The organism is Pseudomonas sp. GW821-FHT02B10 (assembly GCF_059421865.1).
The window spans coordinates 1-55,229 of sequence record NZ_JBWKVU010000016.1 but is presented as its reverse complement, the minus strand read 5'-3'; the positions used below and the strand labels follow the sequence as shown (position 1 = coordinate 55,229).

Annotated in this window: 55 protein-coding genes and 1 pseudogene (1 of these 56 running past the window's edge); 26 read left to right on the top strand and 30 right to left on the bottom strand. The window is 63.1% G+C overall.

Annotation, left to right across the window (positions count from 1 at the left end; genetic code table 11):
- Positions 1-346, bottom strand: the beginning of a protein-coding gene (yedA, locus tag AC07VU_RS26975) for a drug/metabolite exporter YedA (RefSeq protein WP_495030806.1). It extends 569 nt beyond the left edge of the window; only the first 346 of its 915 coding nucleotides appear in the window; it begins with the start codon at positions 344-346; its stop codon lies off the left edge, out of view.
- A 161-nt stretch (positions 347-507) separates the two neighbouring features.
- Here yedA and AC07VU_RS26970 point away from each other — a divergent pair, with 161 nt between their 5' ends.
- Positions 508-960, top strand: a complete 453-nt coding sequence (locus tag AC07VU_RS26970; RefSeq protein ID WP_007930752.1) for an Lrp/AsnC family transcriptional regulator — start codon at positions 508-510, stop codon at positions 958-960.
- A 125-nt stretch (positions 961-1,085) separates the two neighbouring features.
- Here the strand turns inward: AC07VU_RS26970 and AC07VU_RS26965 are convergent, their stop codons facing one another.
- The 3 genes from AC07VU_RS26965 to AC07VU_RS26955 all read right to left on the bottom strand — a co-directional run bounded on the left by AC07VU_RS26965 (position 1,086) and on the right by AC07VU_RS26955 (position 3,127).
- On the bottom strand, positions 1,086-1,697 hold the full coding sequence (locus tag AC07VU_RS26965; RefSeq protein WP_277589667.1) for a 3'-5' exonuclease: 612 nt from the start codon (positions 1,695-1,697) through the stop codon (positions 1,086-1,088).
- Positions 1,698-1,729: 32 nt separating this feature from the next.
- Complete coding sequence (locus AC07VU_RS26960) at positions 1,730-2,209, bottom strand: NYN domain-containing protein (protein WP_274304731.1); 480 nt, start codon at positions 2,207-2,209, stop codon at positions 1,730-1,732.
- Between the two features lie 138 nt (positions 2,210-2,347).
- The gene (locus AC07VU_RS26955; protein ID WP_274304732.1) at positions 2,348-3,127 is read right to left on the bottom strand and encodes a DUF2076 domain-containing protein; all 780 of its coding nucleotides are present in this window, start codon (positions 3,125-3,127) and stop codon (positions 2,348-2,350) included.
- 180 nt (positions 3,128-3,307) lie between these two features.
- On the opposite strand from AC07VU_RS26955, the gene AC07VU_RS26950 reads away from it, so the two are divergent.
- A complete protein-coding gene (locus AC07VU_RS26950; protein ID WP_007929142.1) occupies positions 3,308-3,967 on the top strand; it encodes a DUF7847 domain-containing protein in 660 nt (219 codons plus the stop codon).
- Between the two features lie 89 nt (positions 3,968-4,056).
- Entirely contained in the window at positions 4,057-5,136 is a 1,080-nt protein-coding gene (locus tag AC07VU_RS26945) for an endonuclease/exonuclease/phosphatase family protein (protein ID WP_277589668.1), read from the top strand.
- A 131-nt stretch (positions 5,137-5,267) separates the two neighbouring features.
- Here the strand turns inward: AC07VU_RS26945 and hrpB are convergent, their stop codons facing one another.
- Complete coding sequence (hrpB, locus tag AC07VU_RS26940; RefSeq protein WP_277589669.1) at positions 5,268-7,799, bottom strand: ATP-dependent helicase HrpB; 2,532 nt, start codon at positions 7,797-7,799, stop codon at positions 5,268-5,270.
- A 117-nt stretch (positions 7,800-7,916) separates the two neighbouring features.
- On the opposite strand from hrpB, the gene pmcY reads away from it, so the two are divergent.
- A complete protein-coding gene (gene pmcY, locus AC07VU_RS26935; protein ID WP_007927053.1) occupies positions 7,917-8,336 on the top strand; it encodes a periplasmic Zn2+ metallochaperone PmcY in 420 nt (139 codons plus the stop codon).
- 31 nt (positions 8,337-8,367) lie between these two features.
- On the top strand, positions 8,368-9,264 hold the full coding sequence (locus tag AC07VU_RS26930; RefSeq protein WP_007927055.1) for a cation diffusion facilitator family transporter: 897 nt from the start codon (positions 8,368-8,370) through the stop codon (positions 9,262-9,264).
- Here the strand turns inward: AC07VU_RS26930 and AC07VU_RS26925 are convergent.
- On the bottom strand, positions 9,258-10,256 hold the full coding sequence (locus AC07VU_RS26925) for a DUF6515 family protein (protein WP_457275006.1): 999 nt from the start codon (positions 10,254-10,256) through the stop codon (positions 9,258-9,260). The two genes, AC07VU_RS26930 and AC07VU_RS26925, sit on opposite strands and share 7 nt — an antisense overlap.
- Before the next feature lie 443 nt (positions 10,257-10,699).
- On the opposite strand from AC07VU_RS26925, the gene AC07VU_RS26920 reads away from it, so the two are divergent.
- Positions 10,700-11,179 (top strand): Lrp/AsnC family transcriptional regulator, encoded by a 480-nt coding sequence (locus tag AC07VU_RS26920; RefSeq protein WP_009045772.1) that lies wholly within the window; start codon positions 10,700-10,702, stop codon positions 11,177-11,179.
- 213 nt (positions 11,180-11,392) lie between these two features.
- On the top strand, positions 11,393-11,602 hold the full coding sequence (locus AC07VU_RS26915) for a DUF2788 domain-containing protein (RefSeq protein ID WP_007927060.1): 210 nt from the start codon (positions 11,393-11,395) through the stop codon (positions 11,600-11,602).
- On the opposite strand, the gene AC07VU_RS26910 is transcribed toward AC07VU_RS26915, so the two are convergent.
- The 4 genes from AC07VU_RS26910 to AC07VU_RS26895 all read right to left on the bottom strand — a co-directional run bounded on the left by AC07VU_RS26910 (position 11,597) and on the right by AC07VU_RS26895 (position 18,053).
- Positions 11,597-12,238: a pseudouridine synthase gene (locus tag AC07VU_RS26910; protein ID WP_495030805.1), complete on the bottom strand. Its 642-nt coding sequence runs from the start codon at positions 12,236-12,238 to the stop codon at positions 11,597-11,599. The two genes, AC07VU_RS26915 and AC07VU_RS26910, sit on opposite strands and share 6 nt — an antisense overlap.
- A 70-nt stretch (positions 12,239-12,308) precedes the next feature.
- On the bottom strand, positions 12,309-13,781 hold the full coding sequence (amn, locus tag AC07VU_RS26905; RefSeq protein WP_190304755.1) for an AMP nucleosidase: 1,473 nt from the start codon (positions 13,779-13,781) through the stop codon (positions 12,309-12,311).
- A 165-nt stretch (positions 13,782-13,946) separates the two neighbouring features.
- Positions 13,947-15,596 carry an acyl-CoA dehydrogenase family protein gene (locus AC07VU_RS26900; RefSeq protein ID WP_457275008.1) on the bottom strand — a complete coding sequence of 550 codons (1,650 nt, stop codon included), beginning with the start codon at positions 15,594-15,596 and terminating at the stop codon, positions 13,947-13,949.
- Between the two features lie 75 nt (positions 15,597-15,671).
- The gene (locus tag AC07VU_RS26895) at positions 15,672-18,053 is read right to left on the bottom strand and encodes a hybrid sensor histidine kinase/response regulator (protein ID WP_457275010.1); all 2,382 of its coding nucleotides are present in this window, start codon (positions 18,051-18,053) and stop codon (positions 15,672-15,674) included.
- Positions 18,054-18,345: 292 nt separating this feature from the next.
- Here AC07VU_RS26895 and AC07VU_RS26890 point away from each other — a divergent pair, with 292 nt between their 5' ends.
- From AC07VU_RS26890 to AC07VU_RS26875, 4 genes are all read left to right on the top strand, one after another.
- Positions 18,346-19,143: a hydroxymethylpyrimidine/phosphomethylpyrimidine kinase gene (locus AC07VU_RS26890; RefSeq protein ID WP_457275011.1), complete on the top strand. Its 798-nt coding sequence runs from the start codon at positions 18,346-18,348 to the stop codon at positions 19,141-19,143.
- Between the two features lie 17 nt (positions 19,144-19,160).
- Positions 19,161-19,778, top strand: a complete 618-nt coding sequence (gene thiE / locus AC07VU_RS26885; protein ID WP_274304772.1) for a thiamine phosphate synthase — start codon at positions 19,161-19,163, stop codon at positions 19,776-19,778.
- A gap of 24 nt (positions 19,779-19,802) precedes the next feature.
- The gene (gene hemL / locus AC07VU_RS26880) at positions 19,803-21,086 is read left to right on the top strand and encodes a glutamate-1-semialdehyde 2,1-aminomutase (protein ID WP_009045779.1); all 1,284 of its coding nucleotides are present in this window, start codon (positions 19,803-19,805) and stop codon (positions 21,084-21,086) included.
- A gap of 215 nt (positions 21,087-21,301) precedes the next feature.
- Positions 21,302-21,856, top strand: coding sequence for a tetratricopeptide repeat protein (locus AC07VU_RS26875; RefSeq protein ID WP_007927077.1), 555 nt, complete (start codon positions 21,302-21,304; stop codon positions 21,854-21,856).
- A 57-nt stretch (positions 21,857-21,913) separates the two neighbouring features.
- Here AC07VU_RS26875 and AC07VU_RS26870 read toward each other — a convergent pair whose 3' ends face one another.
- Entirely contained in the window at positions 21,914-22,240 is a 327-nt protein-coding gene (locus AC07VU_RS26870; RefSeq protein ID WP_007927079.1) for a DUF1820 family protein, read from the bottom strand.
- Between the two features lie 135 nt (positions 22,241-22,375).
- Between AC07VU_RS26870 and miaB the strand changes: the two genes are divergently transcribed.
- The 5 genes from miaB to lnt all read left to right on the top strand — a co-directional run bounded on the left by miaB (position 22,376) and on the right by lnt (position 27,757).
- A complete protein-coding gene (miaB, locus tag AC07VU_RS26865) occupies positions 22,376-23,704 on the top strand; it encodes a tRNA (N6-isopentenyl adenosine(37)-C2)-methylthiotransferase MiaB (RefSeq protein WP_162235145.1) in 1,329 nt (442 codons plus the stop codon).
- A 178-nt stretch (positions 23,705-23,882) separates the two neighbouring features.
- Positions 23,883-24,893, top strand: a complete 1,011-nt coding sequence (locus AC07VU_RS26860) for a PhoH family protein (protein WP_053262791.1) — start codon at positions 23,883-23,885, stop codon at positions 24,891-24,893.
- A complete protein-coding gene (gene ybeY, locus AC07VU_RS26855) occupies positions 24,886-25,380 on the top strand; it encodes an rRNA maturation RNase YbeY (protein WP_495030804.1) in 495 nt (164 codons plus the stop codon). Before AC07VU_RS26860 ends, ybeY begins: the two co-directional genes overlap by 8 nt.
- A 5-nt stretch (positions 25,381-25,385) precedes the next feature.
- Entirely contained in the window at positions 25,386-26,225 is an 840-nt protein-coding gene (locus AC07VU_RS26850; RefSeq protein WP_274304773.1) for a CorC family transporter, read from the top strand.
- Positions 26,226-26,233: 8 nt separating this feature from the next.
- The gene (gene lnt, locus AC07VU_RS26845; protein ID WP_274304774.1) at positions 26,234-27,757 is read left to right on the top strand and encodes an apolipoprotein N-acyltransferase; all 1,524 of its coding nucleotides are present in this window, start codon (positions 26,234-26,236) and stop codon (positions 27,755-27,757) included.
- Positions 27,758-27,842: 85 nt separating this feature from the next.
- Here lnt and AC07VU_RS26840 read toward each other — a convergent pair whose 3' ends face one another.
- On the bottom strand, positions 27,843-28,613 hold the full coding sequence (locus tag AC07VU_RS26840) for a YdcF family protein (protein ID WP_495030803.1): 771 nt from the start codon (positions 28,611-28,613) through the stop codon (positions 27,843-27,845).
- A 127-nt stretch (positions 28,614-28,740) separates the two neighbouring features.
- Entirely contained in the window at positions 28,741-29,061 is a 321-nt protein-coding gene (locus AC07VU_RS26835) for a hypothetical protein (RefSeq protein WP_009045783.1), read from the bottom strand.
- Positions 29,062-29,321: 260 nt separating this feature from the next.
- Here AC07VU_RS26835 and leuS point away from each other — a divergent pair, with 260 nt between their 5' ends.
- The 5 genes from leuS (at position 29,322) to AC07VU_RS26810 (ending at position 35,400) form a co-directional block, all read left to right on the top strand.
- Positions 29,322-31,928, top strand: coding sequence for a leucine--tRNA ligase (leuS, locus tag AC07VU_RS26830; RefSeq protein WP_495030802.1), 2,607 nt, complete (start codon positions 29,322-29,324; stop codon positions 31,926-31,928).
- An 88-nt stretch (positions 31,929-32,016) separates the two neighbouring features.
- On the top strand, positions 32,017-32,622 hold the full coding sequence (locus AC07VU_RS26825) for an LPS-assembly lipoprotein LptE (RefSeq protein WP_097135108.1): 606 nt from the start codon (positions 32,017-32,019) through the stop codon (positions 32,620-32,622).
- A gap of 39 nt (positions 32,623-32,661) precedes the next feature.
- On the top strand, positions 32,662-33,699 hold the full coding sequence (holA, locus tag AC07VU_RS26820) for a DNA polymerase III subunit delta (protein WP_007927092.1): 1,038 nt from the start codon (positions 32,662-32,664) through the stop codon (positions 33,697-33,699).
- Positions 33,700-33,854: 155 nt separating this feature from the next.
- Positions 33,855-34,016 (top strand): alternative ribosome rescue factor ArfA, encoded by a 162-nt coding sequence (arfA, locus tag AC07VU_RS26815; protein ID WP_007927093.1) that lies wholly within the window; start codon positions 33,855-33,857, stop codon positions 34,014-34,016.
- 61 nt (positions 34,017-34,077) lie between these two features.
- On the top strand, positions 34,078-35,400 hold the full coding sequence (locus AC07VU_RS26810; RefSeq protein ID WP_277589679.1) for a lytic murein transglycosylase: 1,323 nt from the start codon (positions 34,078-34,080) through the stop codon (positions 35,398-35,400).
- A gap of 78 nt (positions 35,401-35,478) precedes the next feature.
- On the opposite strand, the gene AC07VU_RS26805 is transcribed toward AC07VU_RS26810, so the two are convergent.
- From AC07VU_RS26805 to AC07VU_RS26745, 13 genes are all read right to left on the bottom strand, one after another.
- Positions 35,479-36,426, bottom strand: a complete 948-nt coding sequence (locus AC07VU_RS26805; RefSeq protein WP_277589680.1) for a S66 peptidase family protein — start codon at positions 36,424-36,426, stop codon at positions 35,479-35,481.
- Positions 36,427-36,594: 168 nt separating this feature from the next.
- Positions 36,595-37,617 (bottom strand): lipoyl synthase, encoded by a 1,023-nt coding sequence (gene lipA, locus AC07VU_RS26800; protein ID WP_007927101.1) that lies wholly within the window; start codon positions 37,615-37,617, stop codon positions 36,595-36,597.
- A 1-nt stretch (position 37,618) separates the two neighbouring features.
- Positions 37,619-38,266 carry a lipoyl(octanoyl) transferase LipB gene (gene lipB / locus AC07VU_RS26795; RefSeq protein ID WP_274304778.1) on the bottom strand — a complete coding sequence of 216 codons (648 nt, stop codon included), beginning with the start codon at positions 38,264-38,266 and terminating at the stop codon, positions 37,619-37,621.
- Positions 38,266-38,541, bottom strand: coding sequence for a DUF493 domain-containing protein (locus AC07VU_RS26790; protein ID WP_007927103.1), 276 nt, complete (start codon positions 38,539-38,541; stop codon positions 38,266-38,268). Before AC07VU_RS26790 ends, lipB begins: the two co-directional genes overlap by 1 nt.
- An 80-nt stretch (positions 38,542-38,621) precedes the next feature.
- Positions 38,622-39,779 (bottom strand): D-alanyl-D-alanine carboxypeptidase family protein, encoded by a 1,158-nt coding sequence (locus AC07VU_RS26785; protein ID WP_007927104.1) that lies wholly within the window; start codon positions 39,777-39,779, stop codon positions 38,622-38,624.
- A 185-nt stretch (positions 39,780-39,964) separates the two neighbouring features.
- Positions 39,965-40,966, bottom strand: a complete 1,002-nt coding sequence (locus AC07VU_RS26780; RefSeq protein ID WP_007927105.1) for a septal ring lytic transglycosylase RlpA family protein — start codon at positions 40,964-40,966, stop codon at positions 39,965-39,967.
- Positions 40,966-41,979: a lytic murein transglycosylase B gene (gene mltB / locus AC07VU_RS26775; protein WP_009045789.1), complete on the bottom strand. Its 1,014-nt coding sequence runs from the start codon at positions 41,977-41,979 to the stop codon at positions 40,966-40,968. Before mltB ends, AC07VU_RS26780 begins: the two co-directional genes overlap by 1 nt.
- Before the next feature lie 17 nt (positions 41,980-41,996).
- Complete coding sequence (gene rodA / locus AC07VU_RS26770; RefSeq protein WP_051003959.1) at positions 41,997-43,100, bottom strand: rod shape-determining protein RodA; 1,104 nt, start codon at positions 43,098-43,100, stop codon at positions 41,997-41,999.
- A 31-nt stretch (positions 43,101-43,131) separates the two neighbouring features.
- Positions 43,132-45,027, bottom strand: a complete 1,896-nt coding sequence (gene mrdA / locus AC07VU_RS26765) for a penicillin-binding protein 2 (RefSeq protein ID WP_007927109.1) — start codon at positions 45,025-45,027, stop codon at positions 43,132-43,134.
- 12 nt (positions 45,028-45,039) lie between these two features.
- Positions 45,040-45,507, bottom strand: coding sequence for a 23S rRNA (pseudouridine(1915)-N(3))-methyltransferase RlmH (rlmH, locus tag AC07VU_RS26760; RefSeq protein ID WP_003185785.1), 468 nt, complete (start codon positions 45,505-45,507; stop codon positions 45,040-45,042).
- A gap of 9 nt (positions 45,508-45,516) precedes the next feature.
- Positions 45,517-45,939, bottom strand: coding sequence for a ribosome silencing factor (rsfS, locus tag AC07VU_RS26755; RefSeq protein ID WP_007927111.1), 423 nt, complete (start codon positions 45,937-45,939; stop codon positions 45,517-45,519).
- Positions 45,940-45,999: 60 nt separating this feature from the next.
- The gene (nadD, locus tag AC07VU_RS26750; RefSeq protein ID WP_007927112.1) at positions 46,000-46,644 is read right to left on the bottom strand and encodes a nicotinate-nucleotide adenylyltransferase; all 645 of its coding nucleotides are present in this window, start codon (positions 46,642-46,644) and stop codon (positions 46,000-46,002) included.
- Positions 46,644-47,909, bottom strand: coding sequence for a glutamate-5-semialdehyde dehydrogenase (locus tag AC07VU_RS26745; RefSeq protein ID WP_274304779.1), 1,266 nt, complete (start codon positions 47,907-47,909; stop codon positions 46,644-46,646). Before AC07VU_RS26745 ends, nadD begins: the two co-directional genes overlap by 1 nt.
- Positions 47,910-48,085: 176 nt before the next feature.
- Between AC07VU_RS26745 and AC07VU_RS26740 the strand changes: the two genes are divergently transcribed.
- Together AC07VU_RS26740 and AC07VU_RS26735 are read left to right on the top strand one after the other, a co-directional pair.
- The gene (locus tag AC07VU_RS26740; RefSeq protein WP_495030801.1) at positions 48,086-48,772 is read left to right on the top strand and encodes a DNA-3-methyladenine glycosylase; all 687 of its coding nucleotides are present in this window, start codon (positions 48,086-48,088) and stop codon (positions 48,770-48,772) included.
- A 95-nt stretch (positions 48,773-48,867) separates the two neighbouring features.
- Positions 48,868-50,184, top strand: a complete 1,317-nt coding sequence (locus tag AC07VU_RS26735) for a bifunctional DedA family/phosphatase PAP2 family protein (RefSeq protein WP_274304781.1) — start codon at positions 48,868-48,870, stop codon at positions 50,182-50,184.
- A 148-nt stretch (positions 50,185-50,332) separates the two neighbouring features.
- On the opposite strand, the gene AC07VU_RS26730 is transcribed toward AC07VU_RS26735, so the two are convergent.
- Genes AC07VU_RS26730 through AC07VU_RS26720 form a run of 3 tightly spaced genes read right to left on the bottom strand, consistent with a single transcriptional unit; the run spans position 50,333 to position 52,009 of the window.
- Complete coding sequence (locus AC07VU_RS26730) at positions 50,333-50,923, bottom strand: LON peptidase substrate-binding domain-containing protein (RefSeq protein ID WP_007927116.1); 591 nt, start codon at positions 50,921-50,923, stop codon at positions 50,333-50,335.
- Positions 50,924-50,933: 10 nt separating this feature from the next.
- A complete protein-coding gene (locus AC07VU_RS26725; RefSeq protein WP_007927117.1) occupies positions 50,934-51,650 on the bottom strand; it encodes an LrgB family protein in 717 nt (238 codons plus the stop codon).
- Positions 51,647-52,009, bottom strand: a complete 363-nt coding sequence (locus AC07VU_RS26720; RefSeq protein ID WP_009045794.1) for a CidA/LrgA family protein — start codon at positions 52,007-52,009, stop codon at positions 51,647-51,649. Before AC07VU_RS26720 ends, AC07VU_RS26725 begins: the two co-directional genes overlap by 4 nt.
- Before the next feature lie 182 nt (positions 52,010-52,191).
- Between AC07VU_RS26720 and AC07VU_RS26715 the strand changes: the two genes are divergently transcribed.
- The 3 genes from AC07VU_RS26715 (at position 52,192) to AC07VU_RS26705 (ending at position 55,139) form a co-directional block, all read left to right on the top strand.
- Positions 52,192-52,647, top strand: coding sequence for a MaoC family dehydratase (locus AC07VU_RS26715; RefSeq protein ID WP_007927121.1), 456 nt, complete (start codon positions 52,192-52,194; stop codon positions 52,645-52,647).
- A gap of 103 nt (positions 52,648-52,750) precedes the next feature.
- Positions 52,751-54,469: a C13 family peptidase gene (locus tag AC07VU_RS26710; protein WP_277589681.1), complete on the top strand. Its 1,719-nt coding sequence runs from the start codon at positions 52,751-52,753 to the stop codon at positions 54,467-54,469.
- 28 nt (positions 54,470-54,497) lie between these two features.
- On the top strand, positions 54,498-55,139 hold the full coding sequence (locus AC07VU_RS26705; protein ID WP_007927124.1) for an oxidoreductase: 642 nt from the start codon (positions 54,498-54,500) through the stop codon (positions 55,137-55,139).
- An 8-nt stretch (positions 55,140-55,147) separates the two neighbouring features.
- Here AC07VU_RS26705 and AC07VU_RS26700 read toward each other — a convergent pair.
- Positions 55,148-55,229, bottom strand: a pseudogene (locus tag AC07VU_RS26700) (YceK/YidQ family lipoprotein); the annotation flags it as partial.

The window sequence follows — 55,229 nt, the reverse complement described above, 5'->3', positions numbered from 1 at the left end:
CGCACAGCAGGGTGAACAGCGGCACCGTGGCCACCGCCAGGGCCGCCACTCCGGAAGCCACGCCCATGTGTTCGGCGACAGTGACCGCGCCATTACCGCAGCTCAACAGCAGGATGCCGATCACCCCCGCCGCCCGCCATTGCGCCCAGGTCGGCGCCGGCGCCCCGCGCCAACGCAGGAAGCCGTACATCAGGCTGCCGGCGATCACGAAACGGATGCCGGCGAGCATCAGCGGCGGCCAGTATTCGACACCGATACGGATCACCAGGTAGGTCGACCCCCAGATCACGTACAACGCAAAAAAGGCGGCAATCAGGGGCAAGGGAAAACGGCGTAGGCCAGGCATGGGAAGCTCGAAGACAGGACGAGGGAGAGGGTTATTCTAGAAAGCCGGCCGGCGGAACTTAAGTTACAAAACCTGTTTAAAGCATCGGTACACTTTTCAAAACATGGAGATTCTGGCTATAAACCATGCTTTCGAAAGTCGCTGAGTTTGAGAGCCTTATCATGGATAAATATGACCGCATGCTCCTCGCCGCCCTGCTGGAAAATGGCCGGGCGAGCTACGCCGAGCTGGCGCGCAAGGTGAACCTCTCCGCCCCGGCCGTGGCCGAACGGGTGGCCAAACTCGAAGCCAGCGGAGTGATCACCGGTTACCAGGCCAAGGTCGACCTGGCCAAGCTCGGGCTGCCGATCCAGTGCGTGATCGAACTGCGCATGGCCCAGCACGGTAATCAGAAGGCCTATGACGAACTGAGCCGGATCCCACAACTCACCGAATGCCAGCGGGTCACCGGCGATCCGTGCGTGATCATGCGCGCCGCCGTCGGCTCGATGCCGGAGCTGGAAGAGCTGATCAACCGGGTGGCGAAGTACGGGTTCAGCAAGACCTCGATCGTGCTCTCCAGCGCCATCGAACAGCGCGTGCCGCTGGGGCATCTGGAGAGCAACGGCAAGTGAACCCAGCCAGCGCCGACTGTGTAGCCGCTGCCGCAGGCTGCGATCGGCTCCGAAGGAGACGCGCTCTTGAGGGCCTCGGAAGGCTCTTCGAGCCTTATCGCAGCCTGCGGCAGCGGCTACAGGAGTCAGGTGTCGCGATGGCGCTTGAGGTGTTCGCCGATCTTGGCGGCCGGCACTTTCTGCAATTTGCACAGGAAATCGTGGGACAGCTCGCGCAGCCCGTGTTTCTGCCGCAGCTCCAGCGCCAGGTGGGCGGTGAGGTTGGCGGCCATTTCCGCATCGGCCATGGCCCGGTGAGCCTGGCCGGTATGGGGCAGGCTGGCGAAACTGGTGAGGGTGCCGAGCTTGTGGTTGGGCGCCGCCGGCATCAGCCGTCGGGCCAGCAACAGAGAACAGGCGAAGTTCTGCAAGCGGGTGCGCTTGATCCGGCCGAGTTCGTAGTCCCAGAACTTCTGGTCGAACGCAGCGTTGTGCGCCAGCAGCGGCGTGGTGCCGACGAACTCGTTGACCTCGTTCATCACCTGCTCGGCCGGCGGCGCGCCGCGCAGCATGGCGTTGCTGATGCCGGTCAGTTGTTCGATGAAGGCCGGCACCCGCACGCCGGCGTTCATCAGGCTCTGGTAACGCTCGACGATGCGCCCCTGCTCAAGGATCACCACGGCGATTTCCGTGGCCCGGCAACTGCTGCTCGGGGAGATCCCGGTGGTTTCAAAGTCGATGACTGCGATGCGTTCCAAACCTGTCCAGCTCCGTACAAAAAATAGTCAGCTCAGCTTTTGAGCAGTAGCGCGCCTTCGATCGGCACGTAGCGCGTGGCCGCGCGAATCAGCGAATTGGCGGTCAGCCCCGGCACGCCATAGGCCACCGCTTCGACCCCGTGCTTGCTGATGATGCGCTCGAGCAACAGGTCGAAATCGCCATCACCGGAAGCCAGCACCACTTTGTCGACATGGGCGGCGGCGTCCATGATGTCGATGGTGATACCCACGTCCCAGTCGCCCTTGGCCGAGCCGTCGCTGCGCTGGATATAGGGTTTGAGTTTTACCGTGAAGCCCAGGTTGCGCAGGATCTGCTGGAACTGCTGCTGCTTGCTGTCGCCCCGGTCGATCGCATAGGCGTAGGCCTCGACTATCTGCCCCTGCTGGCTGATATCGGCCCACAGGGCGGCATAGTTGAAGTGGCAGCCATAGGCCTGGCGCACGGTGTAATAGAGATTCTGGACATCGGCGAACACAGCGATTTTTTTCACCGCTTATCCTCATGGCGCTCACGCGCGCGAACTGGGCCGGGACTCAAACCCTGAAAAAGTCGCCCAGTATGCCAGCCAGAAGGAAGGTTCCGCGAATAATCGGTCCGGGACGCTGTTGCGTTCCGGACCGATGGCGGATCAGACGAAGGAATCGTCGTCGGAAAAGAACGAGCTGTCGTCGTTGCCGTAGTCGGCATCGCTGAAACCACCCTGGTCGTTGTTGCCCCAGGAGTCGTTGTTGGCCATGCGCTGCTCGTCATTGCCCCAGCCACCCGCGTTGTCGCTGGCGGGCGCCGGTTCTTCCTTGATCACTTCGACGATTTCCTGCGGCTGCTGGTTGCCATGGAACAGGCTGCTGAGACCTTGCGCCAGCATCACGCCACCCGCCACGCCGGCGGCAGTTTTCAGCGCGCCGCCGAGGAAGCTGCTGCCAGCCGCGGCCGGAGCCTGCTGGGGTGGCGCGGCATAGTTTTGCTGGGGATAGCTCTGTTGCGGGTAGTTCTGCTGCGGCTGCGGGTTGAACGCCGGCCGCGCCGGTTCGCGCCAGCCACCGCCGGACGAGGCCGGAGCGCTTTGCGTCGGCGCCGGCTGCGGATCGCGGGAACCGCCGAAGATGCTCGAAAGGAAGCCGCCACCGCTGCTGGGCGCCGGCGCCGCGGCCTGGGATCTGGCTTGCTGCAGCTCGGCCTGCAGTTGCTGGACTTGCTGGGTGAGTTGCTTGTTCTGCTCGTCGAGGCTCTTGATTGCCGCCTCTTGCACCAGAATCGCCTGGGTCATGAAATACCCGGCGGCAGGCTGCCGGGTCAGATGCTCCTTGATCCGCGCCTCGGCCTGGGCGTCGCGCGGGGCTGAATCCTTCTCGGCTTGCTGCAACCGTGAAAACAGTCCATCGATCAGGGTTTGCTCTTCGCTGTTCATGGCGACCTCTTTAGATTGCCGGTAAAAAACGGGGCCTTGTCCGTCATGCGCAAGGTGCAACCAGTAATGGGGCTGCCCAGCGAGCTTTCAATGGCCTTTACCTAACGTTTACGTTTGCTCGCCCCGGGGCTGCATCGGTTAAAGTGTCCAACCGCTTTTTGTGATCTGCGATAACCACTGATGAATCCGTTAACCGTTCTGCGCGACTCCCTGTACTTCTGCCAGCGCAACCTGGGCCGTATCGTCCAACTGTGCCTGCCGCTGGTGGTCCTCGAAGCGCTGCTGCAGCAGGCGGTCGACAGCTCGCTGGGCCCCGAGGCCTTTCCCGGCTACAGCGTGATCGTCGGCCTGCTGATCTACCCGCTCTACACCGGGGTACTGATCCTGTTTCTAGATGCCCGCAGCCGTGGCGAATCGCCATTGGCCCGCGACCTGCTCGCCGCGACCGTCAGCCTGTGGCCGCGCTTTGCCCTGCTGACCGCCATCAACACCCTGCTGATCCTGCTGGGCCTGTCGCTGTATTTCCTGCCCGGGCTGTGGCTGATGGTGACCCTGGCCTTCGCCGAATACCTGCTGGTGCTCAAGGGCCTGCAACCACTGGCCGCGATCAAGGAAAGCTTTCGCCTGACCCGCGGGCACTTCCTGCGGATCCTGGTCTGCATCCTGGCCGTAATGGCCCCGTTGTGGGTGCTCAAGGGCGCCAGCCTGGCGGCGTACCCCGAGCCGGGTCCGATGCTGTCGCTGCTGATCGAAAGCGCCCACAGCTTCCTGCAGTTGTTCACCAGCGTGGTGGTATTCCGCCTGTTCATGCTGATCGGCGACTCGCCTGACCAGCAATGACCCCGGGGGCCGACCGCTCTACCCCTTGGGCCGCGGTCCCGCTCTCGGTTATGCTCGGGCTCAATCCAGCAACGCCATAAGCCGAGCCGATGCCCCGCCTATTTCGCTTCATCCTCCTGGGCCTGCTGATCAGCGCAGGCCTGTTGTCAGCCCTGGTCTACAGCCTGACCTGGCGCCCCGACGCCAAGGAGTCGCTGCCGGTCGCCTGCACGGGCAAGGTGCCCAGCCTGGTGCCGGGCCAGGCGCTGAAGGTGATGACCTGGAACGTGCAGTACCTGGCGGGCAAGCGCTATGTGTTCTGGAACGACCAGGCCCAAGGGCCGGACGAGCGCCCGACCCCGGAAGACATGGCCTTCAGCCTGGACGAAGTGGCCCGGGTGATTCGCGATGAACAGCCGGACATCGTGCTGGTGCAGGAGCTGGACGACGGCGCCAAGGCCAGCGACTACCAGGACCAGCTCAAGCTGCTGCAGGAGCGCCTGACCGACCTGTATCCGTGCAGCACACAGGCCTTCGACTGGAAGGCCGACTTCGTACCCTCCCCGCACATTTTCGGCAGCGTTGGCCGGCAACTGGCGACCTTGAGCCGCTACAACATCGAACACGCCGAACGCCTGCAATTGCCGGTGCCCGAGGCCAATTTCATCAGCCGCCAGTTCCAGCCGAAAAACGCCGTGCTGGTGAGTTACCTGCCGTTAAGCGACGGCGGGCAGATGGCGGTGCTCAACACCCATCTGGACCGCGCGACGAAACCCGACGACACCCTGCAAGCCCAGGTGAACGCGGTCACCAGGATCCTCGACCGCTTCGAAGCCCGTGGTACGCCCTGGCTGATCGGCGGCGATTTCAGCCTGCTGCCCCTGGGCCAGTACCAGCGGCTCGCCCCCGAGCAACGCACGCCCTACTCCGCCGATAGCGCGCTGCACACGCTCTGGGACAAGTACCCGATGATTCCCACCAACAACGAAGCCAGCGGTATCGACCGCGCCCTGTGGCTGACCCACTACCCCAACGACCCGGCCCTGAGCGGCCCGGATCGCACCGTCGACTACCTGTTCCACAGCCCGCGGCTCAAGCGAGTCGAGGCCCAGGTCCGGCAGGACGACACCCTGCGCATCTCCGACCACCTGCCACTGATCGCCCGCTTCCTGCTGCCCGCCGCACCGTAGCCGCTGCCGCAGGCTGCGATCGGCTTGGGCGGCATTCCGATGCAGCGGACGCAAAACCTGAGTCCTGACATGAACCGGGATGGCGAGCGCTACGCGCTCGATCGCAGCCTGCGGCAGCGGCTACACACTGGTTACTTGCGCGGTTTGGCGCGGGCCGTGGCTTCGGCCACCAGCGGGTCGTCCGGCCAGTAGTGTTTCGGGTAACGGCCCTTGAGGTCCTTCTTCACCTCGGCGTAGGTGCTGCGCCAGAAGTTCGCCAGGTCCTGGGTGACCTGCACCGGCCGCCGCGCCGGGGACAGCAGATGCAGCTTGACCACCTGCCGGCCACCGGCGATCCGTGGTGTTTCTGCCAGGCCGAACAACTCCTGCAGGCGCACCGCGAGAATCGGCGGTTGTTCACTGTAATCAAGGCGGATCGACGAGCCGGACGGCACCGTCAGGTGGTGCGGCGCCAGCTCGTCCAGGCGCTGCGGCAACGGCCAGGGCAGCAGGCTGTGGACAATGCTGGCCAGTTCCAGGCTGGCGAAGTGGCTGAGGCGCGAAACCTTGCCCAGATACGGCAGCAGCCAGCTTTCCAGGCTCTTGAGCAGCGCCGCGTCACTGACATCCGGCCACTGGCTTTCGCCCTTGGCCTCTAGATCGAGCTGGCGCAACAAGGCCACCCGGGCCTGCCACTGGCGCAGCTCCGGGGTCCAGGGCAACAGTTCCAGGCCCTTGCGCCGCACCAGGTTGACCAGGGCCTGGCAGCGCGCCGCCTCGTCCAGGCCGGTCAGCGGCTCGCGGCTGAGCACCAGTTCGCCGACCTTGCGCTGGCGCTCGGCACGCAACAGCCCTTCGCGCTCGTCCCAATCAAGCTGATCGACGCAGCGCACCTGCTCGGCCAGGACCGAGTCGAACAGCGCCGGGTCGAAATCCGCCGCCAGGTAGATGCGCTCTTCCCGCTGCCCCTGGCGACTGCCCAGGTCGGCGATCACCAGCCAGGGTTGCTTCATCAGGCTGTCGGTCTCGCTGAACAGCGCCGCGCGGCCGTTGGCCAGCCGATATTCGGCGCCGCCGGGACGACGTTGCTGGGCGACCCGGTCCGGATAGGCCAGCGCCAGCAAGGCGCCCAGCCAGCGCGGGTGATCCGGGTCCGCCACCGCCTGGCTTGGTTGTCCGCGCAGATAACCACGGTATTGCCGGGCCAGTTGCCGAGCCCGCTGGACCCCGCCCTGGGCGCCACGGGCCGCGCGCTCTTCGCCGGACAGCAGCACCAGGCGGCTATGCAGGTCGGCACCGCCGCCACGCAGGATGTCGCGCTCGCCGAGCAAGGCGGCGACGTCGCAGGCCATGTTCGCCAGCCCCAGGGCCTGGCCCCGCAACAGCAGATGGGCAATGCGCGGATGGGCCGGCAACTCGGCCATTGCCTGGCCATGAGGTGTCAGCTTGCAGTCCTCGCCAGCCTTGGCCGTCAGCGCTCCGAGGCGCTCGAGCAAGTCCTGGGCCTGGGCATAGGCCGCACCGGGCGGCACATCCAGCCACACCAATTGCGCCGGTGTCACACCCCAGCGGGCCAGTTGCAGGGCCAGGCCCGCCAGGTCCGCCTGGAGAATCTCCGCGCTGCCATAGGCCGCCAGTTGTTCATGCTGGTCCTGGGACCACAGGCGATAGCACACACCCGGCTCCAGGCGCCCGGCCCGGCCGGCGCGCTGGGTGGCGCTGGCCCGGGAAATACGCTGGGTGTCGAGACGGGTCATGCCGCTGCCCGGGTCGAAACGCGGCACCCGCGCCAGCCCGGCATCGACCACCACGCGCACGCCGTCGATGGTCAGGCTGGTCTCGGCGATATTGGTCGCCAGCACCACTTTGCGCTTGCCGGGCGGGGCCGGCTCGATGGCCGCGCGCTGCGCCGCCAGGTCCAGTTCACCGTGCAGCGGACAAAGCAGAATCTCCAGGCGCTCGCCCAGGGCGTCGGCCAACTGCTGGTGCACCCGACGGATCTCGGCCTGCCCCGGCAAGAACACCAGGACGCTGCCGCTTTCATCGTTCAGCGCTTCAAGAAGGGTCTGCACCAGCCGCGGCTCGATGAACTCGCCCGGCTGGAAGGGCCGCCCCCAGCGCACATCGACCGGGAACATGCGGCCTTCGCTGCGCAGGATCGGTGCGTCGTCCAGCAGCCCGGCCAGGCGCTCGCCTTCCAGGGTCGCCGACATCAGGAGGATTTTCAGCGGCTGCTCGTCGCGAAACAGATCGCGGCCACTGAGGCTCAAGGCCAGGGCCAGGTCGGCGTCGAGACTGCGCTCGTGGAATTCGTCGAAGATCAGCAGGCCGACGCCTTCCAGCGCCGGATCGTCTTGCAGGCGGCGGGTCAGGATCCCCTCGGTAACCACCTCGATGCGGGTGTTCGGGCCGACCTTGCTATCCAGACGGATACGGTAGCCCACGGTTTCGCCGACCTTTTCCCCCAGTTCGCTGGCCAGTCGCTCGGCCGCCGCCCGCGCCGCCAGGCGCCGCGGTTCGAGCATGAGAATGCGTTGTCCGGCCAGCCAGGGTTCGTTCAACAGGGCCAAAGGCACACGGGTGGTCTTACCGGCGCCGGGCGGTGCTTCGAGCACGGCCTCGTGGCGTGTCGCCAGGGCTTCACGCAGGGCGGGTAAAACTTCATCAATTGGCAAAGAATTCATACTGGCTCCCAAACAGAGGCGCGAGTATAACGGCGAACTGCCTGGCGTTAATCACGGTCTGAATTCATACCGGCAACGCTTCAGCCTTGCTCTTTCGTGTCTGTTCAGGAGATTTACATGCGTATTCCTTTCCGCATCATCGGCGGCGTCCTGGTTGCCACCCTGCTGACTCAGCTCACCGCCTGCGGCTCGATCTTCTTCCCCGACCGGCGCGGCCAGATCGACGGCAAGATCGACCCGCTGGTAGCTGTGCTCGACGCCGTGGGCCTGCTGTTTTATGTGATCCCGGGGCTGATCGCCTTTGGCGTCGACTTCGCCACCGGCGCCATCTACCTGGAACCGGGCAAGACCGCGCAGGTCGACCCGCACAAGCTGCAGCAAGCCATAGGCGCCGACGGCCAGGTCGATAACCACAAGTTGCAGGCTATTCTCGAAAGCGAGCTGGGCCGCAGCTTCCCTCTGGACGATCCGCGCCTGATCCAGCACAAGGGCAGCGCGCAGCAACTGGCCCTGTACGGTCTGCAACCGGCAGCCTGATCCTCGCGTTTCTTGAAGGAACAAGCCTTGTATGAGCAGTAGCCCGGAACACGCACGCCTGTTGCGCCTGGCCACCCGCGCCTCGCTGGCGGTGGCCAGTATCCTGATCGTGGCCAAGGCCATCGCCTGGTGGCTGAGCGGCTCGGTCAGCCTGCTGGCCGGCCTCACCGACTCGCTGCTCGATGGCGCCGCGTCGTTCCTCAACCTGCTGGCCGTGCATTACGCCCTGCGCCCGGCCGACGAAGACCACCGCTACGGCCACGGCAAGGCCGAATCGCTGTCGGGCATGGCCCAGGCACTGTTCATCGCGGTGAGCGCGGTGCTGATCGGGGTACAGGCCGTCGAACGCCTGCAGAACCCCGAACCGCTGGGCGCGCCCTGGATCGGTATCGGCGTGATGCTGTTGTCGCTGGCGCTGACCGTGGCGCTGCTGATGGTGCAATACCGGGTGATCCGCGAAACCGGCTCCACCGCGGTACGCGCCGACTCGCTGCACTATCGCTCCGACCTGCTGCTCAATGGCAGCATCCTGCTGGCGCTGGTGCTGGCCAGTTTCGGCTGGCAGCAACTGGACGCTTGGTTCGGCCTGGCGATTGCCGTCTACATCCTGTGGAGCGCGATCCAGATCGCTCGGGAAAGCGTGGCGGTGCTGATGGATGAGGAACTGCCGCCCGAGGTCAGCCAGCACATGCTGGAACTGGTATGCGCCGTGCCCGGGGTACTCGGCGCCCATGACCTGCGCACACGGATTTCCGGCAACCACTGGTTCGTGCAACTGCATCTGGAATTACCGGGGGAACTGACCCTGTCGGTGGCCCACGGCATCAGCGATCAGGCCGCCGAGGCGATTCATGCGGCCTATCCGCGGGCCGAGGTGCTGGTGCACGCCGACCCGCAGGAAGCGGTGCTCGCCGCCCGGGCTCAGTAAGTCACCTGATAGCCGCGCGAGCTCAGGCAACCGCCCTGGGCCTGGCGGTAGGTCTGGACCACCTGCTGCGCCGGGGGATAGGTCATCGCCGCCGGGTCGAAGCCGCTCTGCTGCACCGCCCAGCGATAACAGTCGTAGCGGTCCTGATTGATCTGCTGCGGGCTCTGCCCACTGACCGGGTAGGCCAGCACGTTGTAATCATTGCCGGCCTGCGGCGGCGGGCTGGCCACCGGCGGCTCGACCACTACGTACTGCTGGGTACTGGCCTCGTAGATGTAGTAGGCGCCCGCGGCCAGGAAGAACAGCGCGCTGCCGATCCACACCTCGCGCGCGTAGTCCGGCAGGTAGGCCACGCGAATCCCGTAGGGTGGGCGCACCACAACGTAACGCGGCCCCTCTGGGCGGTACCAATAGCCACCGGAGAAGTAATAGTCCCGGCCGCGATAAGGCACACGGTAATGCCGGTCCGGAAAACGATCGATCACGTAACCCGGCCGATATTGCGGGCCCGGCCCCCAGCCATTGCCCCGACCCTCCGGACGGCCCGGCCAGCGATAGTCGTAGGGACGCGACCCCCCCCCGCCGGCCTGCCAATGCGGGTTGTAGTCGTTGCGGCGCGGGATGTCCTGGTAATAACCCTGGCGCGGTTCCTGGGTCTGGCGGACGGTATCGGGGCGACCCTGGATCGGCAGGTTGGCGGACGGCTGTGCCTGTCGTTCCCGCCCTTGATCATTCGGCCCGTGGTTCTGCCAACGCCCGTTCTCGACGTTGCGCTCGAACTGCTGGCTGTTGTCGCCGCGAATGATTTCAGTCTGCTGGCGCGACTGATGGCTTTCGCCTCGCCCCTGGCCGTTTCCCGGATACCCGTCGTCACTGCGCTGGCCGCCATTGGACCAACCACGGCCGTCATTGCGGTCATCGGCAAGCCCCTGCGCACTGACGCTCACACAGAGCAAACCAACACCTGCCAAACGCCAGATGCGCGATTTCATGCTATTCCTCACTACGGATGGGGGCCTGTAGATAAGACTGGAAAAGCCCAGGCCGGTTCTGCCACAGGTTATCAGTCGCAACACTTATTTATTGAGGCGCCACGGGATATTTCCTGGCGCGCAGGCAATAAAAAAGGGGGACCCGTCGGTCCCCCTTTGAGAATTTCGTCCGTGCTCGACGCTTATGGCGCCGGCTCACCTCACGCCGTCTTCTGGACAGTGTGTAGCCCGGGGGCCGGCTCAACCCTGTGGGATTGGCGGCCGCGGCAGGCCTGATTCGGCGGGCCGCAGTGGACTCTATGTCCGGGCAGTGATTCTGGTGATAAGAATAGGCCTGGCGCGCCGACAGAGGATTGCGAAGATTGCTCAAATAAACATGACTTGCGCAATTTTTAACCCAGGATAGATAATATCGCGCAATAGTTATTAAAAAGGCCTGTCCCATGAGCAAACTCGACCGATACGACCTCAGCATTTTGGCGGAATTGCAGCGCGACGCCCGCATCTCCAATCAGGAACTGGCCGAACGTATCGGCCTGTCGCCTTCGCCGTGTTCGCGTCGGGTCAAGCAACTGGAAGACGACGGCTACATTTCCCGCCAGGTCGCCCTGCTGGACCGCAAAATGCTCGGCCTGAGCCTGACCGCCTACGTGCTGATCGGCATGGACCGCCACACCCCCGAGCGTTTCGAGAACTTCGAGGCGGCGATCCGCAGCCTGCCGCAGGTCCTCGAATGCAGCCTGGTGACCGGGATGGACGCCGACTACCAGCTCAAGGTGGTGGTGCCGGACATGGATCACTACCAGAAACTGCTGCTCGGCCATCTGACCCGCATCGAAGGCGTGACCAGCGTACGCTCCAGCTTCGTGCTCAACCAGGTGCTCAACAGCACCGAACTGCCGCTGACTCACCTGCGCAACTGAGCGCTATCTCTTCTGTAGGAGCGAGCTTGCTCGCGATAGAAATGTCCGGCCGCAACCGATGTATGGCCTGGAATATTTATCGCGAGCAAGCTCGCTCCTACAAGGACATGCGGAGCCTGTGACGACGAAGCGCACCTGGATCAATGCCCGGTCGCGGCCCCTTGGCGTATACTCGCCCCCGCCTTTTAGCCTTGCCCGCGCTGGAGATGTTCGATGGATCCTGCAGTATTCGAAGAGTGGATGATGACCGGCCTGGTGACCATCCTGATCATTTTCATGGCCTTCATCGTCTGGGATCTGGCGAAGAAATCCAAGGCCGGACGCTTCGGCTCGTTCATCCTGTTCTTCGTCCTGGGCCTGGGCGTGGCCGCGTTCATTATCAAGAGCGTGGTGATCGGCCTGATCGAATCCGGCGCTTTATAAGCGCGCCGGAACCCCCTTCCACTGGCCCTGGTCGAGCCCATCGATCGTCCAGTCGCCGATCCTGACCCGCACCAGGCGCAATGTCGGCAACCCCACGGCCGCGGTCATGCGCCGCACCTGGCGATTGCGCCCTTCACGAATGATCAATTCCAGCCAACTGGTGGGCACGCTCTTGCGAAAGCGCACCGGCGGATTGCGCGGCCACAGTTGCGGCTCTTCCAACTGCCGGGCTTCGGCCGGCAGGGTCATGCCGTCATTCAATTCCACGCCATCACGCAGACGCTGCAATTGCTCGGCCGTGGGCTCTCCTTCTACCTGCACCCAATAGGTCTTGGCCAGTTTGTGCCTGGGGTCGGCGATGCGCGCCTGCAACTGGCCGTCGTTGGTCAGCAGCAGCAAGCCTTCGCTGTCGCGGTCCAGGCGCCCGGCCGGGTAGATACCGGGGATCGCGATGAAGTCCTTGAGGGTCGCCCGCCCTTCGCCGTCGCTGAACTGGGTCAGCACATCGAAGGGTTTGTTGAACAGGATCAGCTTCGGCTCGGCCGGTGGCGCCTTGGCAACTCGGCGCGGCGCGGAAGACGACGAAGGGCTCTTCACGCCAGGGCGGCGGGAAGCGGGACGAGGAGGACGAGACATGGCGAAAAGAACATCTAACGGTCAGGGCCGACCATGCTAGTGGCCCGACCGTTAAATGACCATCCCGCGATCAGCGGAACGGCGGTTCGTCGAAGCTGCGCAGCTTGCGCGAGTGCAGCGAGTTGAGCTCGGTGCGCAGCAGATCCACCGCGGCGATACCGATCTTCAGGTGCTGGCTGACCGCGCGCTCATAAAAGGCGTTGGCCGAACCCGGCAGCTTGATTTCGCTGTGCAGCGGCTTGTCCGAGACACACAGCAAGGTGCCGTATGGCACCCGCAGGCGATACCCCTGGGCGGCGATGGTGCCGCTTTCCATATCCACCGCCACGGCGCGGGACAGGTTGATCAGCGGACGCTCCTGGGCCCAGCGCAATTCCCAGTTACGGTCGTCGTAGGTCAGCACGGTGCCGGTGCGCAGACGTTTTTTCAGGTCGTCGCCCTTCTCGCCGGTGACGTTGGCGGCGGCCTGCTGCAACGCCAGCTGCACTTCGGCCAGGGCCGGAATCGGAATGTTCGGCGGCACCACGCGATCGAGAATGCCGTCGCGACGCATGTAGGCATGGGCCAGCACGTAGTCGCCGATGGTCTGCGACTGCCGCAGGCCGCCGCAGTGGCCGATCATCAGCCAGCAGTGCGGACGCAATACCGCCAAATGGTCAGTGATGTTCTTGGCGTTGGACGGACCGACGCCGATGTTCACCAGGGTCACGCCGTGGCCGTCGCTGGCCTGCAGGTGATAAGCCGGCATCTGGTAGCGGTGCCAGACCACCCCGGCGGCGATCGACGAGGCTTCGCCGTGATCCATGCCCTTCTCGATGATCACATTGCCCGGCAGGACCATGCGCACGAACCGCGGATCGCTGCGCAGCTGCTCCAGGCCGTGGGTGATGAACTGGTCGACATAGCGGTGGTAGTTGGTCAGCAGGATCCACGGCTGCACATGGCGCCAGTCGCTACCGGTGTAGTGCACCAGGCGGCGCAGGGAGAAATCCACGCGCGCGGCATCGAACAGCGCCAGGGGCAGCGGATGGGTGTTTTCCCAATCGTACAGCCCGTCGGCGATGCCATCGGTGGCGGCGGACAGGTCGGTGCTGGGGAACACCCGCGCCAGCACCGCGGCGGTGACGCCGGAACCGGCCAGTTCATCGCCCTGCTCGACCACGTACGGATACGGGATGTTCTGCTCGCTGACGCCCACTTCCACGGTCACGGTAAAGTCGTGCATCAATGGCACCAGCTGTTCCAGCAGGTACTTACGGAAGGCGGCGGGATGGGTGACCGTGACGCTGTAGGTGCCCGGCAACTGGACCTTGGCGTAGGCCCGGGTGGTCTGCGGGACTTCGCCCTGACAGAGATAAGTCAGGCGCAATTGCGGGTAACGAAACAGCGCGCGCTGTTCGGCGTCCGGTTCGACACGATCCTTGAGGTAACGCTTGAGCGCCTGGCTCAGCGACGTGGTGGCCCGCTCATGCAAAGCGGCAAGCCGGTCCACGGCTTGCTCGGCGGTTTGAACGACAATAAAAGCTTCGGTCACGGTAAGCATCCTGTGTTCTGATCTTGCAGGCCTTCATCTTGCCTGCAACGCCGTCTCACGGGAACAGCGGAATATGCGTAGGAGCGAGCTTGCTCGCGAAAGATCTTTCAGGCCCCAGCCGATCGGTAGCCTGGACTATTTATCGCGAGCAAGCTCGCCCCTACAACAAACCAGTCAGAAGCCTGTCGGGGTGGAGCGCGCGACTATCGCTTCCACATCCAGCCCTCGCGGCAAGGTGCCGTAGACCCTTCCTGCCGAACCCAGGCGACTGGCGATAAAGGCATCGCTGACCGCTGCGTTGCCGGCCTCCAGCAGCAGCCTGGCCTGCAGGCCCAAGGCGATGTCCTCGGTCAGCTGGCGGGCGCGGTACTGAATGTCGTCGGTGTCCTGGAAGGCGCCTTTCAGGTTGGTGATATGCGCGGCCAGGCGCCTGTCGCCATGGCCATCGCCCAGCTCGGCGAACAACGCATCGAGCACACCCGGCTCCTTGGACAAGGCGCGCAGCACATCCAGGCACTGCACGTTGCCGGAACCTTCCCAGGTCGAGTTGACCGGCGCTTCGCGGTACAGCCGCGGCAGAATGCTCTCCTCGACATAACCGGCGCCGCCCATGCACTCGGCGGCCTCGTTGATCATTGCCGGGGCCCGCTTGCAGATCCAGTACTTGCCCACCGCCGTCACCAGTCGCGAGAACATGGCTTCTTGCGGGTCATCCAGGTTGTCCAGCGCGCGGCCCATGCGCAGGCTCAAGGCCAGCGCCGCCTCGCTTTCCAGCGCCAGGTCGGCCAGTACGTTCTGCATCAAGGGTTGCTCGCTGAGTACACGCCCGCCCACCAGCCGATGGGCACAATGATGGGCGGCCTGGGTCAGGGCCTGGCGCATCAGCGAGCTGGAGCCGACCATGCAATCGAAGCGGGTCATGGCCACCATCTCGATGATGGTCGGCACACCGCGCCCTTCTTCACCGATCATCCACGCCAGGGCCCCACGGAACTCCACTTCGCTGGAGGCATTGGAGCAATTGCCGAGCTTGTTTTTCAGGCGCTGGATATAGAACTGGTTGCGGCTGTCATCCGGACGATGGCGAGGCAACAGGAAGCAGGTCAGGCCTTTTTCGGTCTGGGCCAGGGTCAGGAAGGCGTCGCACATCGGCGCCGAACAGAACCATTTGTGGCCCACCAGTTCATAAGCCTGCCCCGGCCCCGTAGCGCCCACCGGATACGCCTTGGTGGTGTTGGCGCGCACATCGGTGCCGCCTTGTTTCTCGGTCATCGCCATGCCGATGGTGACGCCGGCCTTGTGGGCCATGCCGACATTGCGCGGGTCATATTCGGTGGCGAGGACTTTCGGCAGCCACTGTTCGGCGAGATCCGGCTGCAGCTTCAGCGCCGGCACACAGGCGAAGGTCATGGTCAGCGGGCAACCGCTGCCGGCCTCGGCCTGGCTGTGCAGATAGGTCATGGCGGCGCGGGCGACATGGGCCCCGGATTGCGGATGAGCCCAGGGCAAGGACGTCAGGCCGTGCTCGATGGCGGTGCGCATCAGCTCGTGATACGCCGGATGAAACTCCACCAGGTCGAGGCGATGCCCGTAACGGTCATGGCTGGTGAACACCGGCTTGTTCTGGTTGGCCAGGAACCCCGCTTCCATCAGCGGCCCACCGGCCAGGGCACCGTAGGCGTCGATCCGCGATTCGGCCCAGCCGGCGCCGAAATGCCGTGCCCACTCCTGCAACGGCAGATCGATTCGATAGAGGTTAGTACCGTCCAGGGAAGGTGGCTGGTTGGTGACTTCGTGGGTCTCGGCGAACTGATGCAGGTTCATGTCGGGGCTCCTTGAGGGGTGTGCCAGAACCTCAGTTAAGCACCCCCTCCCCACCGAACAAAGTGGCATACCCGCCTAAATGCCGGCGCTTTCGCCCTGTTCCGAGGCCAGTACCCGACGCGCCAGAACGCTTTGCAACTCTTCGAATTTCACCGGCCAAGAGAGGTAATCGAGCAGGCAGCGCTCAGCATCCAGACCATGTGCCAAGGCCGACACCAGCAGCACCGGCAACCCGGCGCAACCCGGCATGCCATGCACCTGGTCGCACAGCTTGAGCGCCTCGGCCTGCTCGATCTGGCAATCGAGCAATACCGCATCCACCGATTCTCGGCGCAACAACGCCAGCGCCCCGCGAGCGTTCTCGGCCGTGCGTACCTGATAACCCAGCTTGAGCAACATGCCGCGGATCACCAGTTGATTGATGCTGTTGTCGTCCACCAGCAGCACGCTGCAATCCTGCGGCATGCGCCGGACGGCGCGGACCCGCAAGGCCGGCTGGGAGGCCATCGGCTGCTCGCCGTCCACATCGAAGGTCACCTCCAGGCGGAAACAGCTGCCACGCCCCGGCTCCGATTCATGGGTCAGCTGGCCACCCAACAGATCCACCAGTTGCCGACAGATCGCCAGCCCCACGCCCAGTCCGCCGTATTCACGGGTCATCGATCCATCGAGCTGGAAGAAGCGCTGGTACAACGAGGCCTCATCGAGATTGACGAAACCGATGCCGGTGTCGATCACCGCGAAGGTCATCGCCACCCGCCCGGTTGCCACTGGCTTGCCAGTCACTCGCAGGACCAGGCCACCCACCCGGGTGAACTTGATGGCATTGTCCAGCAGGCACTCCAGGCACTGGCTCAACTTGCCGCGATCGCCCAGCAGCCGATCGGGCAACCCGGCGGCCAGGTCGACATCGAAGCCCAGCCCCTTGGCCGAGGCGTTGGCGCAAAACTGGCCCAGCAAGGCATCGAGCAGCGAACGCAGGCTGAAAGTCTCGTGCTGGGCGCTGAGCTTGCCGGCCTGCAGCTCGGTCAAGGTCAGGATGCCATTGACCATACGCATCATGTCCCGGGCCGAACCGGCGGCAGTCTGCTGGTATTGCTCCAGCTCCGGATCGAGATCGACGGTCTGCATCAGCTCCAGGGAACCGATCACCCCATTCATCGGCGTGCGCAGTTCGTGGGTCAGGGTGGCGAGGAACTCATCCTTGAGCCGGTTGCTGTGGGCCAGCTGCTGGTTGAGCACTTCGAGCTTCTGCCCGGCATCGAACAGGGTCTGCGCCTGCTGCTCGCGCATCGAGTTGATGCGGTCGGCCAGGGCCAGCGACAACAGCGCCACCTCGATGGCCGAACCGATCTGGCTGGAATACATGGTCAGGAACATGTTCGGCAGATAACCCAGCACCATCAGGGTATTGATGATCCCACCCACCAGGAACGCCGACCAGGCGATGATGAAGTAGCGCGCCACGCGCATGCCGCGGCACCAGGCGACGATGCCGGAGACGAAGATCACCACGGTAAAGATCAGCGCCAGGGCCGTGGCCAGACGCAACGCCAGGGCGTAGCTGGTCATCAGCGACAGGGCCACCACCACGGCGCTGCACAGGATCAGCACCAGCAGCAGGCGATCGACCCAGCGGCTGTGGCTGGCGGTCTGCAGGAAACTGCGGGCGAACTGGCTGCCGAACAGGGCCGCCGCGCCGATGAAAAATGGCGTTGCCGCGTTGGCCCACCACGGGTTGCCCGGCCAGAAGTACTCCACCGCGGCGCCGTTCACCGACAGTTGGTACAGCCCGAACGAGGCGATGTAGAGGATGTAATAGAGGTAACTGGTGTCGCGCACGCTCAGGTAAATGAACAGGTTGTAGACCAGCATCCCCAGCAGCACGCCGTAGATCAGGCCGAGTACATACAGGCGCACCGGCTGCGCTTCCAGGTACGCCGTGCTGGACCAGAGCGTCACCGGCGCCTGGACCGAGCCCTGGCTCTGCAGGCGCAGGAACAGGGTCTTTTGCTCGTAGGGCGCGAAGCTCAGATCAAACAGGTAATTGTTCTGGCGGATCTGCCGGCTGTCGAACGGCAAGGCATCGCCGGTGCGCTGGGCCAGACGGTAGCCCCCGGTTTCATCGGGCACATACAGTTCCAGATGATCGAGCGGCGGATAGGCCAGCTCCAGCAGCCAGGTGTGTCGTATGGAAGGGTTGGCGGGACGGTAGCTGAGGTGGATTTTCAGCCAGAATGCCGAGCGGGAGTAACCGGCGTTGAGGGTGGCCTTGTCATGGGTCTTGAAACTACCGGCCATCGCCGCTGCGCTGACATCCGCGATCGTTGCCTGACCACTCGCGTCTTCAAACACCTGCATCACCCGACCCAAGGGCAGGCTCTGGGTGAACTCGTCGAACTCGACCGCGCCAGCCAGCATCGGCAAGCTCAACAGCAACATCAGCAAATAGCGCATAAAGCCCCAGCGTGGCCTGTCCGGTTGTGTCAGGAAGCCCCCCATTTCCCTTTGAGTAGACGTAAAACCGGCATGACCTGTTATTGGTTTGGATCCACTCTAGCATAGCCGTTGATGGCCAAAGAACACCATGAAAAGTTTTAGTTTAAAGGCTCTAGAACGGGCGTTTCAGCGCTATCCATTGATCTAGAGCTGTTGCCTCGGTCAACTTGTCGGCAAGGCGGAAAAACCAGCCCCGGCCGACACGCGAGGAGCCGTGCAAAAAAGACGTTTGGTGGTAAGCTCGCGCACCATGAATATCTACAGCTCTCGCCCCGTTGTCCTCTGTCTCTCCGGCCACGACCCCAGTGGTGGCGCCGGCCTGCAGGCAGATATCGAAGCCCTGCTCGCCCAGGGTTGTCATGCAGCTCCCACCGTGACCGCGCTGACCGTGCAGGATACGGTCAACGTCAGCGACTTCCGTGTGCTGGATCGCGAGTGGGTGCTGGCCCAGGCCAACGCCGTACTCAACGACTCCAGGGTCGCCGCGGTCAAGCTGGGCATGCTCGGCTCGCTGGAAATGGTCGACACCGTGGTCGAGCTGTTGCAGGCGTATCCGCCCCTGCCGATGGTCTGCGACCCGGTATTGCGCGCCGGCGGCGGCGGACGCCTGGGCAAGGACGAGGTCGGTTACGCCATGCGTGAACGCCTGCTGCCACTGGCGACCATCGCCACCCCGAACCTTCCGGAAGCACGAATCCTCGCCGAGTTGCCCGAAGGCACTGCGGACCAGTGCGCGGAAAAGCTCCTGCCGTTCGTCAAACACCTGCTGATCACCGGCGGCCATGGCGACGAGCATGAAGTGCATAATCGCCTGTACAGCCGCGACGGCAGCCGTCACACCTACACCTGCCAGCGGCTGCCGGGCAGTTATCACGGTTCCGGTTGCACCCTGGCCAGCGCCCTGGCCGGACGCCTGGCCCAGGGCGAAAACCTGGCCAGCGCCGTGAAGTCGGCCCTCGATTACACCTGGCGCACCCTGCGCGACGCCGAGCAACTGGGCCAAGGCCAGTTCGTACCGCGCCGCCTGCCGCTGGACTTCTGCTCGTAAGCCATGAGGCTCGCACGATGAAACTACGTGGTCTGTATGCCATTACCGACAGCCAACTGTTGGCCGGCAAATTCCTGCAGTATGTGGAGGCGGCGCTCGACGGTGGCGTGACCCTCCTGCAATACCGCGACAAGAGCAGCGACGAGGCCCGCCGCCTGCGCGAAGCCGAAGCCCTGCATAGCTTGTGCGAGCGCTACAAGACGCAACTGATCATCAACGACGACGCCGAGTTGGCCGCGCGCATCGGCGTCGGCGTACACCTGGGTCAGACCGACGGCCCGCTGACGCCGGCCCGTGCCCTGCTCGGCCGCCAGGCGATCATCGGCGCGACCTGCCACGCCCAGCTGGAACTGGCCGAGCAAGCCGCCAAGGAAGGCGCCAGCTATGTCGCCTTCGGTCGCTTCTTCAATTCCAACACCAAGCCCGGCGCGCCGACGGCCAACCTGGAGCTGCTGGGCCAGGCCCGCGCCCGGCTGCACCTGCCGATCTGCGCGATCGGCGGCATCACCCTGGAGAACGCCGCGCCGCTGGTCGCCCATGGCGTCGACCTGCTGGCCGTGGTCCATGGCCTGTTCGGCGCCGACAGCGCCCAGGAAGTGACCCGCCGTGCCCGCGCCTTCAACGCCCTCTTCTAACCGCTGATTTCCGAGAGTCCGATCATGTCTCGTTCCGAAACCCTGTTTGCCAATGCCCAGAAACACATCCCCGGTGGCGTGAACTCGCCCGTGCGTGCGTTCAAGAGCGTGGGCGGCACGCCGCTGTTCTTCAAACACGCCGAAGGCGCCTACGTCACCGACGAAGACGACAAGCGTTATGTGGACTACGTCGGTTCCTGGGGGCCGATGATCCTTGGCCACAGCCATCCGGATGTGCTGGACGCGGTGCGCAAGCAGCTGGAACACGGTCTGTCCTACGGTGCCCCGACCGCCATGGAAACTGAAATGGCCGACCTGGTCTGCTCCATCGTGCCGTCCATGGAAATGGTGCGCATGGTCAGCTCCGGCACCGAAGCGACCATGAGCGCGATCCGCCTGGCCCGTGGTTTCACCGGCCGCGACAGCATCATCAAGTTCGAAGGCTGCTACCACGGCCACTCCGACAGCCTGCTGGTCAAGGCTGGCTCCGGCGCGCTGACCCAGGGCGTGCCCAGCTCGGCCGGCGTACCGGCGGCCTTCGCCAAACACACCCTGACCCTGCCGTTCAACGACATCGACGCGGTCGAGAAGATGCTCGCCGAAGTCGGCCAGGAAGTGGCCTGCATCATCGTCGAGCCGGTGGCCGGCAACATGAACTGTGTGCCTCCGGCCCCGGGCTTCCTCGAAGGCTTGCGCAGCCTGTGCGACAAGCACGGCGTGGTGCTGATCTTCGACGAAGTGATGACCGGTTTCCGCGTCGCCCTGGGCGGTGCCCAGGCGCACTACGGGGTGACCCCGGACCTGTCCACCTTCGGCAAGATCATCGGCGGCGGCATGCCGGTGGGCTGCTTCGGCGGCAAACGCAAGATCATGGAACACATCGCGCCGCTGGGCCCGGTCTACCAGGCCGGCACCCTGTCGGGCAACCCGCTGGCCATGGCCGCCGGCCTGACCACCCTGCGCCTGATCAGCCGCCCGGGCTTCCACGCCGAGCTGAGCGACTACACCAGCCGCCTGCTCGACGGCCTGCAGCAACGCGCCGACGCCGCCGGCATCCCGTTCGTGACCACCCAGGCCGGCGGCATGTTCGGCCTGTATTTCAGCGGCGCCGACGATATCGTCACGTTCGATGATGTGATGGCCAGCGATGCCAACCTGTTCAAACGCTTCTTCCACCTGATGCTCGAAGGCGGTGTCTACCTGGCCCCGAGTGCCTTCGAAGCCGGCTTCACCTCGATCGCCCACGGCGACGCCGAGCTGAAACTGACCCTGGACGCGGCCGAACGCGCTTTCGCTGCCCTGAAGTAACCTTCCCCGCCAAACCGGCGCCACACTTGCTGGCGCCGGTTTTACGCTGCATTCGCGCCCCAACTCCCGAAACAGCCCCGAAAGCGGCGGATATCGCGCCCGCGCAGCAGAAAAACGAGTAAAGACTTTGTAAGGTTGGCCCTGCTTATTTCATAATGCGCGCTTATTGGATCCCTCGATGGGTCCGCGCGCCCTTCAGAGGTAAGTCGATTCCCATGAACCGCACCGGCCGCGCCCTTGCACTGGGCTGCCTGTTGCTCCTTCAGCCCCTGCTCGCGCACGCACAAGCAGGCGGCAACTCGTTGTTGATCCCAGCGATGGGTCGCTGCACCCTCAATACTCAGTCACAGGATCTGTCCGAGGCCCTGGCGGTCTGCCAGAAGGCGGCTGACGAAGGGGATGCGCAAGCGCAATACGAGTTGGGCGAGTTCTACTATGAAGGTAAAAATACCCCGCGCGATCTCAATCAGGCCCTGAGCTACTTTGAAAAGGCCTCGCTGCAAGGCCACGCCCAGGCGCAATTCAAACTCGGCACCATGTTCTTTCGCGGCGAAGGCGTACCGGCCAACAACGTTCAGGCCTATATCGTGCTGAAGATGGCGGCGGTCAACGGTGCCGAAGAGGCACTGGACACGGCTGACGAAGTGGCCGAGCACATGCAGCGCGATGAGCTGGAAGTCGCCACCCAGGTGCTGGGGCAGATTTTCCGCAAATACCTGATGGAATTGCAGAGCGCCGACGGGCGTTCGCCCTTCTCACCCCTGCCTTGAGTGCATCGCGAGCACACTTGCCCGCGATGGAATGCGACGCTCTTCTCGATACAGCCCTTATTTCTCAGGCATCGGCATCGGAAACGGCATGACGTTGCTCACGCCACGCGCCTCGCTGATCTTCGGCGTGCCCAGGCGCTCGACCTCGTCGATGCGCACGATCGAATGCATCGGCACAAAGCTGCGTACCACGCCTTCGAACTGGGCCTTGAGCTTCTCTTCGCTCGGATCGACGACCACTTGCGTGCGCTCGCCAAAGACGAACTCTTCCACCTCCAGGAAACCCCACAGATCACTTTGATAGATCTGCTTGGCGTACATTTCGAACACCTGTCCCTGGTTGAGGAAAATCACCTTGTAGATTGGAGCTTCACGTTTGGTCATGGTGGGCGGGTAACACATCGGGGGATATAAAAGAGGGCGCGAACTATAGCATAGCCACCGGACGCGCAGCGGTAGGAACCTCAGGCCATGTTCCCTATAATGCGCGGTTCTTTGAATCACGTGATGACTCCGTCCATGGCCAAGAAGCTCTACATAGAAACCCACGGTTGCCAGATGAACGAGTACGACAGCTCGCGCATGGTCGATCTGCTGGGTGAACACCAGGCCCTGGAAGTCACCGCCCGCGCCGAAGACGCGGACGTCATCCTGCTCAACACCTGCTCGATCCGCGAACGAGCCCAGGACCGGGTGTATTCCCAACTGGGTCGCTGGCGCGAGCTGAAGCTGGCCAACCCGGACATGGTCATCGCCGTCGGCGGTTGCGTGGCCAGCCAGGAAGGCGCGGCCATCCGCGATCGCGCGCCCTATGTCGACGTGGTCTTCGGCCCGCAGACCCTGCACCGCCTGCCGGAAATGATCGATGCCGCCCGCAGCAGCAAGCTGCCGCAGGTCGACGTCTCGTTCCCGGAAATCGAGAAATTCGACCACCTGCCAGAGCCGCGCATCGACGGCCCGAGTGCCTATGTCTCGGTGATGGAAGGCTGCAGCAAGTACTGCACCTTCTGCGTGGTGCCCTACACCCGTGGCGAGGAAGTCAGCCGGCCGTTCGACGACGTGATCTGCGAGATCATCCACCTGGCGGAAAACGGCGTGCGCGAAGTCACCCTGTTGGGGCAGAACGTCAACGGTTACCGTGGCCAGACCCACGACGGCCGCCTGGCCGACCTCGCCGAACTGATCCGTGTGGTCGCGGCGGTCGATGGCATCGAGCGCATCCGCTATACCACCTCCCATCCACTGGAATTCTCCGACAGCCTGATCCAGGCCCACGCCGAAGTGCCGGAACTGGTGAAACACCTGCACTTGCCGGTGCAATCGGGTTCCGACCGGATTCTCGCAGCCATGAAGCGCAACCATACGGCGCTGGAATACAAATCCAAGCTGCGCAAACTGCGCGCCGCCGTGCCGGGCATCTGCATCAGCTCGGACTTCATCGTCGGCTTCCCCGGCGAGACCGAAAAAGACTTCGAACAGACCATGAAGCTGATCGAAGACGTCGGCTTCGACTTCTCCTACTCGTTCGTCTACAGCCAGCGCCCGGGCACCCCGGCGGCCGACCTGGCGGACGACACCCCGGAAGAGTTGAAAAAGGAACGCCTGAACGCGCTGCAACATCGGCTGAATCAGCAAGGATTCGAAATCAGCCGACAGATGGTCGGCTCGATCCAGCGCATCCTGGTTACCGACTACTCGAAGAAAGACCCGGGCGAACTGCAAGGGCGGACCGAGAACAACCGCATTGTCAATTTCCGCTGCGATAACCCGACGCTGATCGGCCAGTTTGCCGATGTGCACATCGACTCGGCCCAGCCTCACTCGCTGCGCGGATCGCTGCTGCAATAATCTCCTGCCGATGCTGGCTGACCAGCGGTAGCGGCCTCGGGCCCGCCATCGCCGGGAAGCCGGCTTCCAAGGAAAATGTGGCGAAAGACATTGCTTTGTATAAGAGCTTTCGCACCCAGGCTGCTGGCGTTATCCTTGAATTCATCCCTTATTGCCGTTGGGCGGCTAAAAAACGACCTTGAACGCACCCATAGAACCACATCGTTTCATCCTCGAGCCCTTTGAGGCTCGCCGCTTCGCCAATCTGTGCGGGCAATTCGACGAGCATTTGCGCTTGATCGAGCAGCGCCTGACCATCGAGATCCGCAACCGCGGCAATCAGTTCGAACTGATCGGCGAACCCAAGCACACCACCTCCGCGGAAAACCTTCTGCGCCGCCTGTACCGGGAAACCAAGGGTACCGAGCTGTCGCCGGACATGGTGCACCTGTTCCTCCAGGAGTCCGCCGTCGAAGAACTGGACAATCACCCTGTCGCCGAAGCGGCCGTGGCCCTGCGCACCAAAAAAGGCATGATTCGCCCCCGCGGCTTGAATCAGCAGCGCTACGTCAAGGAAATCCTCGGCAACGACATCAACTTCGGCATCGGCCCGGCCGGTACCGGCAAGACCTACCTGGCCGTGGCCTGTGCGGTAGATGCACTGGAGCGTGAGCAGGTACGACGCATCCTGCTGGTGCGTCCGGCGGTCGAAGCCGGTGAGAAACTCGGCTTCCTGCCGGGCGACCTGGCCCAGAAGATCGACCCGTACCTGCGCCCGTTGTATGACGCACTGTATGAAATGCTCGGCTTCGAACACGTCGCCAAGCTGATCGAACGCCAGGTCATCGAGATTGCGCCGCTGGCCTACATGCGCGGCCGTACGCTGAACAACAGTTTCATCATTCTCGACGAAAGCCAGAACACCACCGTCGAGCAGATGAAGATGTTCCTGACCCGGATCGGCTTCGGCTCCACCGCCGTGATCACGGGCGACATCACCCAGGTCGACCTGCCCAAGGGCACCAAGTCCGGCCTGGCCCATGTGATCAACGTCCTCAAGGACGTCCCGGGCATCAGCTTCACCCACTTCATGCCCAAGGACGTGGTGCGCCATCCGCTGGTGCAACGCATCGTCGAAGCCTACGAGCGCTTCGAGCAGCGCGTGGCCGACGAGTCCGCCGCGGAAAAAGGCAATCGCCACGATGCTTGAGCTTGATCTGCAACTGGCAAGCGAAAAGCCTGCTCCCAGCGAAGCCCTGTTCCGCCAATGGTGTGAACTGGCCCTGCGCCAGCGCACCGCCGACTCGGAACTGACCATTCGCCTGGTGGACGAATCCGAAGGCCGCGAACTGAACCGCACCTGGCGGCAGAAGGACTACGCCACCAACGTCCTGTCGTTCCCCGCCGATGTGCCGGACGAGCTGCTGGACATTCCATTGCTCGGCGACCTGGTGATCTGCGTCGAAGTGGTCGAGCGCGAAGCCGCCGAACAAGGCAAGGACCTCCAGGCCCACTGGGCCCATCTGGTGATTCACGGCTGCTTGCATCTATTGGGTTACGACCATATAGATGACGACGAAGCCGAGGAAATGGAAGCACTGGAACGAACGTTGCTTGCAGAACTGGGTCATCCCGACCCTTATGCGGACGACGAAACCGAAGAACATCCATCTGTAACAACCAAGGATTTAGAGTAATCGCTATGAGCGAAGACCGATCGAGCAGCGGGCAAAAGTCGTGGCTGGGTAAACTGACCCAGGCTTTTGCCCATGAGCCGAAAAACCGCCAGGAGCTGCTGGAGCTGCTGCGCGAAGCCCATCAGAACAAGTTGCTGGACAGCGAAGCGCTGGCCATCGTCGAAGGCGCCATCCAGGTCGCTGACCTGCAGGTACGGGACATCATGGTTCCGCGCTCGCAGATGATCAGCATCAAGGCGACCCAGACTCCCCGCGAATTCCTGCCGTCCGTCCTCGATTCCGCGCACTCGCGTTATCCGGTGATCGGCGAAAGCCATGACGACGTCATGGGCGTCCTGCTGGCCAAGGACCTGCTGCCGCTGATCCTCAAGGAGAACGGCGACAGCTTCAACATCAAGGACCTGCTGCGTCCGGCGACCTTCGTTCCCGAATCCAAGCGCCTGAACGTACTGCTGCGTGAGTTCCGCGCCAACCACAATCACATGGCCATCGTCATCGACGAATACGGCGGCGTGGCAGGCCTGGTGACCATCGAGGACGTGCTGGAGCAGATCGTCGGCGACATCGAAGACGAGCACGACGTCGAGGAAGACAGCTACATCAAGCCCCTGCCAAGCGGCGATTTCCTGATCAAGGCGTTGACGCCGATCGAGAACTTCAACGAGTTCTTCGACAGCGAGTTCTCCGACGACGAGTTCGACACTGTCGGCGGCCTGGTGATGAGCGCGTTCGGGCACCTGCCTAAACGTAACGAAATCACCGAAATCGGCTCCTATCGCTTCCGTATCCTGAATGCCGACAGCCGTCGGATTCATCTGCTGCGACTAACGCCTATCCCCCGCTAAGGATCGACATGCTGCGCTTAACCCGCCCCGGCTGGCCCGGTAACCTGCTGGCCATGGCGGCTGGCGCAATCACCACCCTGGCCCTGGCGCCGTACGACATCTGGCCGCTGGCACTGCTGGCGGTCGGCTTCTTTTATGCCGGCCTGCGCGAGCTGAGCCCGCGCCAGGCGCTGTGGCGCGGCTGGTGTTTCGGCTTCGGCCTGTTTGCCGCCGGCACCAGCTGGATCTACGTCAGCATCCATACCTACGGCGGTGCCTCGGTGCTGCTGGCCGGTTTACTGATGCTGGCCTTCATTGCCGCCATCGCCTTCTTTTTCGCCCTGCCGGCCTGGCTCTGGGCGCGTTGGCTGCGTCGCAATGAAGCCCCTCTCGCCGATGCCCTGGCCTTCGCCGCCCTTTGGGTGGGCCAGGAAGCCTTCCGCGGCTGGTTCCTGACGGGCTTCCCCTGGCTCTATTCCGGCTACAGCCAACTCGACGGCCCGCTGGCCGGCCTGGCCCCTCTGGGCGGCATGTGGCTGATCTCCTTTGCCCTGGCGCTGACCGCCGCCCTGCTCTACAACCTGCCCGGCCTGATCCGTGCCGGGCGCAAGGGGTTTATCGCCGCCGGCCTGGTGCTGCTGGTCGCCCCCTGGGTGATCGGTATCGCGCTCAAGGGGCATGCCTGGACCAGCCCGTCGGGCGAGCCGCTGACCGTGGCGGCGATCCAGGGCAATATCGAACAGAGCCTGAAATGGGACCCCGCGCAACTCAACTCCCAGCTGGCGCTGTACCGCGACATGAGCTTCAGTTCCAAGCGCGTGGATCTGCTGGTGTGGCCGGAAACCGCTGTGCCCGTCCTCAAGGAGTCGGCCGAAGGTTATCTGAACATGATGGGCAACTTCGCCGCCGACCGGCATTCGGCGTTGATCACCGGCGTACCGATCCGCCAGGAAGTCCACCACCAGAAGCGCTACTTCAATGGCATTACCGTAGTCGGCGAAGGCGATGGCGAGTACCTCAAGCAGAAGCTCGTGCCATTCGGTGAGTACGTGCCCCTGCAGGACTTGCTGCGCGGCCTGATTGCGTTCTTCGACCTGCCCATGTCGGACTTCGCCCGCGGCCCCGCCGACCAGCCTTTACTGCAAGCCAAGGGTTACCAGATCGCGCCGTTCATCTGCTACGAGGTGGTTTACCCGGAATTCGCCGCCAGCCTGTCAGCCCGCAGCGACCTGCTGCTGACCATCAGCAACGACACCTGGTTCGGCACTTCGATCGGCCCGTTGCAGCACTTGCAGATGGCCCAGATGCGAGCTTTGGAAGCCGGCCGCTGGATGATCCGCGCCACCAACAACGGGGTGACCGGCCTGATCGATCCATTCGGCAAGATCACCGTGCAGATTCCGCAGTTCGAACGCGGCATTCTCTATGGCGAAGTGGTGCCGATGCACAACCTGACGCCTTACCTGCAGTGGCGCTCGTGGCCCCTGATCATCCTGAGCGTCCTGCTGTTCGGCTGGGCCCTGCTGGCCAGCCGGATCGCCAAGACCGTCTGACTTCATCGCGAGCCATCGAACGTCGAGCGGCTGCTCCTGGCGGGAATTTGCGATTCCAGCAGGAGCAGGCCGGCTCGAGATGAACCTAGTCCTCTCCACGATAAAACAGCTTGTAGCCCACCAGCCCCACCGCCTCGTTCAACAACTGGCCGCTCTGCCAGATCGACTTGAACTCCGGCATCCAGCCACCCAGCGGCCTGGCGTTATCCACCCCGAGGAACCCCACGGGCGCCGGCACCACGGTGAATCCTGCCTGTTCGAAACTCCAGACAGCCCGCTGCATATGCCAGGCCTGGGTGACCAGCACCACACGCTTGACGCCTTGCGGCTTAAGCACTTGCGCGGTGAATTGGGCGTTTTCCCAGGTCGTGCGGCTACGCCCTTCCTGCCAGCGCACCGTCACATCGAAGTCGTTCAGCAACGACTCGGCCATCAGCGCTGCTTCCGTTGGCGGCGTGCCGTAGTGCAGGCCACCGCTGGTCAGGATCGGCAGCCCGGAAGCCTTGGCCAGGCGCGCCGCATAGCGTTGGCGCTCCAGGCCAACACCGGTCGGCTGGTCGGAACCCCAGGCCGGATCGCCACGTTCACGCCCCGACCCCAGCACCACAATCGCATCGGCCTGTTTGGCCAGGGTCGACCACTGGCTTTGCGTCAGCGCCGGCTCACTTTCCAGGGCACTGGCGCCCCACTCCACCATCACAGGCAGGCTCATCAACCAGAACCCGCCCAGGCCGAGAGCAAAACACGCACCGGCCAGTCGCGGCCTCGAGCGGCGAAACCACCAGGCAAGCAGAAGCAGCAGCAACAGAAGACCTGGCGGCAGGAGTAGTTGTTTGACGAAATAACGAAAAGGCATCGAGCATCTCCAAAGATGCTCGAAGCCTAAGTGGGTAAAAGCAAAGCGACAACAGATACGAAACAGATTTCACGCACAAGGTACGCGGCGTTGACGCTGCGCAGATGCCCGCATGGGCTGCGCAGACTCACTTGAACTGCAGGGATCGGACCTTTACCGCATCCCGGGCGGGCACCTTGTCTTTCAACCAGATGACCTTGGCCGAATGTGGAGTCACTTCGTGCCTCAGGCATTCGAGCACGCTCAATTGCGTCTCACGCTCGCTACGATCCAAATAGGCTTTGATCACCTCGAGCTCGGCGTGACTCAGGCCCCGCAACTCCAACTCCGCAGGACGCTCATTACGCAAGCTCCCTGCTGTTTTCGCTGTATCCAAGGCCAAAGCCAGACGATCTATCAATCGTTCGTACAACTCGGGTTTTGTAACTTTTCGCTGCGACTCAACCATCCACTCACCTCATGAAAGTAAGAATCACTCCCCCTTTTTGAGCTTAGCCGCACTGCTGAAACCGGCAGGGTGCCGCGACCAACGGCCCACGGCGCGTAATCAGGGTTTCCCTCGGTAGAGCACGGTCATGTATGCTACGGCGCTTCCTGTAACTCCACTTCCAGCTCGACTGGGTAGCGAAAACGCCATATCTGGCGTCATCACCGCCCAACGTTGCATTGAAGAGGATTAGGCCACCCCTATTCAGTTCAAAAGTAGCCATGCACGAACACTATCAGCCCCGTGAAATCGAAGCCGCCGCCCAGTCGTTCTGGGATGAGCAAAAGTCCTTTGAAGTCAGTGAACAGCCAGGCAAGGAAACTTACTACTGCCTGTCGATGTTCCCTTACCCCAGCGGCAAGCTACACATGGGGCACGTGCGTAACTACACCATCGGCGACGTGATCTCCCGCTACCAGCGCATGCAAGGCAAGAACGTGCTGCAACCCATGGGTTGGGATGCCTTCGGCATGCCAGCGGAAAACGCCGCGATGAAGAACAATGTCGCACCGGCCAAGTGGACCTACGAAAACATCGCCTACATGAAGTCCCAACTGCGCAGCCTGGGCCTGGCGGTGGACTGGTCCCGCGAGGTCACTACCTGCAAGCCGGACTACTACCGCTGGGAACAGTGGCTGTTCACTCGCCTGTTCGAAAAAGGCGTGATCTACCGCAAGAACGGCACCGTGAACTGGGACCCGGTCGACCAGACCGTCCTGGCCAACGAACAGGTGATCGACGGTCGCGGCTGGCGTTCCGGCGCGCTGATCGAAAAACGCGAAATCCCGATGTACTACTTCAAGATCACCGCCTACGCGGATGAGCTGCTGGAGAGTCTCGACGAACTGCCGGGCTGGCCCGAGCAGGTCAAGACCATGCAACGCAACTGGATCGGCAAATCCCGTGGCATGGAAGTGCAATTCCCCTACGACCAGGTCTCTATCGGCGAAGCGGGCGCACTGAAAGTCTTCACCACCCGCCCTGACACCCTGATGGGCGCGACCTATGTCGCCGTGGCTGCCGAGCACCCGCTGGCCACCCTGGCGGCGCAGAACGACCCGGCGCTGCAAGCCTTTATCGCCGAGTGCAAGGGCGGCAGCGTCGCCGAAGCCGACATCGCCACTCAAGAGAAGAAAGGCCTGCCGACTTCGCTGTTCGTCGAACACCCGCTGACCGGTGAAAAACTCCCGGTATGGGTCGCCAACTATGTGCTGATGCACTACGGCGATGGCGCGGTGATGGCCGTTCCGGCACACGACGAGCGCGACTACGAATTCGCCACCAAGTACAACCTGCCGATCAAGAACGTGGTGCGCACCAGCGCTGGCGACGAAACGCCTGCGCCTTGGCAGGACGCCTACGGCGAGCACGGCGAACTGATCAACTCCGGCGAGTTCAACGGCCTGGATTTTGCCGGCGCCTTCGATGCCATCGAAGTTGCCCTGCTGAAGAAAAACCTCGGCCAATCCCGCACCCAGTTCCGCCTGCGCGACTGGGGCATCAGCCGCCAGCGCTACTGGGGCTGCCCGATCCCGATCATCCACTGCGACAGCTGTGGCGATGTGCCAGTACCGCAAGACCAACTGCCGGTAGTGCTGCCGGAAGACGTGGTGCCGGACGGCGCCGGTTCGCCACTGGCGCGCATGCCCGAGTTCTACGAATGCAGCTGCCCGAAATGCGGCAAGCCTGCCAAGCGTGAAACCGACACCATGGACACCTTCGTCGAGTCCTCCTGGTACTACGCCCGCTATGCCTCGCCAAAATACGAGGGCGGCCTGGTCGACCCGGCCGCGGCCAACCACTGGCTGCCGGTGGACCAGTACATCGGCGGTATCGAACACGCGATCCTGCACCTGCTCTACGCCCGCTTCTTCCACAAGCTGATGCGCGACGAGGGCCTGGTCAGTTCCAACGAGCCGTTCAAGAACCTGCTGACCCAAGGCATGGTGGTCGCCGAGACCTACTACCGCCGCGAAGCCAACGGTGCCTATACATGGTTCAACCCGGCGGACGTCGAACTCGAACGCGACAGCAAAGCCAAAGTAATTAGCGCCAAACTGATCGCAGATGGCTTGCCGGTGGAAATCGGCGGCACCGAGAAGATGGCCAAGTCAAAGAACAACGGCGTCGACCCACAGTCGATGATTGACCAGTTCGGCGCAGACACCTGCCGCCTGTTCATGATGTTCGCCTCGCCACCCGACATGAGCGCGGAATGGTCCGACTCCGGAGTGGAAGGTTCGCATCGCTTCCTCAAGCGCGTCTGGCGTCTGGCTCAAGCCCACGTCACTCAGGGCCTGCCGGGCAAACTGGACGTCGCCAGCCTGAACGACGAGCAGAAAGCTATTCGCCGCTCGATCCACCTGGCCATCAAGCAGGCCAGCCACGATGTCGGCCAGAACCACAAATTCAACACCGCCATCGCCCAGGTGATGACGCTGATGAACGTGCTGGAAAAAGCGGCGCAAGACACCGAGCAGGATCGCGCACTGGTTCACGAAGGCCTGGAAGCCGTGACGTTGCTGCTGGCTCCGATCACTCCGCACATCAGCCACGAGCTGTGGAATCAACTGGGTCACGCAGACCCGGTGATCGACGCCGGCTGGCCGGCAGTGGACGAAACCGCGCTGGTGCAGGACAGCCTGACGCTGGTCATCCAGGTCAACGGCAAGCTGCGTGGCCAGATCGAAATGCCGGCCAGCGCCAGCCGTGAAGAGATCGAAGCCGCCGCCCGGAGCAACGAGAACGTGCTGCGCTTCACCGAAGGCCTGACGATTCGTAAAGTGATCGTCGTGCCTGGCAAGCTGGTCAATATCGTCGCTAGCTAATTGGATCAGGCGTCAGCCCAAGGCTGACGCCGAATAAAACCTCCAGGGCCGCTCTGTCGGCCCATATGGTTTCAAGGGGAGCAACAAGATGATCAAACGCAACCTCCTGGTGATGGGCCTGGCCGTACTGCTGAGCGCCTGCGGCTTTCAGCTGCGCGGTACTGGCACCACCGAACTGGCGATCAAGGAACTCGACCTGAGCGCCCGTAACGCCTACGGCGAAACCGTGACCCAGCTGCGCCAGGTTCTGCAGAGCAGTGGCGTCAAGGTCTACGCCGGTGCGCCCTACAAGCTAGTGCTGACCCGCGAGCAGGAATCCCAGCGCAGCCTCAGCTACGCCGGTGCCGGTCGTTCAGCCGAGTATGAACTGACTACCGTGCTGAACTACGAAATCCAGGGCCAGAACAACCTGACCCTGCTCAGCGACAAGCTGCAAGTGCAGAAGGTCTACATCCACGACGGCAACAACCTGGTGGGTTCCGACCAGGAATCGCTGGAAGTGCGCAAGGAAATGCGTCGCGACCTGGTGCAGAACATGATGCTGCGCCTGCAACTGCTGACCCCGACCCAGCTGGATCAACTGCAGCAGACCGCGGATGCCCGCGCCAAGGCCGAAGCCGAGGCGCTGGAAGCCGCGCAGAAGGCTGAGGCGGAAACCCCGCAACAGTCGCCCATGCAGCTGCCGAACCAGTAAGTCTTGTGGGGCGCCCAGGCGCCCCGCTTGCCCCTCCTTATGAAACTCGCCCCCGCTCAGCTCGGCAAACACCTGCAAGGCACGCTCGCACCGGTCTATGTCATCAGTGGCGACGACCCGTTGCTGTGCCAGGAAGCCGCCGACGCCATTCGCACCGCCGCCCGCCAGCAAGGCTTCGATGAACGCCAAGTATTCAGCGCCGACGCCAATTTCGATTGGGGAACGCTGCTGCAAGCCGGCGCGAGCATGTCGTTGTTCGCCGAAAAACGCCTGCTGGAACTGCGCCTGCCTTCGGGCAAGCCGGGTGATAAAGGCGCCGCGGCCTTCATCGAATACTGCTCACGGCCGGCCGAAGATACCCTGCTGCTGATCAGCCTGCCCAAGCTCGATGGCAGTGCGCAAAAGACCAAATGGGGCAAGGCCCTGATCGATGGCGAGCAGACCCAGTTCATCCAGATCTGGCCGGTGGATGCCAACCAGTTGCCGCAGTGGATTCGCCAACGCCTGTCCCAGGCCGGGCTTTCCGCCAGCCAGGACGCCGTGGAACTCATTGCGGCCCGGGTAGAAGGCAATCTGCTGGCCGCGGCCCAGGAAATCGAAAAGCTCAAGCTGATGGCCGAGGGTGGCCAGATCACGGTGGAAACCGTGCAAGCGGCAGTCGCCGACAGTGCGCGCTTCGATGTTTTCGGGCTGGTGGACGCCATCCTCAATGGCGAGGCCGCGCATGCCCTGCGCATGCTCGAAGGCCTGCGCGGCGAAGGTGTCGAGCCGCCGGTGATTCTCTGGGCACTGTCCCGGGAGCTGCGGGCGCTGGCCAATATGTCGCTGCAGTACAGCCAGGGCACTCCGCTGGATAAAGTGTTCAGCCAGGCCCGTCCGCCCGTCTGGGACAAACGCAAGCCGTTGATGAGCAAGGCCCTGCAGCGCTATTCCGCGCCGCGCTGGGCGCAATTGCTGCTCGACGCCCAGCGTATCGATGCGCAGATCAAGGGGCAGGCCGCCGGTTCGCCCTGGAGCAGCCTGAGCCGCCTGTCGCTGTTGATGGCCGGGCAACGTCTGCCTCTCCCAGCCGAGTAACCCCAACGCCCTGCAGAAGCAAGCAAGCTCGTTCCTACAGGGAATGGGGGAATCCGTGAGGTTTGCTGAAAAACCCTATACATCACAGGGCTGGACAGCAGGGTCAAGCTGGCCGATCATCTGCCGCGCAAACCCACCTCAAGCGAGAACCGAAAATGAGCAAGCCATCCAAGCATGGCCCCAACAAGGCCAAATCCATCATCGCCCAGCCACTGTTCCGCAGCCGTCAGGAACGACCCGCCAAGGGCAAAGGCAGCTACCGCCGCGAAGCCTTCCAGTCTAAAAGCTGGGAGGCTTCTTACTTTCTGGCTGCATAAAGCGGAGAACCCCGCCGGCGTGATAAGGTCTGTATCTGATTCGTATTCTCTGGACCTGTGCATGCCCTTTTGTCTTTCCCGTCGTTGGCACCTGCGCCAACTGATCGCTGCCTCCAGCCTTGCCCTGCTCGTCGCCTGCGCGGAAAAACCCACCGCCGCCGATGCCCAGCCACTCCAAAGCATTCAAGCCGCCCCTCTCGCCGCGCCTGCAACCGTCGCTCCACTGGCCGTCGACAACCTGGACATCCAGCCAACCCAGACCTTTGCCCAATGGCAGGCAGGCTTCCGTGTCGAAGCCCTGAACGCCGGGATCCGCGCCGATCTTTTCGACCGTGCATTCGCCGGTATCACCCCGGACATGGGCGTGATCAAGGCCGACCGCAGCCAGCCGGAATTCACCCGGCCGGTGTGGGAATACCTCGACGGTGCTCTGTCACCGCTGCGCGTGCGCAAGGGCCAGGCACTGCTCAATCAGTACGCCGACATCCTGCAGCAGATCGAACAGCGTTATGGCGTCGATCGCCAGGCCCTGGTGGCGGTCTGGGGTATGGAAAGCAACTTCGGTGAGTTCCAGGGCAACAAATCGGTCATCCGCTCCCTCGCGACCCTGGCCTACGAAGGTCGCCGTCCGGCCTTTGCCAACAGCCAGCTGCTGGCCGCCCTGCAGATTCTCCAGCACGGCGACATCCAGCCCGAGAAGATGCTCGGCTCCTGGGCCGGCGCGATGGGGCAGACCCAGTTCATCCCGACCACCTACAACACCCATGCCGTGGACTTCGACGGCGATGGCCGCCGTGACATCTGGAACAGCCCGGCCGACGCCCTGGCCTCGACCGCGCACTATCTGCAAAGCTCCGGCTGGCAGAAAGGCCAGCCATGGGGTTTCGAAGTGCAACTGGCCAATGGCTTCGACTATGCGCTGGCGGATGGAGCGATCCGCAAACCGGTAGCCGAATGGCTGCGCCTGGGCATGCAGCTGCCTAACGGCGCCAGCGTTCCGGCCGGCGCCGAGCAGCTTTCGGCGGCCTTGCTGTTGCCGGCGGGTTATCGCGGTCCGGCGTTCCTGATCCTCGACAACTTCCGCGCCGTTCTGAAGTACAACAACTCCTCGTCCTATGCCCTGGCGGTAAACCTGCTGTCACAACGCTTCAACGGTTCAGGCCTGATCAACGGCGTCTGGCCGAAGGACGACATGCCCCTCAGCCGCTCCGAGCGCATCGAGCTGCAGAGCCTGCTCAGTGCCAACAATTACGATGCCGGCAACCCGGACGGCATTATCGGCGCCAATACCCGCAAGGCGATTCGCAACGCCCAACAATCGCTGGGCTGGCCTGCCGACGGCTATCCGACCCACAAGCTGCTGGAGAGCCTGCGCTCGCGTTGAGCCAGGCCTGCGCGCCGAATCATAGGGGCGCCATAGTTGAGCAAGCTCGCTCCCACAAGGGCAGCGAGCACGGGCTGATCAGCCGAATACCACATCCTGTTCCAGGATCAACTGCTTCTCCCCCGCATCCAGCCTGACCATCGCCCCCAGCGGCAGGGTCAGGTTCGGATCGCAGTGGCCACTGCGCCATCCAGCCAGAACAGGAATGCGCAAGGGTTCGAAGGTCTGCTTGAGCAATACGGCAAGCGCCTGGGGCTCTACTCCTGCCACATCTCCCACCAGCACCCCGCGAAGCCTGTCGAGCTTGCCAGCCAGACGCAGATGCGTCAGCAGACGGTCGATCCGGTACAGCGGCTCGTTGATGTCTTCGATAAACAGAATGATGCCGTCGCCATTGATCTCGTATGGCGTGCCCATGGTCGCGGCGATCAACGACAGGTTGCCCCCCAGCAACTGGCCGCAGGCGATGCCAGGCTCGACGGTGGTCAAGGGATAAGCCACCGGATGCGGCATCAGGCTGCCAGCCTTCAACTGCCCCCGGAGCAGGCTGAACAGCGAGGACTCGGTAGGTGGCTGTTTGTCACCCAACAAGTCGGCATTGAGCATCGGCCCATGAAAGGTCACGAAACCCGCATGACGATTGATGGCCAGATGCAGCGCGGTGATGTCGCTGTAGCCGACAAACGGCTTGGCATGGCGGCGTAGCAGGTCGTAATCGATCCGGTCGAGCAAGCGTGGGCTGCCATAGCCGCCCCGCAGGCACAGGATGGTATCGACATCGTCATCGGCGAAAGCGGCGTGCAGGTCGTTCAGGCGGACCTCGTCGCTACCGGCCAGATAGCCGTCCTTCTGTTGGACCCCAGGATAAATCCGCAGTGAATAACCTCGAGCGCGCATCCAGCGGGCGGCTTGCTCGGTATCCAGGGCCGCGGGCCCGGCGGGTGCAATCAAGCCGATCAGCCCTTGCGAAGGCAGCGCCGGCACTGGCCGTTGTGCACAAAGGACGTCAGTCGGTTGGAGGGTCATCCAATGGTTCTCCCTGTGTGGATTCTCTAGTGCACAGTAGACATGAAAGCGGACAAACAGAAGTGCCGAAACGCCACGGCGCTTGCAGGAAAAGTCTATGAAGGGAGGGAGACGCGAGCGTAACGGAAGATGACGCCCGCAAGGAAAAGACCTTGCGGGCGTATTACATCAGGAGACCAGGCCTTCTTTGGCCAGCTTCGCCTGCTCGTCGGCGTGGTAGGAGGAACGTACCAGCGGGCCTGAGGCGACGTTCTTGAAGCCCATCTTGTAACCTTCCTCGGCGAACCAGGCGAAGGTGTCCGGGTGCACGAAACGCTGCACCGGCAAGTGGCTGCGGGACGGTTGCAGGTACTGGCCGAGGGTCAGCATGTCGATGTCGTGCTCGCGCATGCGCTTCATGACCTCGATGACTTCGTCGTCGGTCTCGCCCAGGCCCAGCATCAGGCCGGACTTGGTCGGTACGTGCGGCACCAGCTGCTTGAACTTCTGCAGCAGGGTCAGCGACCACTGGTAGTCCGAACCCGGGCGCGCGGCCTTGTACAGGCGCGGCACGGTTTCCAGGTTGTGGTTGAACACATCCGGCGGCTCGGCAGCGGTGATTTCCAGCGCTACGTCCATGCGACCACGGTAGTCCGGGACCAGGGTTTCCAGTTGCACGTTCGGCGACAGCTTGCGGATTTCGCGGATGCAGTCGGCAAAGTGCTGGGCACCGCCGTCGCGCAGGTCGTCGCGGTCGACCGAAGTGATTACCACGTACTTCAGGCGCAGGTCGGCGATGGCCACTGCCAGGTTCATCGGCTCATCGACGTCCAGAGGCTTCGGACGGCCGTGACCGACGTCGCAGAACGGGCAGCGACGGGTGCAGATGTCGCCCATGATCATGAAGGTCGCAGTACCGCCGGAGAAGCACTCACCCAGGTTCGGGCAGGACGCTTCTTCGCAGACGCTGTGCAATTTGTGCTTGCGCAGCAATTGCTTGATCCGGTCGACTTCCGGGGAAACCGGAATACGCACGCGAATCCAGTCCGGTTTCTTCGGCAGTTCGGTGGTCGGGATGATCTTCACCGGGATACGCGCGACTTTCTCGGCACCGCGCAATTTAACGCCGGTTTCAACTTTCGCACGGGCCGGGCGCTCGGAAACATCCAGCGTCGGGATCAGGGTTTGCACAGCGTCTTGCGCAGTAGTCATATCAGTCGATTCCGCCCGTTAGGGTCGTCTGCTCAGCATAGTCGAGGTGTTTGACGAGCTGCGCACGCAGCCGGGCACTTACCTCGGCAAATTCAATCGGTCCTGTGTGGTCGCTCAGCTGGGTCATTGCCAGCCCGGCATAGCCACAGGGGTTAATCCGTCGAAACGGCTGCAGATCCATGTCCACGTTCAAGGCCAGGCCATGAAAGGAACAACCATGGCGGATCCGCAAGCCCAGGGAGGCGATTTTCGCGCCATCGACGTAAACGCCGGGGGCATCCGGCTTGGCCGCCGCGGCCACGCCGTAGCTGGCCAGCAGCTCGACCAGGGACTGCTCCATCCGGCTGACCAGGTCGCGCACGCCAAAACCCAGGCGGCGCACGTCCAGCAGCAGATAAGCCACCAGTTGGCCAGGACCGTGATAGGTCACCTGGCCACCCCGGTCGACCTGCACCACCGGGATATCCCCGGGAAGCAACAGGTGTTCGGCCTTGCCCGCCTGGCCCTGGGTAAAGACCGGCGGATGCTGCACCAGCCAGACTTCATCGGGAGCGTCGGTGCCGCGTTCGTTGGTAAAGCGTTGCATGGCCTGCCAGACCGGCTCGTAGGCCATCTGGCCGAGCTCGCGAAAGCCCAGCGTTTGAGGCATCACAGCACCATGTGCACGAAGCCGGTGGCCCGCAACTCGCTGTTGATGTCGTACAGCTGTTCTTGACCGGTGGCGACGATGTGCAACTGGATGGTCGTGTACTTGCCGTTGGTGCTCTGGCGCTCGGCCAGGGTCTTGTGGTCAACGGTCGCGTGTTTTTCAAGGATCGCGATGATCTTGTCCTTGAAACCCACGCCGGTGTCGCCGATCACCTTAATCGGGTAATCCGCGCAGGGGAATTCGATCTTTGGCGCCTTTACTTCGGTGTCTGTCATGGCGTAACGGCCTCGTAAGCCGTGGCGACGGACGCGGCCCCCGCTCTATTTCAGAGCGAGGGCCGCGCGGGTCGACAATATCAGTTGAACAAGCCGTAGAAGAATAGACGGATGCTATCCCACATGCGGCGGAAGATACCACCTTCGTCGACCGCGTCCAGAGCGATCAGATCGGCGCTGTGCACCACCTTGTCGTCCAGTTTCACTTCGACTTTACCGATCACGTCACCCTTGGCGATAGGCGCGATCAATTGTGGATTCATGGTCATGCTGGCAGCGAGCTTTTTCAGCTGGCCTTTTGGCATGGTCATGGTCAGGTCCTGGGCCAGGCCGGCCTTGATCTGGGAGGTGGTGCCTTTCCAGACAGGGGCCTGAGCCAGCTCGGTGCCCTTCTGGTAGAAGGTCTGGGTTTCGAAGAAGCGGAAACCGTAGGTCAGCAGCTTCTGGGTTTCGGCCGCGCGAGCCTGCTCGCTGTTGGTACCGAACACCACGGCGATCAGGCGCATGCCGTCACGCACGGCCGAGGACACCATGCAGTAGCCGGCTTCGTCGGTGTGACCGGTTTTCAGGCCGTCGACGGTCTTGTCGCGCCACAGCAACAGGTTGCGGTTAGGTTGCTTGATGCCGTTCCAGAAGAACTCTTTCTGCGAGTAGATCGCGTAGTGAGCCGGGTCTTCGTGAATGATGGCGCGAGCCAGTACCGCCATATCGTGCGCCGACGAGTAGTGCTCGGGGTTCGGCAGGCCGGTCGGGTTCATGAAGTGGCTGTTGCTCATGCCCAGGTCGCCGGCGGTCTTGTTCATCATGTCGGCAAAGGCATCTTCGCTGCCGGCAATGTGCTCGGCAACCGCGACGCTGGCGTCGTTACCCGACTGAATGATGATGCCGTGCAACAGGTCGCTGACAGTGACCTGCGAGCCGACCTTGATGAACATCCGCGAACCGCCGGTACGCCAGGCGTTCTCGCTGACGGTCACCGGGTCGTTCTCGCCGATCTGGCCGCGACGGATTTCCAGGGTCGCGATGTAGGCCGTCATCAGCTTGGTCAGGCTGGCTGGCGGCAGGCGCTGGTCACCATTGTTCTCCACCAGCACGTTACCGCTGCTGGCATCCATGAGCACATAGGACTTGGCGGCCAGCTGCGGTGGCGACGGCATCACTTCTACCGCCCAGGCGGCAGGCGTGATGATCAGCGGGACAAGCAGACACAGGCGTTTGGCAAAGGTGGTGATGTTCATCCGTCTCTCGAAATTGCTAATGGAAACTTGTCCTCGCGGACAAAACTATTCAGACAGCCTTCTAAAGGGCTGTCGCGTGTTCAGTTGTTCACTCACTGACCCTTGCCGGGCTTTTGTTGTACGACGAGCCAACAACCTGGGTTCACCCCCCAAATACCGCAGGCGAACCATGAATCAATGTCCGATTACTCGGCAGTTACCAGGCTCGGCTGCCCCAGATTGGCCAGCCGGACACTGTTCTGCACTTGCTGGATCTCACCCGGCGAGCCGATCGGCCCCAGGCGCACCCGGTGCAGAGTCTGTTGATTGCGCACGATCGAACTGATGAACACCGGAGCGCTCACCATCCCGCTCAGCTTCGAGCGCAGGAGCTCGGCAGCGTCCGGGTTGGCGAAGGCGCCCACCTGCAGATACTGGCCAGAGGCTTGCGCAGAAGCGTTTTTTTTTGCATCCAGTTGCACCGGCACAACGGCCGCGGCGTGCTGCTGCGCAGGTGGCGTCCATTGCTCGACGGTCCCCGTGGACGCCGTCATCACTGGCGCGGCTTTCGGCTCATTGAGCATCAAGGGTGCCGGCCGACCGCGCTGGGCCCACCATTCCTGCGGGTCGATGCCCTCGACCTTGACCCGGGCGGTGCCGATCTCGGCATAACCGAGCTTCTTGGCCGCGGCGTAGGACAAATCGATGATCCGGTCCGAATAGAACGGCCCACGGTCGTTGACCCGCAGGATCACGCTCTTGTGGTTATCCAGGTTGGTCACCCGGACATAACTCGGCAATGGCAGGGTCTTGTGCGCGGCACTCATGCCATACAGGTCATACACCTCGCCATTGGCGGTGTTCTGCCCGTGGAACTTGGTGCCGTACCAGGAAGCCGTGCCCGAAGCGACATAACGCTTGGATTCGGCCATCGGGAAATAGGTCTTGCCCAGCACCGTATAAGGGTTGGCCTTGTACGGGCCAGTGTGCAGGGTCGGCGTGGCGTCGGGGATGCGCGATACATCGACGTCCCACCAGGGCGCGCCGTCTTTGTGGGCACGGTTGATGTCCAGGCCCGGCGTCGAACGTACGGCCGTCGTCGGGCCTTTCTGTTTCGGCGCCTGGGTTGACGAACAACTGACCACCAGCAAGGACAACGCGGCAAGAGCCACCAGCTTCAGGGGTTTGCGGTTTGGCGATGCCAGCATTACTTGACGCCCCGTGCTTGGACCAGCTGTTCAGAGAGCTGATGTACGGCCATGGCGTACATCACGCTGCGGTTATAACGCGTGATCGCGTAGAAATTCTTCAGGCCCATCCAGTATTCGGGGCCATTGTCACCTTCCAGGCGGAAAGCCGTGACCGGCATATCATCGCGCAGCGCATCATGACTCGACCAGCCCAGCGCCCGCAACTCCCCGACGGTTTTCGTCGGCTCGATACCGGTGGTCAAACCTTCGTCGACCTGATCGCCACGCACTTCGGCCCGACTGACCACCGGCTGCCCGGCTTCCCAGCCGTGACGCTTGAAATAACTGGCGACGCTGCCGATGGCATCGTCCGGATTGGTCCAGATATTGATGTGGCCATCACCGTCGAAGTCCACAGCATAGGCGCGAAAACTGCTCGGCATGAACTGTGGCAAACCCATGGCACCCGCGTAGGAGCCTTTCAGGGTCAGCGGGTCGACCTGCTCTTCACGGGCCAGCAGCAGGAATTCGCGCAATTCCTTGCGGAAGAACTCGGCACGTGGCGGGTAATCGAAGCCCAAAGTCGACAGGGCATCGATCACCCGGTAATTGCCGGTGTTGCGCCCGAAGAAGGTTTCGACGCCGATGATCGACACGATCACCTGGGCCGGCACGCCGTATTCCTGCTCGGCACGGGCCAGTACCGCTTCGTGCTGGCGCCAGAAGTCCACACCGCGGGCGATACGCGCGTCGGTAATGAACATCGGCCGATATTCTTTCCACTGCTTGACCCGCTCGGCGGGCCGGGAAATGGCGTCGAGGATCGACTGCTTGCGCTCGGCCTCGCGAAACACGCCCATCAGCTGTTCGCCCGCGAAGCCATAGTCGCGAGTCATTTCGCCCACGAATTCGGCTACTTGGGGGGAACCTTCGTATTCGCCGCCGGCCAGCGCTTCCTGCGCCGCACCAAGGATGCCTACCAGACCGACCCACGGTGCATACCGAGCAGTCCAGCCACGCATTACTTGCATTGAATTCTTCACCTTATTCAAACCTGCGCGATCCACTTACGATGGGTATGGATCGACATCAAAACCCCAAACGCTGACAGCAGCGTCACCAGCGAAGTTCCTCCGTAGCTAATGAACGGCAACGGCACCCCCACGACCGGCAACAGGCCACTGACCATACCGATGTTGACGAAAACGTAAACAAAAAACGTCATGGTCAGGGCGCCGGCGAGCAATTTGCCGAACAGCGTCTGCGCTTGGGCGGTAATCACCAGCCCACGACCGATCAGCAGCAGATAGATCAGCAGCAGGGCGCAAATGCCCACCAGGCCGAACTCTTCACCCATGACCGCGATAATAAAGTCGGTGTGGCTCTCGGGCAAAAAGTCCAGGTGGGACTGGGTGCCGAGCAGCCAGCCCTTGCCGAAGACGCCGCCGGAGCCGATGGCCGCCTTGGACTGAATGATGTTCCAGCCAGTGCCCAATGGATCGCTTTCCGGGTCAAGGAAGGTCAGGATCCGCTGCTTCTGGTAGTCGTGCATGATGAAGAACCACATGGCGATCGCCACCGGTACCGCGGCAGCCAGCACGCTGAGAATCCAGCGCCAGCGCAGCCCGCCCATGAACAGCACGAAGGCGCCACCGGCGAGAATCAGCAGCGAGGTCCCGAGGTCCGGCTGGCGCACGATCAGAATGAACGGAATACCGATCAGGACCAGGCTGATGCCCACATGCTTGAGCTGCGGCGGCAAGGTGCGCTTGGCCAGGTACCAGGCGATGGTCGCCGGCATGATGATCTTCATGAATTCCGAGGGCTGGAAGCGAATCACCCCGGGGATGTTGATCCAGCGGGTGGCGCCCATGGCGTTGTGGCCCATGACATCCACCACCACCAGCAGTATCACGCCGAACACATAGGCTAGCGGCACCCAGCGTGCCATGAATCGGGGCTCGAGCTGGGCAATGACGATCATCGACACCAGGCCGATGCCGAACGACGTCGCCTGCTTGCCCAGCAGGTCCCAGCTCTTGCCGCTGGCCGAATACAGGACGAACAGGCTGCCGGCCGCCAGGGTCAGCAGCAGGATCAGCAATGGACCATCGATATGCATGCGCTGCAGCAACGTCGCCCGGCGACGCATCACATCCTCGCTGGACAGGATGCGATCGAAATTACTCTTCACGGGCCGTAGCCTCCGCACTGATAGGACCGGCAAACTCAGGCTTGAGCAGGCCATCCGGACCGAGGAGCCAGGCGTCCATCACCTGGCGCACCACCGGGGCCGCCACGCCGGAACCGGACTCGCCGTTCTCGACCATGACCGAGACCACGATTTTCGGGTTTTCCGCCGGCGCGAAGCCAACGAACAGGGCGTGGTCGCGATGGCGCTCCTGGACCTTGGAGCGGTCGTACTTCTCGCCCTGCTTGATCGCGACCACCTGGGCCGTACCACTCTTGCCGGCGATCCGGTATTGCGAGCCGATGGCCGCCTTGCGCGCCGTACCGCGGGCGCCGTGCATCACCTGCTGCATGCCGTGATTGACCTTCGTCCAGTCCGACGGATCGCGCAGGATGATGTCCGGCATCGGGTTTTCGTCCACCGGCTTTTCGCCCTCGATGGTCTTGGCCAGGTGCGGACGGTTCCATTTGCCCTTGTTCGCCACCAGCGCCGTGGCCTGGGCCAGCTGCAACGGGGTGGACTGCATGTAACCCTGGCCGATCCCGAGAATCAGCGTCTCGCCCGGGAACCAGGCCTGGCGACGGGTGGCACGCTTCCATTCCCGCGACGGCATCAGGCCCGGCGACTCCTCGAACATGTCCAGCGAGACCTTCTGGCCGATCCCGAACTTGTTCATGTAGGCCGACAACCGATCGATCCCCAGCTTGTGGGCTAGGTCATAGAAGTAGGTGTCGTTGGACCGCATGATCGCGGTGTCGAGGTCGACATAACCGTCACCGCTGCGGTTCCAGTTACGGTACTTGTGATCGTAGTTGGGCAGTTGGTAGTAGCCCGGGTCATAGACCCGCGTGGAGGCCGTCACCACCCCGGAATCAAGACCGGCGATGGCCACCGCCGGCTTGATGGTCGAGCCCGGCGGATACAGGCCGCGCAGTACCCGGTTGAACAGTGGACGGTCAATGGAGTCGCGCAGCTCGGCATAGGCCTTGAAGCTGATACCGGTGACGAACAGGTTCGGGTCGAAGCTCGGCTGGCTGACCATGGCCAGCACTTCCCCGGTGCGAGGGTCCAGCGCGACCACCGCGCCACGCCGGCCGCCCAATGCTGCCTCCGCAGCTTCCTGCAGCTTGATGTCCAGGCTCAGGACAATGTCCTTGCCGGGAATCGGGTCGGTACGCTTGAGCACCCGCAACACACGGCCGCGAGCGTTGGTCTCGACCTCTTCGTAACCCACCTGGCCGTGCAGCTCGGGCTCGTAGAAGCGCTCGATACCGGTCTTGCCGATGTGGTGGGTGCCGCTGTAGTTCACCGGGTCCAGGGTCTTCAGCTCTTTCTCGTTGATCCGCCCCATGTAGCCCACCGAGTGCGCGAAGTGCGCGCCCTGGGGGTAATGACGGACCAACTGCGCCACCACTTCCACCCCAGGCAGGCGGAACTGGTTGACCGCGATCCGGGCGATCTGCTCTTCGTTGAGCTCGAACAGGATCGGCACCGGCTCGAACGGCCGACGCCCCTGCTTCATGCGCTTCTCGAACAGGACCCGGTCTTCCGGCGTCAGCTCCAGCACCTCGACAATGACATCGAGCACCTGGCGCCAGTCGCCGGAACGCTCGCGGGTCATGCTCAGGCTGAAGCTCGGCCGGTTGTCGGCCACCACCACGCCATTACGGTCGAAGATCAGGCCGCGGGTCGGCGGAATCGGCTGGACATGAACCCGGTTGTTTTCCGACAGGGTCGAGTGATAGTCGTACTGGATCACCTGCAGGTAATACAGCCGCGCGATCAGCACCCCGATCAGGCAGACCACGGCAATAGCCCCGAACACGACCCGGCCACGCACCAGACGGGCGTCTTTTTCGTGGTCCTTGATACGGATCGGCTGGGACATTAGGGGCGCGGGCTATTTGTGATAAGGGTGCCCGGACAGGACTGTCCAGGCGCGATACAGCTGTTCACCGATCAGGATCCGTACCAGCGGGTGCGGCAAGGTCAGCGGCGACAGCGACCAGCGCTGATCCGCCCGCGCGCAGACTTCCGGCGCCAACCCCTCGGGGCCGCCGACCATGAAATTCACGGTACGCGAGTCGAGGCGCCAGCGATCCAGCTCCACCGCCAGTTGCTCGGTGCTCCAGGGCTTGCCGTGGACCTCAAGGGTGACGATCCGCTCGTTCGGACCGACCTTGGCCAGCATGGCTTCGCCCTCCTGACGGATGAAACGAGCCACATCGGCGTTCTTGCCACGGGTATTGAGCGGTATTTCCACCAGTTCCAGCGCCAGTTCGGATGGCAGACGCTTGGCATACTCGTGCCAACCCTCTTCCACCCACTTGGGCATGCGTGAACCGACAGCGATCAGACGCAGGCGCACAGCCGTCCCTTATTGCTGGTCTTTGTTGAGCTTGGTGAAGTGCTCATGGGTGTGCTCCGGGCTGTGGTGCTTGCCATCGGCCGCACGGCTCTGCTCGGCGCCCTGCCACAGACGTTCCAGGTCGTAGAACTGGCGCGCGGAGGCGGTCATCATGTGCACGATCACGTCGTCCAGGTCCAGCAGCACCCAGTCGCTGTCGCCCTTGCCTTCTTCACCCAGCGGCTTGACGCCCTGGGCCTTGACCATCTCGCGGACCTTTTCCAGCATCGCGCCGATCTGGCGGTTGGAAGTACCGGTGGCGATGATCATGTAGTCGGTGATGCTCTGCTTTTCGCGAACATCGATCACCAGGACGTCCTGGGCCTTGACGTCTTCCAGCGCGGCGACTGCCACCTTGACCAGATCTTCGCCTTTCATTACTTGGTTAGTCATATAAAACTCGTTCAGCTCGTATGTATGGCGCGTTGCACGGCATCAGCCGGCAGCGCGCCTTCAGTTCGGCCCACGGTAAAGACCGTGTGCATCGATATAGGCCAGGACCGCATCAGGCACCAGGAAACGTACCGACTTACCGCTGGCCAGCAGTTGACGGATCTGGGTGGCGGACACCGCGAGCGGTGTCTGCCAGACGAATGCAATGTGTCCTCCGGGCCCTTGCAGGGCCAGGGGATCGCTCACCGAGCGCGCCGCCAGCAGGTTGCGCAATGCATCCGGCGGCTCGCTGTCGGCATCCGGGCGTTGCAGCACCAGGATGTGGCAATGCTGGAGCAACTCTTCCCAGCGATGCCAGGTAGGCAGGCCGCAAAAAGCGTCCCAGCCCAGCAACAGGAACAACTGGTCATCCGCGGCCATCTCGGCCCGCATCTGTTCCAGGGTGTCTAGGGTGTAGGACGGCTTGTCCCGTTTCAGCTCACGGTCGTCCACCACCAGGGGGGAAACGCCCGCCACCGCACACTCGACCATCGCCAGACGGTCCAGCGCCGACACCTGCGGAGCATCGCGATGCGGCGGCCGCGCGCTGGGGGTCAGGCGCAGCTCATCGAGCCCCAGCGAATCGGCCACCTCCAGCGCACTGCGCAGGTGACCGATGTGCACGGGGTCGAAGGTACCGCCCAGCAGACCGATACGTTTGCTCATCAAGTGCGCACATGGCCGTCGCCGAAGACGACATATTTCTCGCTGGTCAGCCCTTCCAGGCCGACCGGACCACGGGCGTGCAGCTTGTCGGTGGAAATACCGATCTCCGCGCCCAGGCCATATTCGAAACCGTCGGCAAACCGGGTCGAGGCATTGACCATCACCGAGCTGGAGTCCACCTCGTTGAGGAAACGCCGGGCGTCGGTGAAGTTCTCGGTGACGATGGCGTCGGTGTGGTGCGAACCGTAGGTGTTGATGTGCTCGATGGCCACGTCCAGGCTGTCGACCACCAGGATCGACAGGATTGGCGCGGTGTATTCGGTGCTCCAGTCTTCTTCGGTGGCCTCGATCACATCGTCGCCCAGCAAGGCACGGGTACGCGGGCAACCGCGCAGCTCGACCTGTTTGTCGCGATAGATCGCCGCCAGCGGCGGCAGTACGCGCTCGGCAATACCGGCGTGGACCAGCAAGGTCTCCATGGTGTTGCAGGGCGCGTAGCGCTGGGTCTTGGCGTTGTCGGCGATGCGAATCGCCTTGTCCAGGTCGGCCGCCACGTCGATGAACACATGGCAGACGCCGTCCAGGTGCTTGATCACCGGCACCTTGGCGTCGCGGCTGACCCGCTCGATCAGGCTCTTGCCGCCACGCGGCACGATCACGTCGACGAATTCGGGCATGGTGATCAGCGCGCCAACGGCCGCGCGGTCGGTGGTTTCCACCACCTGCACCACTTGCGCCGGCAAACCGGCCACCGCCAGCCCTTGCTGAATGCAGGTGGCGATGGCACGGTTGGAATTGATCGCCTCGGAGCCGCCACGCAGGATAGTGGCGTTGCCGGACTTGAGGCACAGGCTGGCCGCATCGATGGTCACGTTGGGGCGCGACTCGTAGATGATGCCGATCACGCCCAGGGGCACGCGCATCTTGCCGACCTGGATGCCCGAAGGCAGGTAGCGCATATCGCGGATTTCACCGATGGGGTCAGGCAGCTTGGCCACCTGACGCAGGCCTTCGATCATTTCATCGATACGCACCGGAGTCAGCGCCAGACGATCGAGCAATGCCGGTTCCAGACCATTGGCCCGGCCGTTGGCCAGGTCCTGCTCATTGGCGGCGCTCAGCTCGGGGCGAGCAGCGTCCAATGCATCGGCAGCCGCCAGCAATGCGCGGTTTTTCTGCGCAGTGGTGGCACGGGCGATTACCCGCGAAGCTTCGCGGGCAGCGCGACCCAAACGGGTCATGTAGTCAAGAACGGACTCAGTCATGGTCTGCTGTGGTCTTGGCAAAGAGGAAAGCGGCTGATTATAGCTGTCGCGCCGGTCCACGGACAGCGGTCACGGGCGGATGGTCGAAATGGACGGCAAATACCTCTCGTTCAGCCTGAATTAAGCCTGGAATTGATATCATTCCGACCCAATTCCCGTCATCGCTCCTGGCCACCATGTCCATTCTGTCCACCCCGATGCTGCCCAAGGCCCTGCCCGACCGCTTTTTCGATCGTGATGCCCAGGCCCTGGCCCGTGAACTGCTCGGCAAAATCATCCGCCATCGGGTCGGCGATCTATGGTTGTCGGCGCGCATTATCGAAACAGAAGCCTATTACTGCGAGGAAAAAGGCAGCCATGCCTCCCTCGGCTACACAGAAAAGCGTAAGGCTTTGTTTCTGGACGGTGGCCACATCTATATGTACTACGCCCGTGGCGGCGATTCGCTGAACTTCAGCGCCCAGGGGCCAGGTAACGCGGTGCTGATCAAGTCGGCCTACCCTTGGGTCGACGAAGTCTCCGGCCCCGCCAGCCTGGCGCAGATGCTGCTGAACAATCCCGATGCCAGCGGTCGGCCGCGCCCCTCGCAAAAGCTCTGCGCCGGCCAGACCCTGCTGTGCAAGGCCCTGGGCCTGAAAGTCCCGGTATGGGATGCCAAGCGCTTCGACCATGAAGTGCTGTTCGTCGAGGATGTCGGCACGCCCGTCGCCAGCATCATCCAGACCACTCGCCTGGGCATTCCCCACGGCCGCGACGAACACTTGATGTACCGCTTTGTCGATGCCGCCTACGCCCCCTACTGCACCCGGAACCCGCTACGTCGCGGGCAGGTCGAAGGTCGCGACTATCTGTTGCTCGATTGATCCCTTTCGCAGGAGCCGGCGTGCCCGCGGATGGCCTGATCGCGAGCAAGCCCGTTTCTACAGTTGAACCACCGAATAACCGGAGTTGAAAACCTATGGGCCAATGGCTCGATGGAATAACCGGCTGGCTGACGATGAACCCCCAATGGCTCGCGGCAGCCGTGTTCATCGTCGCTTGCGTCGAATGCCTAGCGATTGCCGGCCTGATCGTACCCGGCACCGTGCTGCTGTTCGCCATTGCCGTGATGGCCGGCAGCGGCGCACTGTCCCTGGGTGAAACCCTGGCGCTGGGGTTCTTTGGCGGCTTGCTCGGGGACGTGGTGTCTTATCTGCTGGGCCGGCGTTTTCACCAGAATATCCGCCGCCTGCCGGGCCTGCGGCATCACCCGGAATGGATCAACGGCGCCGAAGCCTATTTCCAGCGGTATGGCATCGCCAGCCTGTTGGTCGGGCGCTTTATCGGTCCCTTGCGGCCCATGCTGCCAATGGTCGCCGGGATGTTCGACATGTCGTTCCCGCGCTTTTTCGCCGTCAGCCTGCTGGCCGCGGCCGGCTGGACAGTCGCCTACCTGCTGCCAGGCTGGGCCACGGGCGCGGCGATCCGCCTGCCCTTGCCTGAAGGTTTCTGGCCGCAGGCAGGAATAGTCGCCGCCAGCATCGCCGTGCTGCTGGGCCTGAGCATCAACAGTACCGTGCGCCGCCATCGCAAGGCCAGCCCGCTGGTGGCCGGCCTCAGTCTGGCGATCCTGGCAGGACTGTTCATCGGTTACCCCTACTTGAACCATTTCGACCAGGGCCTGATGGCGCTGGTCCAGGAGCACCGCAGCCCGGCAATGGACGAGGTGATGGTGGTGCTCACCCAGTTCGGCGAATTTCGCACCATGCTGTTCGCCAGCGCCCTGGTCACCCTGCTGTTGCTGATTGCCCGGCAATGGCGGCAGGCGATTTTTGCGGGCACCACGCTGCTGGGCACCGCATTGGCCAACACCGGCACCAAGCTGTTCTTCGCCCGGGTACGCCCGGAAGTCCTGACCGACCCACTGACCAGCTACAGCATGCCCAGCGGCCACAGCTCCGGTTCGTTCGCCCTGTTCCTGACCCTGGCGATACTCGCCGGTCGCGGCCAGCCGCCACGCATGCGCCTGACCTGGCTGCTGCTGGGTTGCCTGCCAGCGGCGGCGATTGCCGTGTCACGGATTTACCTGGGCGCGCATTGGCCCTCCGACATCCTCGCAGGCGCCATGCTTGCCGCCTGCGTGTGCGCCGCCAGCCTGTGGGTCGCCCAGCGCCAGACCCCGCTGGAACCCATGCCGGCCAAGATCTGGTGGCTGGTATTGCCGGCGCTGATCGCGTTGTTCGGCTTCGAAGCAGTCAGGCATCTACCGCACGCCATGCTGCGTTATGCCTACTAGATAGAGCGAACGCCCCTGTAGCCGCTGCCGCAGGCTGCGACAGGCCGAAGGCCTTCAGCGGTTTCGGAATCTGCGCCCACTGTGTGGGCGATCGCAACCTGCGGCAGCGGCTACAGGATCAGGATCAGGATCAGGATCAGGATCAGGATCAGGCGAACAGTTCGCCCTGCAACTCGTCCAGCAAGGCCTGGATCGCATCCAGGCGTTGCTGCGGATCATCCAGTTGCAGCAGGTCGATCTTGTCCAGTTCGGAGAATGGCAACAGATAAGCCAACTGGTTGGCCAGTGACTGCTGGCCGGTGGCTTCGGTGCCCATGTTCAGGGCTTCGACCATCGGGTGTTCGGCCAGCGCCTTGAGCAAGGCGATCAGGTCCCCGTCTTCATCCTGCAGCGGCCGCTCCGGCGCCTCGTCCAGCCACTCGACTTCAGCCACCCGCAACTGATCGCGCTGCACTTCGCTGCTCAGCACCCGAAAACGCCGCCCGCCCTTGACCCGAATCCCCAACAGGCCGTTGTCCTGCTGATGGAAGTCAGTGATCAGCGCTTCACAGCCCACCCGCGCAAAACCTTCCGGGGCGATGCCCACCTCTTCGCCTTCGAGGATGCACACCACGCCGAAGCCGCTGCCCTGTTTCATGCAGCGACCGATCATGTCCAGGTAGCGCGCCTCGAAAATCTGCAAGTCGAGAATGCAGTCGGGGAACAGCACCGTATTCAGCGGGAAAAGCGCCAGGCTCATACAGGTTTCCTTAAACCACCAACGACACCGCCAACGGCAGGAAGACCGCCGTGGCCACACCCATCAGACTCATCGCCAGCGCCGCGAAAGCACCGCACTCGTCACTTTCCTGCAAGGCCACCGAAGTGCCCACCGCGTGAGCCGTCATGCCCAGCGCCATGCCCCGGGCTTCCGGGCTATGCACCTGCAGGCGGTTGAGGATGGCCGGACCGAAAATCGCCCCGATCACTCCGGTGATCAATACGAATACCGCGGCCAGCGCTGCGACACCGCCAATCTGTTCGGCCACCAGCATGGCGATCGGCGAGGTCACCGATTTCGGCGCCATGGTCATCAGGATCATGTTCTCGGCACCGAACCACCATCCCAGCAGTACGCCCAGGCCGGTGGCGACCACCCCTCCAATCACCAGCGTAGTAAATATCGGCCAGAACAACTGTCGAATCCGCCGCAGGTTGAGGTACAGCGGTACGGCCAACGCCACCGTGGCCGGCCCCAGGAGAATGCTCAGGATCTCCGTGCTCTTGCGGTACTCGGCGTAGCTCAGGCCACAGCTCAGCAGCACGCCGATCACCAGCAACATGGAGACCAGCACCGGTTGCAGAAAGATCCAGCGGGTTTTCTCGAAGGCCGCGAGCACCAGTTGATAGGCGCCCAGGGTAATGCCGATGCCGAATAATGGATGGTGGATCACAGACGCCCAGGCGCCCTGCCAATCGAACATCATTGGCCGCCCTCCCGATGTCCGTGGCGCTTGACCAGCCGCTGCATCAGCACGCCGACGAAGGCCATGGAGATCACCAGCGACAACACAAGCGCGCCGACTATCGCCCAGAAGTCCGCGGCGATATCCGCCGCGTACACCATCACGCCCACCGCTGGCGGCACCAGCAACAGCGGCAGGTAACGCAGGAGGCTGGAGGCGGCCAGGTTCAGCGGCTCGCCCACCTCGCCGCGCGCCACCAGGAAGATCAGCAGCAACAGCAGGCCGACAATCGGCCCCGGCAGGATCGGCAGGAACAGATGATTGATCGCCGTGCCGAGCAATTGAAACAGCACCAGCCATGTCAGACCGCGTAACAACATCTCTCATCTCCCCCGAAAAAACGCCGGGCATTATAAGCACGCGAACGCTATGGGCCGGCATTCGCCAAAAGCATGGAAGGTTGACCGGAGCAAACCCCCATGATGATCTACAGTGGGTGGTCAGGGGGTACGGCCCCCGTCCGTTTAGAACGATAAAACCGATGAACCCAAGGAGAGTCTCAATGCCGTATGTTCCTGTTGCAGAGCTCAAAGATTATGTCGGAAAGGAACTAGGACGTTCCGAATGGCTCACCATCGATCAGCAGCGTATCAACCTGTTCGCCGAAGCCACGGGTGACTTCCAGTTCATCCACGTCGACCCGGTGAAAGCCGCCCAGACGCCGTTCGGCGGCACCATCGCCCACGGCTTCCTGTCGCTGTCGCTGATCCCGAAACTGATGGAAGACATCCTGATCCTGCCCGTGGGTCTGAAGATGGCGGTCAACTACGGCCTGGACAGCGTGCGCTTCATCCAGCCGGTCAAGGTCGATTCCAGGGTCCGCCTCAAGGTCGACCTGGTGGACGTCACCGAGAAGAAACCCGGCCAATGGCTGCTCAAGGCCACCGCCACACTGGAAATCGAAGGCCAGGAAAAACCAGCCTACATCGCCGAGCCCTTGTCCCTCTGCTTTGTCTGAAACCTTCCTGATGCGAAACAGCTCACGCTGTTTCGCGCAGCCTCTCTATATATAAGCCTCGTTGCTACGGCATACTCGGTCCCCTAATTATCCGGATCCCGCTATGCACCCACTTGTACCCCTGGCTCTGACCCTGTTGCTCACCGCATGTGGAGACGGCGAATCGCTGCTGCCTCCCGATGCCCGTCTGCCGGACGGTGGCCGCTACCGCGGCGATGTGGTCAACGGGTTGCTGCAAGGCCAGGGGCGCATCGACTACCCCAACGGCAGCTGGTATGCCGGCCAGTTCGACGCCGGCCAGTGGCACGGCCAGGGCGAATGGCACGGCAGCGACGGCGAGGTCTACCTCGGTCAATTCCAGCAGGGCCTGTTCCACGGCCAGGGCAGCCTGACCACCAAGGACAGCAGCTACACCGGCGGTTTTAAACTGGGCCGGCGCGACGGTGAAGGCACCCTCAAGGAACGCGGCATGACCTACCGCGGCGAATTCAAGTCCGACCTGTATTCCGGGCTCGGCCGTCTCGAACTGGAAGACGGCAGCCAGTACCAGGGCCAGTTCTCCCGCGGCAAACCCAACGGCGAAGGCCAGCGCAGCGATGCCAGCGGCAACCAGTTCAGCGGCCACTTCGTCGATGGCCAGCTGGAAGGCAACGGAACCTTCAGCAGCGCCGAGGGCGATCTTTACGTCGGCGGCTTCAAACAGAACCAGCTCAGCGGCAAGGGCCGCTACGAAAACGCCGACGGCGATGTCTGGATCGGCCAGTTCAAGGAAGGCGCCCTCAGCGGCAAGGGAGAGCTGATCGGCGTCGACGGCAGCCACTACATCGGCCGTTTCAGCGACTGGCGCTTCAGCGGCCAGGGCCGCCTGAACCTCAGCGACGGCAGCTTCTATATCGGCGGCTTCGAAGGCGACAACTACCAGGGCCACGGCGTGCTGGTGCTGCGCGATGGCACCGTGCAAAGCGGAGACTGGATCAATGGCCTGCGGGTTCGCGATGCCGACGGCCGACTGTTGCCCGACCCACTGGAGACCGGCCTGCTGGCCCAGGGCCGCCTGCTCGACGATGCCCTCAGCGCGGTGCCGGCGTCGACCCCCGCCATCGAGCTCTACAGCCTGACGCTGGCCGGCGATGGCAAGCAAAGCGTGTTTCTGCGCGAGGCCGACTATGTCAGCAACATGCTCGCCACCCGCTTCGGTGCCTACGGCCAGATCCGCCTGGTCAACCATCGCGACCGCCTCGACAGCCGGCCCATGGCCACCCGGGAAAACCTGCGGCGCGCGGTCCAGGTCCTGGCCGAACGCAGCGGCCCGGAAGACCTGTTGTTTATCTACCTGACCAGCCACGGCACCAGCGAACACGAGCTGGTGCTCGATCAGCCGCGCCTGGAGCTGGCCGACCTGCCGGCCGACGAATTGGCCGCGGTACTGGCGCCACTGAAAAACCGCGACAAGATCATCGTGATCTCGGCCTGTTATTCCGGCGGGTTCATTCCCGCGCTCAAGGATGAGCGGACCCTGATCATGACCGCTTCGCAGGCCGACCGCGTATCGTTCGGCTGCTCGGAAGAAGCCGACTTCACCTACTTCGGCGACGCCCTGTTCGCCCAGGCGCTGAACCAGACCGACGACCTGGAACAGGCCTTCAAGCTGGTCCGGGCGACCGTGGCCGAACGTGAACTGGCGGACAACTTCGAAGCCTCCGAACCGCAGATCTGGGCGCCCAAGGGGGTCTTGGCGCACTGGCAGCATCTGCGCAAGCAACAAGCACGAAAGGCGCTGCAAAGCGCCGCCAACGACAGCAAGGAAGCAAAGAGCAACTAAGCTGAAACAGTATCAAGGGGGAAACATTATGTACTTGACACCTCAGCATATCTTGCTCGCCGGCGCGACCGGCCTGACTGGCGAGCACTTGCTCGACCGCCTGCTCAACGAACCCACGGTAACCCGCGTACTGGCGCCCAGCCGGCGCCCCTTGAGCGAACATCCGCGCCTGGAAAACCCGGTCGGCGAGCCGGCGGTACTCCTGCCGCAACTCAGCGGCCGGGTCGACCTGGCGTTCTGCTGCCTGGGCACCACGATCAAGAAAGCCGGCTCCGAACAGGCGTTCCGCGCCGTCGACCTGGACCTGGTGGTGGCCTTCGGCAAACGCGCACGGGAGATGGGTGCGCGGCACCTGGTGGTGATCAGCGCCCTGGGCGCGGACGCGAAATCCTCGATTTTCTACAACCGGGTCAAAGGCGAAATGGAACAGGCGCTGAAGGCCCAGGACTGGCCGCAACTGACTATTTGCCGGCCGTCGCTGCTGCTTGGCGAACGCATCGAACCGCGTCTGGCCGAACAGCTGGCCGGCCCGCTGTCCAAGCTGATTCCCGGCAAATACCACGGCATCGAAGCCTGCCATCTGGCCCGGGCCATGTGGCGCCTGGCGCTGGAAGAGCAGGATGGCGTGCGGATCGTCGAGTCCGACGAATTGCGCAAGCTGGGCAAATAAACGCCATGGATCGCGCCTGTAGCCTGGAAACCAACCCCCAATACCGTCAGCACCGACAGCGGCAACAGCAGCGTGTCGAGCAAGGCGCTG

What these genes read in the sequence shown, in the direction of transcription:
- AC07VU_RS26970 (WP_007930752.1), top strand. Translation starts at nt 508, where the DNA reads ATGGATAAATATGACCGCATGCTCCTCGCCGCCCTGCTGGAAAATGGC.
- AC07VU_RS26955 (WP_274304732.1), bottom strand. Translation starts at nt 3,127, where the DNA reads ATGAACAGCGAAGAGCAAACCCTGATCGATGGACTGTTTTCACGGTTG.
- AC07VU_RS26950 (WP_007929142.1), top strand. Translation starts at nt 3,308, where the DNA reads ATGAATCCGTTAACCGTTCTGCGCGACTCCCTGTACTTCTGCCAGCGC.
- AC07VU_RS26945 (WP_277589668.1), top strand. Translation starts at nt 4,057, where the DNA reads ATGCCCCGCCTATTTCGCTTCATCCTCCTGGGCCTGCTGATCAGCGCA.
- hrpB (WP_277589669.1), bottom strand. Translation starts at nt 7,799, where the DNA reads ATGAATTCTTTGCCAATTGATGAAGTTTTACCCGCCCTGCGTGAAGCC.
- pmcY (WP_007927053.1), top strand. Translation starts at nt 7,917, where the DNA reads ATGCGTATTCCTTTCCGCATCATCGGCGGCGTCCTGGTTGCCACCCTG.
- AC07VU_RS26930 (WP_007927055.1), top strand. Translation starts at nt 8,368, where the DNA reads ATGAGCAGTAGCCCGGAACACGCACGCCTGTTGCGCCTGGCCACCCGC.
- AC07VU_RS26925 (WP_457275006.1), bottom strand. Translation starts at nt 10,256, where the DNA reads ATGAAATCGCGCATCTGGCGTTTGGCAGGTGTTGGTTTGCTCTGTGTG.
- AC07VU_RS26920 (WP_009045772.1), top strand. Translation starts at nt 10,700, where the DNA reads ATGAGCAAACTCGACCGATACGACCTCAGCATTTTGGCGGAATTGCAG.
- AC07VU_RS26915 (WP_007927060.1), top strand. Translation starts at nt 11,393, where the DNA reads ATGGATCCTGCAGTATTCGAAGAGTGGATGATGACCGGCCTGGTGACC.
- AC07VU_RS26910 (WP_495030805.1), bottom strand. Translation starts at nt 12,238, where the DNA reads ATGTCTCGTCCTCCTCGTCCCGCTTCCCGCCGCCCTGGCGTGAAGAGC.
- amn (WP_190304755.1), bottom strand. Translation starts at nt 13,781, where the DNA reads ATGCTTACCGTGACCGAAGCTTTTATTGTCGTTCAAACCGCCGAGCAA.
- AC07VU_RS26900 (WP_457275008.1), bottom strand. Translation starts at nt 15,596, where the DNA reads ATGAACCTGCATCAGTTCGCCGAGACCCACGAAGTCACCAACCAGCCA.
- AC07VU_RS26895 (WP_457275010.1), bottom strand. Translation starts at nt 18,053, where the DNA reads ATGCGCTATTTGCTGATGTTGCTGTTGAGCTTGCCGATGCTGGCTGGC.
- AC07VU_RS26890 (WP_457275011.1), top strand. Translation starts at nt 18,346, where the DNA reads ATGAATATCTACAGCTCTCGCCCCGTTGTCCTCTGTCTCTCCGGCCAC.
- thiE (WP_274304772.1), top strand. Translation starts at nt 19,161, where the DNA reads ATGAAACTACGTGGTCTGTATGCCATTACCGACAGCCAACTGTTGGCC.
- hemL (WP_009045779.1), top strand. Translation starts at nt 19,803, where the DNA reads ATGTCTCGTTCCGAAACCCTGTTTGCCAATGCCCAGAAACACATCCCC.
- AC07VU_RS26875 (WP_007927077.1), top strand. Translation starts at nt 21,302, where the DNA reads ATGAACCGCACCGGCCGCGCCCTTGCACTGGGCTGCCTGTTGCTCCTT.
- AC07VU_RS26870 (WP_007927079.1), bottom strand. Translation starts at nt 22,240, where the DNA reads ATGACCAAACGTGAAGCTCCAATCTACAAGGTGATTTTCCTCAACCAG.
- miaB (WP_162235145.1), top strand. Translation starts at nt 22,376, where the DNA reads ATGGCCAAGAAGCTCTACATAGAAACCCACGGTTGCCAGATGAACGAG.
- ybeY (WP_495030804.1), top strand. Translation starts at nt 24,886, where the DNA reads ATGCTTGAGCTTGATCTGCAACTGGCAAGCGAAAAGCCTGCTCCCAGC.
- AC07VU_RS26850 (WP_274304773.1), top strand. Translation starts at nt 25,386, where the DNA reads ATGAGCGAAGACCGATCGAGCAGCGGGCAAAAGTCGTGGCTGGGTAAA.
- lnt (WP_274304774.1), top strand. Translation starts at nt 26,234, where the DNA reads ATGCTGCGCTTAACCCGCCCCGGCTGGCCCGGTAACCTGCTGGCCATG.
- AC07VU_RS26840 (WP_495030803.1), bottom strand. Translation starts at nt 28,613, where the DNA reads ATGCCTTTTCGTTATTTCGTCAAACAACTACTCCTGCCGCCAGGTCTT.
- AC07VU_RS26835 (WP_009045783.1), bottom strand. Translation starts at nt 29,061, where the DNA reads ATGGTTGAGTCGCAGCGAAAAGTTACAAAACCCGAGTTGTACGAACGA.
- leuS (WP_495030802.1), top strand. Translation starts at nt 29,322, where the DNA reads ATGCACGAACACTATCAGCCCCGTGAAATCGAAGCCGCCGCCCAGTCG.
- AC07VU_RS26825 (WP_097135108.1), top strand. Translation starts at nt 32,017, where the DNA reads ATGATCAAACGCAACCTCCTGGTGATGGGCCTGGCCGTACTGCTGAGC.
- holA (WP_007927092.1), top strand. Translation starts at nt 32,662, where the DNA reads ATGAAACTCGCCCCCGCTCAGCTCGGCAAACACCTGCAAGGCACGCTC.
- arfA (WP_007927093.1), top strand. Translation starts at nt 33,855, where the DNA reads ATGAGCAAGCCATCCAAGCATGGCCCCAACAAGGCCAAATCCATCATC.
- AC07VU_RS26810 (WP_277589679.1), top strand. Translation starts at nt 34,078, where the DNA reads ATGCCCTTTTGTCTTTCCCGTCGTTGGCACCTGCGCCAACTGATCGCT.
- AC07VU_RS26805 (WP_277589680.1), bottom strand. Translation starts at nt 36,426, where the DNA reads ATGACCCTCCAACCGACTGACGTCCTTTGTGCACAACGGCCAGTGCCG.
- lipA (WP_007927101.1), bottom strand. Translation starts at nt 37,617, where the DNA reads ATGACTACTGCGCAAGACGCTGTGCAAACCCTGATCCCGACGCTGGAT.
- lipB (WP_274304778.1), bottom strand. Translation starts at nt 38,266, where the DNA reads ATGCCTCAAACGCTGGGCTTTCGCGAGCTCGGCCAGATGGCCTACGAG.
- AC07VU_RS26790 (WP_007927103.1), bottom strand. Translation starts at nt 38,541, where the DNA reads ATGACAGACACCGAAGTAAAGGCGCCAAAGATCGAATTCCCCTGCGCG.
- AC07VU_RS26785 (WP_007927104.1), bottom strand. Translation starts at nt 39,779, where the DNA reads ATGAACATCACCACCTTTGCCAAACGCCTGTGTCTGCTTGTCCCGCTG.
- AC07VU_RS26780 (WP_007927105.1), bottom strand. Translation starts at nt 40,966, where the DNA reads ATGCTGGCATCGCCAAACCGCAAACCCCTGAAGCTGGTGGCTCTTGCC.
- mltB (WP_009045789.1), bottom strand. Translation starts at nt 41,979, where the DNA reads ATGCAAGTAATGCGTGGCTGGACTGCTCGGTATGCACCGTGGGTCGGT.
- rodA (WP_051003959.1), bottom strand. Translation starts at nt 43,100, where the DNA reads ATGCGTCGCCGGGCGACGTTGCTGCAGCGCATGCATATCGATGGTCCA.
- mrdA (WP_007927109.1), bottom strand. Translation starts at nt 45,027, where the DNA reads ATGTCCCAGCCGATCCGTATCAAGGACCACGAAAAAGACGCCCGTCTG.
- rsfS (WP_007927111.1), bottom strand. Translation starts at nt 45,939, where the DNA reads ATGACTAACCAAGTAATGAAAGGCGAAGATCTGGTCAAGGTGGCAGTC.
- nadD (WP_007927112.1), bottom strand. Translation starts at nt 46,644, where the DNA reads ATGAGCAAACGTATCGGTCTGCTGGGCGGTACCTTCGACCCCGTGCAC.
- AC07VU_RS26745 (WP_274304779.1), bottom strand. Translation starts at nt 47,909, where the DNA reads ATGACTGAGTCCGTTCTTGACTACATGACCCGTTTGGGTCGCGCTGCC.
- AC07VU_RS26740 (WP_495030801.1), top strand. Translation starts at nt 48,086, where the DNA reads ATGTCCATTCTGTCCACCCCGATGCTGCCCAAGGCCCTGCCCGACCGC.
- AC07VU_RS26735 (WP_274304781.1), top strand. Translation starts at nt 48,868, where the DNA reads ATGGGCCAATGGCTCGATGGAATAACCGGCTGGCTGACGATGAACCCC.
- AC07VU_RS26730 (WP_007927116.1), bottom strand. Translation starts at nt 50,923, where the DNA reads ATGAGCCTGGCGCTTTTCCCGCTGAATACGGTGCTGTTCCCCGACTGC.
- AC07VU_RS26725 (WP_007927117.1), bottom strand. Translation starts at nt 51,650, where the DNA reads ATGATGTTCGATTGGCAGGGCGCCTGGGCGTCTGTGATCCACCATCCA.
- AC07VU_RS26720 (WP_009045794.1), bottom strand. Translation starts at nt 52,009, where the DNA reads ATGTTGTTACGCGGTCTGACATGGCTGGTGCTGTTTCAATTGCTCGGC.
- AC07VU_RS26715 (WP_007927121.1), top strand. Translation starts at nt 52,192, where the DNA reads ATGCCGTATGTTCCTGTTGCAGAGCTCAAAGATTATGTCGGAAAGGAA.
- AC07VU_RS26710 (WP_277589681.1), top strand. Translation starts at nt 52,751, where the DNA reads ATGCACCCACTTGTACCCCTGGCTCTGACCCTGTTGCTCACCGCATGT.
- AC07VU_RS26705 (WP_007927124.1), top strand. Translation starts at nt 54,498, where the DNA reads ATGTACTTGACACCTCAGCATATCTTGCTCGCCGGCGCGACCGGCCTG.